At 56.2% G+C, this 57,671-nt stretch carries 50 protein-coding genes and 5 pseudogenes (1 of these 55 only partly in view); 26 read left to right on the plus strand and 29 right to left on the minus strand.

The genetic code is table 11. From position 1 onward, the window contains the following. Positions 1 to 133: 133 nt before the first annotated feature. From glyS to PI91_RS21065, 3 genes are all read right to left on the minus strand, one after another. Complete coding sequence (gene glyS, locus PI91_RS21055; protein WP_008502753.1) at positions 134 to 2,203, minus strand: glycine--tRNA ligase subunit beta; 2,070 nt, start codon at positions 2,201 to 2,203, stop codon at positions 134 to 136. Positions 2,204 to 2,212: 9 nt separating this feature from the next. Beyond that, entirely contained in the window at positions 2,213 to 3,124 is a 912-nt protein-coding gene (gene glyQ, locus PI91_RS21060) for a glycine--tRNA ligase subunit alpha (protein WP_003860141.1), read from the minus strand. Positions 3,125 to 3,284: 160 nt separating this feature from the next. Next, a complete protein-coding gene (locus PI91_RS21065; RefSeq protein WP_021242465.1) occupies positions 3,285 to 3,590 on the minus strand; it encodes a YsaB family lipoprotein in 306 nt (101 codons plus the stop codon). Between the two features lie 182 nt (positions 3,591 to 3,772). Between PI91_RS21065 and PI91_RS21070 the strand changes: the two genes are divergently transcribed. Continuing rightward, positions 3,773 to 4,768: an acyltransferase gene (locus PI91_RS21070; RefSeq protein WP_008502751.1), complete on the plus strand. Its 996-nt coding sequence runs from the start codon at positions 3,773 to 3,775 to the stop codon at positions 4,766 to 4,768. On the opposite strand, the gene PI91_RS21075 is transcribed toward PI91_RS21070, so the two are convergent. The 4 genes from PI91_RS21075 to xylA form a co-directional block, all read right to left on the minus strand. After that, positions 4,761 to 5,681, minus strand: coding sequence for a GlxA family transcriptional regulator (locus PI91_RS21075; RefSeq protein WP_021242464.1), 921 nt, complete (start codon positions 5,679 to 5,681; stop codon positions 4,761 to 4,763). The two genes, PI91_RS21070 and PI91_RS21075, sit on opposite strands and share 8 nt — an antisense overlap. Next, a complete protein-coding gene (locus PI91_RS21080) occupies positions 5,681 to 6,220 on the minus strand; it encodes an isochorismatase family protein (RefSeq protein ID WP_008502749.1) in 540 nt (179 codons plus the stop codon). The genes PI91_RS21075 and PI91_RS21080 overlap by 1 nt, the downstream gene beginning before the upstream one ends. Positions 6,221 to 6,323: 103 nt before the next feature. Then, complete coding sequence (gene xylB / locus PI91_RS21085) at positions 6,324 to 7,778, minus strand: xylulokinase (protein WP_039267031.1); 1,455 nt, start codon at positions 7,776 to 7,778, stop codon at positions 6,324 to 6,326. Positions 7,779 to 7,845: 67 nt separating this feature from the next. Beyond that, the gene (gene xylA, locus PI91_RS21090) at positions 7,846 to 9,168 is read right to left on the minus strand and encodes a xylose isomerase (protein WP_094944770.1); all 1,323 of its coding nucleotides are present in this window, start codon (positions 9,166 to 9,168) and stop codon (positions 7,846 to 7,848) included. A 371-nt stretch (positions 9,169 to 9,539) separates the two neighbouring features. Between xylA and xylF the strand changes: the two genes are divergently transcribed. The 4 genes from xylF to xylR all read left to right on the plus strand — a co-directional run bounded on the left by xylF (position 9,540) and on the right by xylR (position 14,517). Beyond that, on the plus strand, positions 9,540 to 10,532 hold the full coding sequence (gene xylF, locus PI91_RS21095; RefSeq protein ID WP_039267032.1) for a D-xylose ABC transporter substrate-binding protein: 993 nt from the start codon (positions 9,540 to 9,542) through the stop codon (positions 10,530 to 10,532). A gap of 72 nt (positions 10,533 to 10,604) precedes the next feature. After that, complete coding sequence (locus PI91_RS21100; protein WP_008502745.1) at positions 10,605 to 12,146, plus strand: xylose ABC transporter ATP-binding protein; 1,542 nt, start codon at positions 10,605 to 10,607, stop codon at positions 12,144 to 12,146. Further along, positions 12,124 to 13,305, plus strand: coding sequence for a xylose ABC transporter permease XylH (xylH, locus tag PI91_RS21105; protein ID WP_039267033.1), 1,182 nt, complete (start codon positions 12,124 to 12,126; stop codon positions 13,303 to 13,305). The genes PI91_RS21100 and xylH overlap by 23 nt, the downstream gene beginning before the upstream one ends. 33 nt (positions 13,306 to 13,338) lie before the next feature. Next, entirely contained in the window at positions 13,339 to 14,517 is a 1,179-nt protein-coding gene (gene xylR / locus PI91_RS21110; protein ID WP_008502743.1) for a D-xylose utilization transcriptional activator XylR, read from the plus strand. A 39-nt stretch (positions 14,518 to 14,556) separates the two neighbouring features. Here xylR and PI91_RS21115 read toward each other — a convergent pair whose 3' ends face one another. Next, positions 14,557 to 15,381 (minus strand): protein bax, encoded by an 825-nt coding sequence (locus tag PI91_RS21115; RefSeq protein ID WP_039267036.1) that lies wholly within the window; start codon positions 15,379 to 15,381, stop codon positions 14,557 to 14,559. A 313-nt stretch (positions 15,382 to 15,694) separates the two neighbouring features. Between PI91_RS21115 and PI91_RS21120 the strand changes: the two genes are divergently transcribed. From PI91_RS21120 to PI91_RS21135, 5 genes are all read left to right on the plus strand, one after another. After that, the gene (locus PI91_RS21120) at positions 15,695 to 17,725 is read left to right on the plus strand and encodes an alpha-amylase (protein WP_039267037.1); all 2,031 of its coding nucleotides are present in this window, start codon (positions 15,695 to 15,697) and stop codon (positions 17,723 to 17,725) included. 183 nt (positions 17,726 to 17,908) lie between these two features. Then, positions 17,909 to 19,165: a valine--pyruvate transaminase gene (gene avtA, locus PI91_RS21125; RefSeq protein WP_023294831.1), complete on the plus strand. Its 1,257-nt coding sequence runs from the start codon at positions 17,909 to 17,911 to the stop codon at positions 19,163 to 19,165. 316 nt (positions 19,166 to 19,481) lie between these two features. Next, the gene (locus PI91_RS25390) at positions 19,482 to 19,784 is read left to right on the plus strand and encodes a hypothetical protein (protein WP_052232746.1); all 303 of its coding nucleotides are present in this window, start codon (positions 19,482 to 19,484) and stop codon (positions 19,782 to 19,784) included. A gap of 29 nt (positions 19,785 to 19,813) precedes the next feature. Further along, complete coding sequence (locus PI91_RS21130; RefSeq protein WP_229046525.1) at positions 19,814 to 20,650, plus strand: collagen-like triple helix repeat-containing protein; 837 nt, start codon at positions 19,814 to 19,816, stop codon at positions 20,648 to 20,650. A gap of 90 nt (positions 20,651 to 20,740) precedes the next feature. Continuing rightward, entirely contained in the window at positions 20,741 to 22,459 is a 1,719-nt protein-coding gene (locus PI91_RS21135) for a ShlB/FhaC/HecB family hemolysin secretion/activation protein (RefSeq protein WP_039267038.1), read from the plus strand. Here PI91_RS21135 and PI91_RS21140 read toward each other — a convergent pair. Both PI91_RS21140 and PI91_RS25880 read right to left on the minus strand, forming a co-directional pair. After that, positions 22,443 to 22,898 carry a 4Fe-4S dicluster domain-containing protein gene (locus tag PI91_RS21140; protein ID WP_039267040.1) on the minus strand — a complete coding sequence of 152 codons (456 nt, stop codon included), beginning with the start codon at positions 22,896 to 22,898 and terminating at the stop codon, positions 22,443 to 22,445. The genes PI91_RS21135 and PI91_RS21140 overlap by 17 nt on opposite strands. A gap of 3 nt (positions 22,899 to 22,901) precedes the next feature. Continuing rightward, positions 22,902 to 23,093: pseudogene (locus PI91_RS25880) on the minus strand (IclR family transcriptional regulator C-terminal domain-containing protein); the annotation flags it as partial. Between the two features lie 10 nt (positions 23,094 to 23,103). On the opposite strand from PI91_RS25880, the pseudogene araD reads away from it, so the two are divergent. Next, positions 23,104 to 23,184 (plus strand): annotated as a pseudogene (gene araD, locus PI91_RS25395) (L-ribulose-5-phosphate 4-epimerase); the annotation flags it as partial. Between the two features lie 87 nt (positions 23,185 to 23,271). On the opposite strand, the gene PI91_RS21145 reads toward araD, so the two are convergent. Continuing rightward, positions 23,272 to 24,012 (minus strand): MipA/OmpV family protein, encoded by a 741-nt coding sequence (locus tag PI91_RS21145; protein ID WP_021242443.1) that lies wholly within the window; start codon positions 24,010 to 24,012, stop codon positions 23,272 to 23,274. Between the two features lie 120 nt (positions 24,013 to 24,132). On the opposite strand from PI91_RS21145, the gene PI91_RS21150 reads away from it, so the two are divergent. Further along, positions 24,133 to 25,095: a LysR family transcriptional regulator gene (locus PI91_RS21150; RefSeq protein ID WP_039267041.1), complete on the plus strand. Its 963-nt coding sequence runs from the start codon at positions 24,133 to 24,135 to the stop codon at positions 25,093 to 25,095. Here the strand turns inward: PI91_RS21150 and aldB are convergent. From aldB to PI91_RS21180, 6 genes are all read right to left on the minus strand, one after another. Next, complete coding sequence (gene aldB / locus PI91_RS21155) at positions 25,092 to 26,630, minus strand: aldehyde dehydrogenase AldB (RefSeq protein WP_023617402.1); 1,539 nt, start codon at positions 26,628 to 26,630, stop codon at positions 25,092 to 25,094. The two genes, PI91_RS21150 and aldB, sit on opposite strands and share 4 nt — an antisense overlap. Positions 26,631 to 26,716: 86 nt before the next feature. Continuing rightward, on the minus strand, positions 26,717 to 28,564 hold the full coding sequence (gene selB / locus PI91_RS21160; protein WP_039267043.1) for a selenocysteine-specific translation elongation factor: 1,848 nt from the start codon (positions 28,562 to 28,564) through the stop codon (positions 26,717 to 26,719). Beyond that, on the minus strand, positions 28,561 to 29,946 hold the full coding sequence (selA, locus tag PI91_RS21165) for an L-seryl-tRNA(Sec) selenium transferase (protein WP_039267044.1): 1,386 nt from the start codon (positions 29,944 to 29,946) through the stop codon (positions 28,561 to 28,563). The genes selB and selA overlap by 4 nt, the downstream gene beginning before the upstream one ends. 103 nt (positions 29,947 to 30,049) lie before the next feature. Then, positions 30,050 to 30,658: a glutathione S-transferase gene (locus tag PI91_RS21170; RefSeq protein ID WP_008502731.1), complete on the minus strand. Its 609-nt coding sequence runs from the start codon at positions 30,656 to 30,658 to the stop codon at positions 30,050 to 30,052. Between the two features lie 90 nt (positions 30,659 to 30,748). Next, complete coding sequence (locus tag PI91_RS21175) at positions 30,749 to 31,885, minus strand: HlyD family secretion protein (protein ID WP_021242439.1); 1,137 nt, start codon at positions 31,883 to 31,885, stop codon at positions 30,749 to 30,751. Between the two features lie 2 nt (positions 31,886 to 31,887). Continuing rightward, positions 31,888 to 32,244, minus strand: coding sequence for a DUF3302 domain-containing protein (locus tag PI91_RS21180; protein WP_008502729.1), 357 nt, complete (start codon positions 32,242 to 32,244; stop codon positions 31,888 to 31,890). 658 nt (positions 32,245 to 32,902) lie between these two features. Between PI91_RS21180 and PI91_RS21185 the strand changes: the two are divergent. The 8 genes and pseudogenes from PI91_RS21185 (at position 32,903) to PI91_RS21220 (ending at position 42,478) form a co-directional block, all read left to right on the plus strand. Further along, a pseudogene (locus PI91_RS21185) lies at positions 32,903 to 34,809 on the plus strand (PTS mannitol transporter subunit IICBA). A 100-nt stretch (positions 34,810 to 34,909) separates the two neighbouring features. Further along, positions 34,910 to 36,058 (plus strand): mannitol-1-phosphate 5-dehydrogenase, encoded by a 1,149-nt coding sequence (mtlD, locus tag PI91_RS21190; protein WP_039267045.1) that lies wholly within the window; start codon positions 34,910 to 34,912, stop codon positions 36,056 to 36,058. Next, positions 36,055 to 36,645 (plus strand): mannitol operon repressor MtlR, encoded by a 591-nt coding sequence (gene mtlR / locus PI91_RS21195; RefSeq protein ID WP_039267046.1) that lies wholly within the window; start codon positions 36,055 to 36,057, stop codon positions 36,643 to 36,645. The genes mtlD and mtlR overlap by 4 nt, the downstream gene beginning before the upstream one ends. Positions 36,646 to 36,703: 58 nt before the next feature. Beyond that, on the plus strand, positions 36,704 to 37,066 hold the full coding sequence (locus tag PI91_RS21200; protein WP_039267047.1) for a YibL family ribosome-associated protein: 363 nt from the start codon (positions 36,704 to 36,706) through the stop codon (positions 37,064 to 37,066). A gap of 271 nt (positions 37,067 to 37,337) precedes the next feature. After that, positions 37,338 to 38,993, plus strand: a complete 1,656-nt coding sequence (gene lldP / locus PI91_RS21205) for an L-lactate permease (protein WP_039267048.1) — start codon at positions 37,338 to 37,340, stop codon at positions 38,991 to 38,993. Continuing rightward, complete coding sequence (gene lldR, locus PI91_RS21210) at positions 38,990 to 39,763, plus strand: transcriptional regulator LldR (protein WP_023294814.1); 774 nt, start codon at positions 38,990 to 38,992, stop codon at positions 39,761 to 39,763. The genes lldP and lldR overlap by 4 nt, the downstream gene beginning before the upstream one ends. Further along, positions 39,760 to 40,947 carry a quinone-dependent L-lactate dehydrogenase gene (gene lldD / locus PI91_RS21215; RefSeq protein ID WP_008502721.1) on the plus strand — a complete coding sequence of 396 codons (1,188 nt, stop codon included), beginning with the start codon at positions 39,760 to 39,762 and terminating at the stop codon, positions 40,945 to 40,947. The genes lldR and lldD overlap by 4 nt, the downstream gene beginning before the upstream one ends. A 181-nt stretch (positions 40,948 to 41,128) precedes the next feature. Further along, a complete protein-coding gene (locus PI91_RS21220) occupies positions 41,129 to 42,478 on the plus strand; it encodes an aromatic acid/H+ symport family MFS transporter (RefSeq protein WP_039267049.1) in 1,350 nt (449 codons plus the stop codon). Between the two features lie 403 nt (positions 42,479 to 42,881). Here the strand turns inward: PI91_RS21220 and PI91_RS21225 are convergent, their stop codons facing one another. From PI91_RS21225 to PI91_RS21240, 4 genes and pseudogenes are all read right to left on the minus strand, one after another. Further along, positions 42,882 to 43,289 (minus strand): DUF943 family protein, encoded by a 408-nt coding sequence (locus PI91_RS21225; RefSeq protein WP_039267051.1) that lies wholly within the window; start codon positions 43,287 to 43,289, stop codon positions 42,882 to 42,884. Continuing rightward, a complete protein-coding gene (locus PI91_RS21230) occupies positions 43,282 to 44,517 on the minus strand; it encodes a PAAR domain-containing protein (RefSeq protein ID WP_039267052.1) in 1,236 nt (411 codons plus the stop codon). The genes PI91_RS21225 and PI91_RS21230 overlap by 8 nt, the downstream gene beginning before the upstream one ends. Beyond that, positions 44,517 to 44,993: a PAAR domain-containing protein gene (locus PI91_RS21235; protein ID WP_039267054.1), complete on the minus strand. Its 477-nt coding sequence runs from the start codon at positions 44,991 to 44,993 to the stop codon at positions 44,517 to 44,519. The genes PI91_RS21230 and PI91_RS21235 overlap by 1 nt, the downstream gene beginning before the upstream one ends. Before the next feature lie 179 nt (positions 44,994 to 45,172). Next, a pseudogene (locus PI91_RS21240) lies at positions 45,173 to 45,676 on the minus strand (recombinase family protein). On the opposite strand from PI91_RS21240, the pseudogene PI91_RS21245 reads away from it, so the two are divergent. Next, positions 45,660 to 46,310: pseudogene (locus PI91_RS21245) on the plus strand (Tn3 family transposase); the annotation flags it as partial. The pseudogenes PI91_RS21240 and PI91_RS21245 overlap by 17 nt on opposite strands. A gap of 111 nt (positions 46,311 to 46,421) precedes the next feature. After that, on the plus strand, positions 46,422 to 46,895 hold the full coding sequence (gene trmL, locus PI91_RS21250; protein WP_021242431.1) for a tRNA (uridine(34)/cytosine(34)/5-carboxymethylaminomethyluridine(34)-2'-O)-methyltransferase TrmL: 474 nt from the start codon (positions 46,422 to 46,424) through the stop codon (positions 46,893 to 46,895). Here trmL and cysE read toward each other — a convergent pair. From cysE to PI91_RS21275, 5 genes are all read right to left on the minus strand, one after another. Then, a complete protein-coding gene (cysE, locus tag PI91_RS21255; protein WP_008502718.1) occupies positions 46,892 to 47,713 on the minus strand; it encodes a serine O-acetyltransferase in 822 nt (273 codons plus the stop codon). The two genes, trmL and cysE, sit on opposite strands and share 4 nt — an antisense overlap. A 74-nt stretch (positions 47,714 to 47,787) precedes the next feature. Beyond that, entirely contained in the window at positions 47,788 to 48,807 is a 1,020-nt protein-coding gene (gene gpsA, locus PI91_RS21260) for an NAD(P)H-dependent glycerol-3-phosphate dehydrogenase (protein WP_039267056.1), read from the minus strand. Next, complete coding sequence (gene secB / locus PI91_RS21265; RefSeq protein WP_008502716.1) at positions 48,807 to 49,274, minus strand: protein-export chaperone SecB; 468 nt, start codon at positions 49,272 to 49,274, stop codon at positions 48,807 to 48,809. The genes gpsA and secB overlap by 1 nt, the downstream gene beginning before the upstream one ends. A 32-nt stretch (positions 49,275 to 49,306) precedes the next feature. Beyond that, positions 49,307 to 49,558: a glutaredoxin 3 gene (grxC, locus tag PI91_RS21270; RefSeq protein WP_008502715.1), complete on the minus strand. Its 252-nt coding sequence runs from the start codon at positions 49,556 to 49,558 to the stop codon at positions 49,307 to 49,309. 11 nt (positions 49,559 to 49,569) lie between these two features. Further along, entirely contained in the window at positions 49,570 to 50,001 is a 432-nt protein-coding gene (locus PI91_RS21275) for a rhodanese-like domain-containing protein (RefSeq protein ID WP_008502714.1), read from the minus strand. Between the two features lie 247 nt (positions 50,002 to 50,248). Between PI91_RS21275 and gpmM the strand changes: the two genes are divergently transcribed. The 3 genes from gpmM to PI91_RS21290 are packed head-to-tail and all read left to right on the plus strand — an operon-like array spanning position 50,249 to position 54,022. Further along, positions 50,249 to 51,793, plus strand: coding sequence for a 2,3-bisphosphoglycerate-independent phosphoglycerate mutase (gene gpmM, locus PI91_RS21280; protein ID WP_039267057.1), 1,545 nt, complete (start codon positions 50,249 to 50,251; stop codon positions 51,791 to 51,793). A 33-nt stretch (positions 51,794 to 51,826) separates the two neighbouring features. Next, on the plus strand, positions 51,827 to 53,086 hold the full coding sequence (gene envC, locus PI91_RS21285) for a murein hydrolase activator EnvC (RefSeq protein WP_232764470.1): 1,260 nt from the start codon (positions 51,827 to 51,829) through the stop codon (positions 53,084 to 53,086). Between the two features lie 3 nt (positions 53,087 to 53,089). Next, a complete protein-coding gene (locus PI91_RS21290) occupies positions 53,090 to 54,022 on the plus strand; it encodes a divergent polysaccharide deacetylase family protein (protein ID WP_021242427.1) in 933 nt (310 codons plus the stop codon). A 3-nt stretch (positions 54,023 to 54,025) separates the two neighbouring features. On the opposite strand, the gene PI91_RS21295 is transcribed toward PI91_RS21290, so the two are convergent. From PI91_RS21295 to kbl, 3 genes are all read right to left on the minus strand, one after another. Then, positions 54,026 to 54,826, minus strand: a complete 801-nt coding sequence (locus PI91_RS21295; protein WP_039267059.1) for a glycosyltransferase family 2 protein — start codon at positions 54,824 to 54,826, stop codon at positions 54,026 to 54,028. A gap of 141 nt (positions 54,827 to 54,967) precedes the next feature. Continuing rightward, on the minus strand, positions 54,968 to 55,993 hold the full coding sequence (tdh, locus tag PI91_RS21300; RefSeq protein ID WP_039267060.1) for an L-threonine 3-dehydrogenase: 1,026 nt from the start codon (positions 55,991 to 55,993) through the stop codon (positions 54,968 to 54,970). A gap of 9 nt (positions 55,994 to 56,002) precedes the next feature. Beyond that, the gene (gene kbl / locus PI91_RS21305; RefSeq protein ID WP_023294809.1) at positions 56,003 to 57,199 is read right to left on the minus strand and encodes a glycine C-acetyltransferase; all 1,197 of its coding nucleotides are present in this window, start codon (positions 57,197 to 57,199) and stop codon (positions 56,003 to 56,005) included. A gap of 215 nt (positions 57,200 to 57,414) precedes the next feature. Here kbl and rfaD point away from each other — a divergent pair, with 215 nt between their 5' ends. Continuing rightward, on the plus strand, positions 57,415 to 57,671 hold the start of the coding sequence (rfaD, locus tag PI91_RS21310) for an ADP-glyceromanno-heptose 6-epimerase (protein WP_008502707.1). Its footprint extends 676 nt past the window's final position; only the first 257 of its 933 coding nucleotides appear in the window; its start codon is at positions 57,415 to 57,417; its stop codon lies off the right edge, out of view.

Genomic DNA, 57,671 nt, shown 5'->3' on the forward strand with positions numbered 1-57,671 from the left:
CACTCCAGCGCGAGAAAGTTAACGGGGATAAGGATAGCGGTAATGGGTTGACCATTTCAAGGTTAAATTTTCAGCAACACACTATAAAAAAACCCGCCGAAGCGGGTTTTTAGCATTTGTCACAACGAGCGCATTACTGCAACAGCGAAATATCCGCCACGCGCAGGAACAGCTCACGCAGTTTCTCGAGCATAGAGAGACGGTTAATACGCAGCTCTTTATCTTCTACGTTTACCATCACTTTCTCGAAGAAGGCGTCGATGACGTCACGCAGCTCGGCCAGCTCCACCAGCGCTTCCTGGTAGCGACCTTCCGCGAAGACCGGCTCGAGCTTGTCGCGCAGCACCACAACCTGCATCGCCAGGGCAATCTCTTCCGGCTCTTTCAGCGTCGCGGCGTTTACGCGCTCGTTCAGCGTTTCGTCGGATTTCGCGAGGATGTTGGAGACACGCTTGTTGGCCGCCGCCAGAGCAGATGCTGCTTCCAGCGTACGGAAGTGGGAAACCGCCTTCATACGCGCATCGAAATCAGCCGGACGGGTCGGACGACGCGCCAGCACCGCCTGAATGGTGTCGACGGTGTAACCTTCATCCTGATACCAGGCGCGGAAACGACCGAGCATAAAGTCGATCACGTCATCCACAACGTTGGCGTTGGTCAGCTTATCGCCGTACAGACGCACCGCTTCTTCGGTCAGGGTCTGCAGATCCAGGTTCAGGTTCTTCTCAACGATGATACGCAGCACGCCCAGCGCAGCACGACGAAGCGCAAACGGGTCTTTGTCGCCTTTCGGATGTTGACCGATACCGAAGATACCCGCCAGGGTGTCCATCTTATCGGCAATTGCGACAGCACAAGCTACCGGGTTAGACGGCAGTTCGTCACCCGCAAAGCGCGGCTGATACTGCTCGTTCAGGGCCACGGCCACGTCTTCCGCTTCGCCATCGTGACGCGCGTAGTGCATGCCCATCACGCCCTGGGTGTCGGTAAATTCGAACACCATGTTGGTCATCAGGTCGCATTTAGACAGCAGGCCAGCACGCGTTGCGTGATTAACGTCCGCACCGATTTCACGGGCAATCCAGCCGGACAGCTCCGCGATACGGTCGGTCTTGTCGCGCAGCGTACCCAGCTGCTGCTGGAACAGTACAGTCTGCAGGCGTGGAAGATGATCTTCCAGACGCTTTTTACGGTCGGTGTTGAAGAAGAACTCGGCATCCGCCAGACGTGGGCGCACGACCTTCTCGTTACCGGAGATAATCTGGCTCGGATCTTTCGATTCGATGTTCGCCACGAAAATGAAGTTTGGCAGCAGCTTGCCGTCGTTGGCATAGACCGGGAAGTACTTCTGGTCACCCTTCATGGTGTACACCAGCGCTTCAGCCGGAACGGCCAGGAATTTCTCTTCGAACTTCGCGGTCAGCACAACCGGCCATTCCACCAGCGAGGTCACTTCTTCCAGCAGGCTGTCGCTCAGATCGGCTTTACCGCCAATCTTACGCGCCGCGTCTTCCGCGTCCGCTTTGATTTTGGCTTTACGCTGTTCGTAGTCAGCAATGACCTTGCCGCGCTCCAGCAGGATCTGCGGATACTGGTCGGCATTGTCGATGGTGAACTCAGGCTCGCCCATAAAGCGGTGGCCGCGAATCACGCGATCGGACGCCACGCCCAAAATGGTCGCCGGAATAACGGTGTCGCCCAGCAGCAGGGTCACGGTGTGAACCGGACGCACGAAGTGCACGTCAGACGCGCCCCAGCGCATCAGCTTAGGAATGGGCAGCTTCGCCAGAGACGTGGCAATCATATCCGGCAGCAGCGCTTCCGCGCTTTCGCCTTTCACGTGCGCACGATACAGCAGCCATTCACCTTTATCGGTGGTCAGACGCTCGGCCTGATCGACGGTGATGCCGCAGCCACGCGCCCAGCCTTCCGCCGCTTTGCTCGGCTTGCCTTCCGCGTCAAACGCCTGGGCAATCGCCGGGCCACGTTTTTCGACTTCGCGATCCGGCTGAGACGCCGCCAGGTTTGCCACTTTCAGCGCCAGACGACGCGGAGCAGCAAACCACTCAATTTTACCGTGCGCCAGGCCAGCGTTATCCAGCTCGGCAGTCACGTTCGCAGCAAAAGATTCAGCCAGGCTGCGCAGGGCTTTTGGTGGCAGCTCTTCGGTGCCAATTTCCACCAGGAAAGTTTTCTCAGACATGGCCGCCTCTTATTTGTTTCGGTTGCACATCGGGAAGCCAAGGGCTTCACGGGACGCATAGTAAGCTTCTGCAACGGCTTTGGTCAGGGTGCGAATACGCAGAATGTAGCGCTGACGTTCAGTCACGGAGATCGCTTTGCGGGCGTCCAGCAGGTTGAAGCTGTGGGCGGCCTTCAGAATACGCTCGTAGGCAGGCAGCGGCAGCGGAGTCTCCAGCGCCAGCAGCTGCTGCGCTTCTTTCTCATACTGCTCGAAGCAGGTGAACAGGAAGTCCACGTCCGCGTATTCGAAGTTATAGGTGGATTGTTCCACTTCGTTCTGATGGAACACGTCGCCGTAGGTGGTTTTACCCAGCGGGCCGTCGCTCCAGACCAGGTCGTAAACGCTGTCTACGCCCTGAATGTACATCGCCAGACGTTCCAGACCGTAGGTGATCTCACCGGTGATCGGCTTACATTCCAGACCGCCAACCTGCTGGAAGTAAGTGAACTGGGTCACTTCCATGCCGTTCAGCCACACTTCCCAACCCAGACCCCAGGCACCCAGCGTTGGGTTTTCCCAGTTATCTTCCACGAAACGGATGTCGTGAATGGTAGGATCCATACCCAGCTCTTTCAGCGACCCGAGGTACAGTTCCTGAATGTTGTCGGGTGATGGCTTAATCACCACCTGGAACTGATAGTAATGCTGCAGACGGTTCGGGTTCTCACCGTAACGACCATCGGTCGGACGACGGGAAGGCTGCACATACGCGGTCGCCATTGGCTCTGGCCCCAACGCGCGCAGGCTGGTCATCGGGTGTGAAGTGCCGGCGCCGACTTCCATGTCCAAAGGTTGAACAATGGTACAGCCCTGACGAGCCCAGTAATCCTGTAAGGTCAGGATCAGGCCCTGGAAGGTCTTGGTATCAAACTTTTGCATAGTATTTCGTGCTGGATACGTGTGGTTTTAAATGGAAGGGACCAGTATACCCGCTGGCTGCAAGATATACAGTACGAAACGGGGTTGTTTAGGGAAAATTGGGAAATAAGCTTTCACGCCAGGGCGCTGACGGCGTCTGGCTGTTGATTATGCGAGCAGGCTAGCGCATGGAGAGGTGTAAAAACTGGCCGTCCGCATCAAACGAGCAGACAAAGCCTTCTTTACGCGCCGTATAGCCCTTGAGCTCATAGCTGCCCTGAAAGCGCTCAAACCCGGTGACGTTGATTTTCTGCACGTCCGAGTTATAGCGGCGTGCGGCCTGGTCCTTGCAGAGTGACTCCATATTCAGTGAACGTTCCGGGCTCATTTTGCCCTGCTGGGCTTTTTGCACTGGTGCTTCTTGTGGCGCACTGCATCCTGCCAGCATGAAAAGCAGAATGAGTGATGCCACACGCTTCATCATCATTTTTATTACCGTCCTGGTCAGTGGCTGTTATTTTTAGTATCAACACGTTTATAGATTATGGTCAGCCATTCTGCGAATCTCGTGGTCTCCCGGCAAGCCTGCGAATAAAACTCAGAATTTTCCAAACGAAGACTTTTGGACAATGGGAGTCACACTCACTTTACAGGGAATACGAGGAACTGATGCCGTCAAAAATTAACTGGATTGATAACCTGCGAGGAATAGCGTGTCTGATGGTGGTCATGATCCACACGACGACCTGGTACGTCACGAACGCCCACAGCATCAGCCCCGTTAACTGGGATATCGCCAATATTCTCAACTCTGCGTCGCGCGTCAGCGTGCCGCTGTTCTTCATGATTTCCGGCTTTCTCTTTTTTGGCGAACGCAGCGCGCAGCCGCGGCACTTCATCCGCATCGCGGCCTGCCTGGGGTTCTACAGCGCCGTTGCCCTGCTCTATATCACCCTGTTCACCTCCATTAACGCCGGGTTATCCCTCAAATATTTGCTGCAAAAACCGGTGTTCTACCACCTGTGGTTCTTCTTCGCCATTATCGTGATCTATCTGGTCTCTCCGCTCATTCAGGTGAAAAACGTCAGCGGGAAAATGCTTCTGGCCCTGATGGTGGTGATTGGCATTGTCGCCAACCCGAATACGGTCTCGCAGAAAATCGACGGATTTGAGTGGCTGCCGGTGAACCTGTATATCAACGGCGATACCTTCTATTACGTGCTTTACGGCATGCTGGGGCGCGCCATCGGGATGATGGACACGCAAAAACGCGGTCTGAACTGGCTCTGCGGGGCACTGTTTATCGCCGGCGTGGCGGTGATTTCACGCGGGACGCTGCATGAGCTTCAATGGCGCGGTAATTTTGCCGATACCTGGTATCTCTACTGCGGGCCGATGGTCTTTATCTGTGCCGTATCGCTGCTCACGCTCGTTAAAAACACCCTGAATGCGCGTCCCCTTCCCGTACTGAGCGTCATTTCACGACACTCTCTCGGGATTTACGGTTTTCACGCGCTGGTGATCCACGCGCTTCGGACAAGAGGGGTTGAACTAAAAACCTGGCCGGTGCTGGATATCATCTGGATTTTTGCTGCGACCCTGGCGATCAGCCTGCTGCTGTCGATGCTGCTGCAAAAAATAGACGTTCGCCGCTTCGTCAGCTAACGCTTCGCTGCCGGGCGCGATGGTACTGGCGCGGGGAGGAAAACCCTGCCGCCAGGGAAGCCTGCTCCACGCCGCGCCCCTGCAATAACCACTGTTCCGCCACCGCCAGACGCAGCTGCTCCAGATAATCGCGGACGCTAATCCCTAAATGTGTCTGGAAAAGCCGGGTGAGATGGCGCGGGCTGACGTGCGCCAGCGCGGCGATATCAGGCAAGTTCCACGTTTTTTGCGGCTCGGCGGTGAGCGCATCCTGCGCCCGATGAATCGCCGGATGAAGATGATTGCGGTAGCGTAGCCACGGGGAGAGCTGGGGATCGTCACCAGAACGGCGGAACCAGACCACCATCTCGCGCGCCACATTCAGCGCCTTTTCGGGGCCGCACAGGCGGTTAATCATATGCAGCGCCAGGTCGATGCCCGACGTGATCCCCGCGCTGGTCCAGATGTTCTCGTCCTGCACAAAGATGCGGTTTTCTTTAATCGTCGCCGTAGGGGCCGCGGTGCGTAAACGGCTAATAACGTCATGGTGGGTTGTGCACTGCCGGTTATTCAGCAGGCCCGATTTCGCCGCCAGCAACGCTCCTGAACAGACGCACATCACGGTGATTTCCTGGCGCTGGATCTGCGGCTGCCGGCGCATCAGCCAGTGCTGAATCTGCTGCGCCTGCGGGGTTGAGAACTGAAAGCGGGAGTCGCTCACCCCCGGCAGGACCAGCAAGCTGCCCGGAGACAGGCTTTCCGGCAACGGCTGGATGCCGCTCATCGTCAGACCTATCGACGTCGGAACCTCCGGCTGCGGGCCAATGTAATGCAGACGAAACGCGTCGCCTGCCAGCACAAAGGTTTCTGCCGGGCCCGTCATATCTAATGACAGCACCCCGGGCAACATCACGAACCAGACGTCGATGGGCATTACAGTGACTCCAGCGTCTCCGCTACCGTTTTAATGTCGGCAAAACGCCCGGACAGTACCGTTTCGGTACGGTGGCGAATGTCCGCTGCGCTAAGGGTAATGCCCTTGTACGTCATGGGGAACGTCAGCGTTGCCTCGCTCACAAAGGTCACAGCATAACCCAGATCGGATGCCACCCGGGCGGTGGTTTCACAGCATTGCTCCGTGCGAATGCCGCAGATAATCACACTATTGATATCACGCTCGCGCAGCCAGCGATCGAGCCCGGTATCCGTGAAGGCATTATGGACGTGTTTCTGGAAAACCACATCCGGCTGATGACGCAAAAAGGCCATCGGTTTGACATAGCCGCTTTCCAGCGTAAATGGGCCGTCTTCATCCACATGAAAAATATCAACGACCGGAATACCGCGCGCCTGGCAGCCTTCAATCAGCCCCAGCATCGCCTGCTGAAAAGCGGGAATGTCATCCTCCTGCCAGTAATTGCGGTGATGGAAGGACTGCTGAGTATCAATGTTGATGAGTGCAATGCGTGACATGATGGTTCTCCTCGCCAGTGGGTGTGACACCATACTGGCAAGGAAAGGAAGGCACGCACAGACCAAAAAAGGACATCCTCGTGCCTCTCCCGGACAAGCGAATTTACGTCATCAGCGGCAGCAGCTGCTGGTAGATTTTGCGGAACACGTCGCGCCTTTCCGCGTACCGCGCATGGCGCGCCGCGTCAGGCAAATGTGCCTGTTCAAGCGTAAGCTGCGGCAGCAGTTGTGAAACCGGTTTTTCCGGGTTCATAGCAATCTGTGCCAGACGCGCGGCGCCGAGCGCGGGGCCTACATCGCCACCGGTGCGGAAATCCAGCTGCAAGCCGCTGATGTCCGACAGCATTTGTCGCCAGTAAGGGCTTCGCGCACCGCCGCCAATCAGGGTGACGCTTGCGGGTTTCAGGCCGCAGTCGTGCACCACATCCATTCCGTCGGCCAGCGCATATCCGACGCCTTCGAGAACCGCACGCGCCAGTTCTGCCGGACCATGCTGATGGGTTAAGCCAAAGAACCCCCCTTTCGCTTCAGGGTTGTTGTGTGGCGTACGTTCGCCGGACAGATACGGTAAAAACCAGACGGTACCGGCATTTTCATCCGCCTGCTGTGCTGCGGCAATCAACGCAGGAACATCGGCCATCCCGGTCAGCTTCGCCGCCCAGTCCAGGCACGACGCTGCACTCAGCATCACCGACATCAAATGCCATTTTCCAGGCAGCGCATGACAGAAACTGTGCACCGCGCTTTCGGGATTGCTGCGATAGCCGTCGCTGACGGCAAAATAGACGCCAGAGGTTCCCAGCGACAGCATCGCCTGCCCTGCCTCAACCATGCCGACGCCCACGGCCCCTGCGGCATTGTCACCGCCCCCGGCAACCACCGGCACGGCAGACATATTCCAGCGTTCCGCAACGTCTGGCAGCAGTGTGCCTGTTACCTCGCTACCTTCGAACAGGGCGGGCATGTGTTCACGGGTCAAATAGCAGGCATCCAGCATCGCCTCGCTCCAGTCGCGTTTCGCCACGTCGAGCCACATCGTGCCGGCGGCATCAGACATGTCGGAGGCAAAATCGCCCGTCATGCGAAAGCGCAGATAGTCTTTCGGCAGCAGGACTTTCGCCACCTGACGGAAAATCTCCGGCTCGTGGCGCTGTACCCACAAAAGTTTTGGTGCGGTGAAGCCCGGCATCATCAGGTTGCCGGTGATCGCGCGGGAAGTGGGTACGCGTTCCTCAAGAAGCGCACACTCTTCTGCACAGCGGCCGTCATTCCAGAGGATCGCAGGACGCAACACGCGATGCTCGCTATCCAGCAAGGTTGCACCGTGCATTTGCCCGGCAATCCCCAGCGCTTTCACGTCACGCAGAGAATGCTGTTCACCTAACGCCTTGATTGCACGATCCGTTGCCTGCCACCACTGCTCCGGGTCCTGTTCCGACCACAGCGGATGCGGACGTGAAACCTGCAGCTTTTCAGTCTGCGTTGCTAACACGTCGCCCTGCTCGCTTAACAGGATGGCTTTCACACCCGATGTGCCCAGATCGATCCCGATATACATATAGTGGATTCCTTAAGTGAAAATGCCCGGTGGCGCTGCGCTTACCGGGCCTACAAGCTGGATGCCGTTATTTATCGAACAGGTAGTGATTGACCAGATTTTCCAGCAGCTCCTGGTGCCCGCTCTGGTGCTGCGGCGCCAGCTGATGGTGTTCAGCGTACTTCGCGATCTCCGCAAGCGATAACTGACCTTTCAAAATTTGCTGGCCCAGCTCACTGTTCCAGCCGCTGTAACGCTTCGCCACGCGTTTATCGAGCTCGCCGTCTTCAATCATACGTGCCGCCACCTTCAGCGCCAGCGCCATGGTGTCCATCGCGCCAATGTGGCCGTAGAACAGATCGTATTTGTCGGTGCTCTGGCGACGCACCTTGGCGTCAAAGTTCAGGCCGCCGGTAGTGAAGCCGCCCGCTTTGATGATTTCGTACATCACCAGCGCATTCTCTTCCACGCTGTTCGGGAACTGGTCGGTATCCCAGCCCAGCTGCGGGTCGCCGCGGTTCGCATCGACCGAGCCGAAGATGCCCAGCGCAATCGCCGACGCGATCTCGTGGTGGAAAGAGTGGCCCGCCAGCGTGGCGTGGTTGGCCTCAATGTTCACTTTAATCTCTTTTTCCAGACCGAACTGCTTCAGGAAGCCATACACCGTCGCCACGTCGTAGTCATACTGGTGCTTCGTCGGCTCCTGCGGCTTCGGCTCAATCAACAGCGTGCCGCGGAAGCCGATTTTGTGCTTGTGGTCGACAACCATCTGCATAAAGCGGCCAATCTGCTCGCGCTCCTGACGCAGGTCGGTGTTGAGCAGGGTTTCATAGCCTTCACGGCCTCCCCACAGGACATAGTTTTCGCCGCCCAGCTGATGCGTGGCATTCATTGCCGTCACCACCTGCGTGGCCGCCCAGCTAAACACTTCCGGATCCGGGTTGGTTGCCGCACCTGCGCCGTAGCGTGGGTTAGTGAAGCAGTTTGCCGTGCCCCACAGCAGCTTCACGCCGCTTTGCTGCTGTTTTGCCGCCAGTACATCCACCATCTGCGCAAAGTTGTTCAGATACTCTTTCAGCGACGCCCCTTCCGGCGACACGTCAACATCATGGAAGCAGTAGTACGGCACGTTCAGCTTGTGGAAGAACTCAAACGCCACATCGGCTTTGCGTTTCGCCAGCTCGATGGCCTCACCCGGCTGCTGCCACGGGCGGTCAAAGGAGCCCACGCCGAACATATCGGCGCCGTTCCAGCAGAAGGTATGCCAGTAACAGGCGGCAAAGCGCAGATGATCTTCCATGCGCTTACCCAGCACCAGCTCATCCGGGTTGTAGTGACGAAATGCTAAAGGATTGGTCGTTTTCGGGCCTTCGTAACGAACACGATCGAGTTGGTCGAAATAAGCTTGCATATTGAGCTCCATAATCAGGGTATGCGGCGAGTCGTTGATACAGGAGTAATAGTGAATAGACATTTTGGGTTGCTCAATTACGTTATTTCACACTGCTATTGAGAGAATGCACAACTGTGCGCTGGCTCGCAAAATAATGCGCAGACGAACTATTTTTCGGCGCGGATTCCAGAATCAAAGGTAATTAAGACGTTACGTATTTTAAAATCCGATCGCGGTCATAAATTCAGAAATAAACCAAATATCATAATGAGAAGATAAAAATCTGTAATTGCCAGCCTGCCTTTCCGCGTTAAAAATTTGCTGCGTCCCAGCAGTGAATGTTTCTTTTATCTCAGCAACACATACCCCTACAAAAAGGCCTAATAATTATGAAGATAAAGAACCTGACCCTAACGCTCTGCACTACGCTCCTCCTTGCAAGCTTTGCAGGGCATGCCAAGGAGGTCGCCATTGGCATGGCGATTGACGACCTGCGTCTGGAGCGCTGGCAAAAAGATCGCGATATTTTTGTGAAAAAAGCGGAATCCCTCGGCGCAAACGTGTTTGTCCAGTCGGCTAACGGCAACGAAGAAACACAAATGTCGCAGATCGAGAATATGATTAACCGCGGCGTCGATGTGCTGGTCATTATCCCCTATAACGGCCAGGTATTAAGTAACGTAGTGAAAGAAGCCAAACAAGAAGGCATAAAAGTGCTGGCCTATGACCGCATGATTAATAATGCGGACATTGATTATTATATTTCGTTCGACAATGAAAAAGTCGGCGAATTACAGGCACAAAGCCTGATCGACAAAGTGCCTCAGGGCAATTATTTCCTGATGGGCGGCTCGCCGGTAGATAACAACGCCAAGCTGTTCCGCGAAGGGCAAATGAAGGTCCTTAAGCCGTACATCGACAACGGGAAAATAAAAGTGGTTGGCGATCAGTGGGCCGACGGATGGTTACCCGAAAACGCCCTGAAGATTATGGAAAACGCGCTGACGGCCAACAACAACAAAATTGACGCGGTTGTGGCCTCCAACGATGCCACCGCAGGCGGTGCGATTCAGGCCCTGAGCGCCCAGGGGCTGGCGGGTAAAGTCGCCATTTCAGGACAAGATGCCGATCTGGCTGGCGTAAAACGTATTATCGCCGGCACCCAAACCATGACGGTCTACAAACCGATTACCGAGTTGGCCAATACGGCGGCGGAAATCGCCGTGGAACTGGGCAACGGTAAGCAACCAAAAGCAGACGCCACGCTGAATAACGGGCTGAAAGACGTTCCGGCTCGCCTGCTCACCCCTATTGAAGTCAATAAAGAGAACATTGACGCCACCGTCATTAAAGACGGTTTCCACAAGAAGAGCGAACTGTAATCCGGCGCGGCCCCTGCTCTGCGGGGGCGCATCACGTTGCACTGTTCTTTCCTCGGGTTATGTGGAGCAGTTATGCCTTATTTACTTGAAATGAAAAGCATCACCAAGCGCTTCGGCACGGTGAAAGCCGTCGACAACGTCAGTCTCCGGTTGAATCCCGGCGAAGTGGTTTCGCTGTGTGGCGAGAACGGTTCAGGCAAGTCAACGCTGATGAAAGTGCTGTGTGGGATCTACCCGCACGGCAGCTACGAAGGCGAAATCGTCTTTGCCGGCGAAGTGATCCAGGCAACTCACATTCGCGATACCGAACGCAAAGGTATCGCCATCATCCACCAGGAACTGGCGCTGGTGAAACATCTCACCGTGCTGGAGAACATTTTCCTCGGAGCCGAAATCTCCCGCCACGGCGTGCTGGATTACGACACCATGACGCTCCGTTGTGAAAAGCTGCTGGCGCAGGTGAGCCTCCACATTTCACCGGATACCCGCGTGGGCGACCTGGGCCTGGGGCAACAGCAGCTGGTTGAAATCGCTAAAGCGCTCAATAAGCAGGTCAGGCTGCTGATCCTCGATGAGCCAACGGCCTCACTCACCGAACAGGAAACCGCGGTTCTGCTCAATATCATCCGCGATCTGCAAAACCACGGCATCGCCTGTATCTACATTTCGCACAAGCTTAACGAGGTCAAAGCCATTTCGGACACCATCTGCGTGATCCGCGACGGTCAGCACATCGGCACGCGTGAAGCCGCGGGCATGAGCGAAGATGACATCATCACCATGATGGTGGGGCGCGAGCTGACGGCGCTCTACCCGAATGAGCCTCACACCAAAGGTGATGAAGTGCTGCGCGTGGAAAACCTGACCGCGTGGCACCCCGTTAACCGCCACATCAAGCGCGTCAATAACGTCTCGTTTTCTCTGCACAGCGGCGAAATTCTCGGTATTGCCGGGTTAGTCGGCGCCGGGCGCACGGAGGCCGTACAGTGTCTGTTTGGCGTATGGCCGGGGCGCTGGGAGGGCACGATTTATATCGACGGCCAGCCGGTGAAAATCGACAACTGCCAGCAGGCGATTGCCCACGGCATTGCTATGGTGCCGGAAGACCGCAAAAAAGACGGCATCGTGCCGGTCATGGCAGTGGGGAAAAACATTACGCTTGCGGCACTCGATCGCTTCTCCGGCGCGCTGAGCAGCCTTGACGATGCCGCGGAGCAGCAGTGCATCCTCCAGTCGCTTGCCCGTCTGAAGGTCAAAACCTCCTCACCGGAACTGGCCATTGGCCGCCTGAGCGGCGGCAACCAGCAGAAGGCGATTCTGGCGCGCTGCCTGCTGCTCAATCCACGCATATTAATCCTTGATGAGCCGACGCGCGGGATTGATATCGGCGCCAAATATGAAATCTACAAACTGATTAATCAGCTTGTACAGCAAGGGATTGCCGTCATTGTTATTTCGTCTGAGTTACCCGAAGTGCTCGGCCTGAGCGACCGTGTGCTGGTTATGCACGAGGGAAAACTGAAAGCCAACCTGATTAACCAGAACCTGACGCAGGAGCAGGTGATGGAAGCCGCTTTAAGGAGCGAACGTCATGTCGAAAAGCAATCCGTCTGATATCAAAGTCGCCGTTCCGACGCCCGGTGCGTTCGCAGGGCTAAAAGCGCTGAACCTGCAGGTGTTCGTGATGATCGCGGCCATTATCGTCATCATGCTCTTCTTTACCTGGATGACGGATGGCTCGTACCTGAGCGCGCGTAACGTCTCCAACCTGCTCCGCCAGACCGCTATCACCGGCATTCTGGCCGTGGGCATGGTGTTCGTGATTATCTCCGCGGAAATCGATCTGTCGGTCGGCTCGATGATGGGGCTCCTCGGCGGCGTGGCGGCCATTTTTGACGTCTGGCTCGGCTGGCCGCTGCCGCTGACCGTGGCGGTCACGCTGGTGCTGGGTCTGGTTCTGGGGGCCTGGAACGGCTGGTGGGTAGCCTACCGTAAAGTGCCGTCGTTCATTGTCACCCTGGCGGGGATGCTGGCCTTCCGCGGGATCTTAATCGGCATTACTAACGGCACCACCGTCTCCCCGACCAGCGCGGCCATGTCGCAGATTGGTCAAAGCTATCTCCCGGATGGCGTGGGCTTTACCATCGGCGTGGCGGGGCTGCTGGCGTTTGTCGCGTGGCAGTGGCGTGGACGCATGCGCCGTCAGGCGCTGGGGCTGGCGTCGCCAGCATCAACCTCGGTGATGGGACGTCAGGCGCTGACGGCGGTCATTGTGCTGGGTGCCATCTGGCTTCTGAATGACTATCGCGGTGTCCCGACTCCCGTCCTGCTGCTGGCGCTTTTGCTGCTGGGCGGCATGTTTATGGCCACGCGCACCGCGTTTGGCCGCCGTATTTATGCCATCGGCGGCAACCTTGAGGCTGCCCGTTTGTCGGGGATTAACGTCGAACGCACTAAACTCGCGGTCTTCGCCATTAACGGCCTGATGGTCGCCATCGCCGGGCTGATCCTCAGCTCGCGCCTGGGGGCCGGTTCTCCCTCCGCGGGCAACATCGCCGAGCTGGATGCTATCGCCGCCTGCGTCATCGGTGGCACCAGCCTCGCAGGGGGTATCGGCAGCGTCGCGGGCGCGGTGATGGGGGCATTTATCATGGCGTCGTTGGATAACGGGATGAGTATGATGGACGTCCCGACGTTTTGGCAGTATATCGTCAAGGGAGCCATTCTTTTACTGGCAGTCTGGATGGACTCGGCCACCAAGCGACGGGCCTGATAACGGTATTGTGACTTAATTGGGAAGTGAGCCATGTTTGAAAAGCGTCACCGCATTACGTTGTTATTCAATGCCAACAAAGCCTATGACCGTCAGGTGGTAGAAGGCGTGGGTGAATATTTGCAGGCGTCGCAATCCGAATGGGATATTTTTATTGAAGAAGATTTCCGCACCCGTCTGGAGAACATTAAAGACTGGCTGGGCGATGGCGTCATTGCCGACTATGACGACCCCGTCATTGAACAGCTGCTTATCGACGTCGACGTGCCGATCGTGGGCGTCGGCGGCTCCTACCACTCGCCCGAACACTATCCGCCAGTTCACTATATTGCCACCGATAACCATGCCCTGGTCGAAGCCGCGTTTCTCCATTTAAAAGAGAAAGGCGTCCATCGCTTCGCGTTTTATGGTTTACCCGCCACCAGCGGCAAGCGCTGGGCCGTTGAGCGTGAACACGCATTTTGCCAGCTGGTCGCGCAGGAGAAGTATCGCGGCGTGGTCTATCAGGGGCTGGAAACCGCCCCGGAAAACTGGCAGCACGCGCAGAACCGTCTGGCGGACTGGCTGCAAACGCTGCCGCCGCAAACCGGGATTATTGCCGTAACGGACGCCCGCGCCCGCCACGTGCTGCAGGTCTGCGAACACTTACACATTCCGGTGCCCGAAAAGCTGTGCGTGATTGGTATTGATAACGAAGAGCTTACCCGCTATCTGTCCCGCGTGGCGCTCTCTTCCGTGGCTCAGGGCACGCGTCAAATGGGCTATCAGGCGGCGAAGCTGCTGCACCGCCTGCTGGATAAAGAATCTCTGCCGCTTCAGCGCCTGCTGGTGCCTCCTGTTCGCGTCGTGGAACGCCGCTCGACCGATTATCGCTCCTTAAGCGACCCGGCCGTCATTCAGGCCATGCACTATATTCGCAACCACGCCTGCAAAGGGATTAAGGTCGATCAGGTGCTGGATTCGGTAGGCATTTCGCGTTCGAATCTGGAGAAGCGTTTTAAAGAAGAGGTGGGCGAAACCATTCATGCCGTCATCCATGCTGAAAAGCTGGAGAAAGCACGCAGCCTGCTCGTTTCCACGTCGCTGTCGATCAACGAAATCTCGCAGATGTGCGGTTACCCGTCGCTGCAATATTTCTACTCGGTGTTCCGCAAAGAGTATGACACCACGCCCAAAGAGTACCGGGATCGCCACAGCGAGGTGCTGATATAGAAAAGAAAACGCCTTCCAGTGGAAGGCGTTTTTTTGAGATTACATATGAGCGGCGATTAAGCGCTGGTTATCCTGGTACATGGCGAACAGATAGTTGTTATAGCTCTGTCCCTTCGTCGAATACCCTTTCAGCTTGTGGATCATCGTACTGGCCGTCACTTCCTGGTCCGCTTTACGCAGCTGAGCGCGTGATTTACGGAACGATGAGTAGGCCGGGTGCGTGTTCAGATTCACCACGTAGGCGTTCACGGAATCCTTCACGGATTCAAACTGCGAATAGCCTTTCACCTTGCCAGGCGCATTCGTACAACGACCTTTCACGCATTTCATGCCGAAAAGGTTGTTGTTGTTACGCGCAAGCTTAGACGTTCCCCAGCCGCTTTCGGCTGCAGCCATGGTCGCAACCATGCTGCCCGGGATGATATCCACACGCTCAAGGAGAGCATTCCACGGCACACGACGCGTGTTCCCGTTCCAGCTCAGCTTATAGCGCTTCGTGATATCTTTCAGACGCGCGCGCTCGGATGGCGACCAGCGGCTATCGTACTGTTTGGAAATCAGCCAGTTACGATCCGCAGTAATCGCGGCATTTTGACTCATGATGTAAGGCATTACCGTCCGGAGAAACGCTTTTTTCCTTGGTGTTCCGGAAGGGTATTTTCGCAAATCAGGAAGTGAACTACTCTTTGCACTATTGCGAGAATACTCTTGTTTACTGCTAACCTTACTACTTGTCGTCTTTATTACGTGGGCTTTCTTACTCGTTGTATCCGTGTGCGTCTTCGCAAGCACCCCACCCGAAAATGCCGTGGTGAGTAACATGAGTATCGCAGCCCCATATCGTCGAATGGGAGTCGATATCATTAGGTCTCCTGGTCGGATGTAATCATCCCAACACCTTATTTTTTCACAAATTTGAGAGCGGAATCTCAAATCATATCAAAAATAGACTTCAAGAGCACGTATAGAAATAGTCCAATTCCGAAACTATGTCACCTGAAACTTGCTCATAAAAACATCATTTCTGGAAAAATGTGTGCGTTATCGCAGATAACTGCCTAATTTTGCGCAAGATCACTCATCCTCACGCATCCTCCTGGCAGAAAGCGACAGGGGATGAGTTTTTCCCGCCCGCCTGCTGGCAAACTGGTCAAAAATGCCGCGACAGGAACCTGGAATGAAACGCACCGCAATAGCCTTTCTGATGTTACCCGCACTGGCACATGCCGACTGGTCATCGCCGGGGTTTGACGCATTTCGCGCCGAAGGCACCGGGATTTTCACCAGCCAGGCAAAGCTTGCGAAGGGTACGCGTCCTCTTACGCTCAGTTTTGACAAGACGTGCTGGCAGCCCACAGGCGCGATAAAACTCAATGAGATGCTGTCGCTCAAGCCCTGTGACGGCACACCGCCGCAGTGGCGCCTTTTCCGCGACGGTGAATACCAGATGCGAATCGATACACGCTCCGGCACGCCCACGCTGCTGCTGGCGGTTCAGAGCGCGACAGAACAGCCGGTGGCCAACGTTATCCGCCAGTGTCCGAAGTGGGACGGTAAGCCGCTGACGCTGGACGTCAGCCATACCTTCCCGGAAGGCTCCGTCGTGCGCGATTTCTACAGTAAACAGACGGTGACCGTACAAGGTGGAAAAATCACCCTGCAGCCAGCCGCCAACAGTAACGGCCTGCTGCTGCTTGAGCGCGCCGAAACCGACAGGCCGGCGCCGTTTAGCTGGCAAAACGCCACCGTCTATTTTGTACTGACTGACCGCTATGTGAATGGTGACCCGAGCAACGACAACAGCTACGGCCGCCACAAAGACGGCATGCAGGAGATTGGTACGTTCCACGGCGGGGATCTCAAGGGACTGACCAGCAAGCTCGATTACCTGCAGCAGCTGGGGGTGAATGCGCTCTGGATAAGCTCCCCGCTTGAGCAGATCCACGGCTGGGTAGGCGGCGGCACCAAAGGTGATTTCCCGCATTATGCCTACCACGGCTACTACACCCAGGACTGGACAACGCTCGACGCCAACATGGGCACCGGGGATGACCTGCGTCAGCTTGTTGATGAAGCGCATAAGCGCGGCATTCGCATCCTGTTTGATATCGTCATGAACCACACGGGCTACGCGACGCTTGCGGACATGCAGGCGTATCAGTTTGGCGCCCTATACCTGCAGGGTGATGAGCTGAAAAAGACGCTGGGAGACCACTGGACGGACTGGAAGCCTGGCGCAGGCCAGACCTGGCATAGCTTCAATGACTACATCAACTTCAGCGACAAAGCCGCATGGGAAAAATGGTGGGGTAAAAAGTGGATCCGCACCGACATCGGTGATTACGACAACCCCGGCTTCGACGATTTAACGATGTCGCTGGCGTTTCTGCCCGACCTGAAAACGGAATCCACCGCCCCTTCCGGGCTACCCAATTTCTACCAACACAAACCCAATACCCACGCGAAAGCTATTCCGGGCTATACCCCGCGCGATTACCTGACCCACTGGCTCAGCCAGTGGGTACGTGACTACGGCATCGACGGTTTCCGCGTGGATACCGCGAAGCACGTTGAGCTCGCGGCCTGGCAGCAGCTGAAAGACCAGGCAAGCCAGGCGCTGGCCGCCTGGAAAGGCGCTCACCCGGACAAAAAGCTCGACAACGCACCGTTCTGGATGACCGGCGAATCCTGGGGTCACGGAGTGATGCAGAGCGATTATTACCGCCACGGCTTCGACGCGATGATCAACTTTGATTATCAGGAGCAGGCGGCGAAAGCGGTAAATTGCCTGGCCGATATGGATCTCACCTGGCAGCAGATGGCGGAGAAGCTGCAAAGCTTCAATGTGCTGAGCTACCTCTCATCACACGATACGCGTCTGTTCCGCGAAGGGGGCCAGCGCGCGGCGGAGCTGCTCCTGCTGGCACCGGGCAGCGTGCAAATCTATTACGGGGATGAGTCCGAGCGTCCGTTCGGGCCGACAGGCTCCGACCCGCTGCAGGGCACCCGCTCGGATATGAACTGGCAGGACGTCACGGGCAAGCAGGCCTTAACCGTCGCCCACTGGCAAACGCTGGGTCAGTTCCGCGCCCGCCACCCGGCGATTGGTGAAGGCAAGCAAACCACGCTGTCGCTGAAAGAGGGGTATGGATTCGTACGTGAACATGATGGCGATAAGGTGATGGTCGTCTGGGCGGGGAATCAGTAGATCATACCCCTCACCCTAACCCTCTCCCCATGGGGAGAGGGGAGAAGCTCCAGAACTATTCACTACACAAATCCACTCCCGCCCTATAAAACCACAAATCCGACCACACCACCCGATTTGCACCAACACGGTGCTAGCGTTATGGTTACCCACTTTCAAAATAAGCTCGACAGATCACCTGCTATGACGTTTTCACTTTTCGGCGACAAATTTACCCGCCATTCAGGCATTACTCGCCTGATGGAGGACCTCAACGACGGGCTGCGCACACCGGGCGCAATCATGCTCGGCGGCGGAAACCCGGCTCAAATCCCGGAGATGAATACCTATTTCCAGACCCTGCTCGCTCAGATGCTGGAAAGCGGCAAAGCAACCGATGCGCTTTGCAACTACGACGGCCCGCAGGGGAAAACCGAGCTGCTGGCACTCCTCGCCGAAATGCTGCGTGACGAGCTGGGCTGGGATATCGAACCACAGAATATTGCACTGACAAACGGCAGCCAGAGCGCGTTTTTCTACTTGTTTAACCTGTTCGCAGGACGTCGCGCGGACGGCACCACCAAAAAAGTGCTGTTTCCGCTGGCGCCGGAGTATATCGGCTATGCTGATTCCGGCCTGGAAGAGGATCTGTTCGTCTCTGCGCGCCCGAACATCGAGCTGCTGCCGGAAGGCCAGTTCAAATATCACGTCGATTTTGAACACCTGCATATTGGCGAAGAGACGGGCATGATCTGCGTATCGCGCCCGACTAACCCAACGGGCAACGTGATCACCGATGACGAACTGATGAAGCTGGATGCGCTGGCCAATCAGCACGGTATTCCGCTGGTGATCGATAACGCCTACGGCGTGCCGTTCCCGGGCATCATCTTCAGCGAAGCACGTCCGCTGTGGAACCCGAACATTGTCCTGTGCATGAGCCTCTCTAAGCTGGGTCTGCCGGGCAGCCGCTGCGGCATCATCATCGCCAATGAGAAAATCATCACCGCCATCACCAATATGAACGGCATTATCAGCCTTTCACCGGGCGGCATTGGCCCGGCGATGATGTGCGAGATGATCAAACGCAAGGACCTGCTGCGTCTGTCGAATGACGTGATCAAGCCTTTCTACTACCAGCGCGTTCAGGAGACGATCGCGACACTTCGTCGCTACTTGCCGGAAGAACGCTGCCTGATCCACAAACCGGAAGGGGCCATTTTCCTGTGGCTGTGGTTTAAGGATTTACCTATCTCCACCGAACTGCTTTACCAGCGACTGAAAAAGCGCGGCGTACTGATGGTGCCGGGCGATTATTTCTTCCCGGGTCTGGATAAGCCATGGCCGCATACCCATCAGTGCATGCGCATGAACTACGTCCCCGACCCGGAAAAAATCGAAGCGGGTGTTAAAATTCTCGCCGAAGAGATCGAAAAAGCCTGGCAAGAAGGCAATTGTTAAAAAATAAGGCTCTTCAAATGAAGAGCCTTATTTTTCCGTGATCTGAATCTTATATTAAGGATATATCCTGTAGCGCTTCATTTATCATTCCCATTGAGTTTTCTTAGGAATATTCCTTTAATTTAGGCTCGCTAACTACCCTCTCAATAATTAAGTAAAAATTAAATATGCTAACTTATTGTTATTTTAAATAACCCTCTTCAACGCAGAAAATACCTTCCTGAGTCGCTTTCATGCATATTTAAAAATACTGCATATACTCACTAATACGCCGCTCGGCGTTCTTTTGCGTGGAGTATTCATATGCTACCTAATAATGTTAGTCGCATCAGCGCTATTGCTGTTGCGGTACTGCTCGCGTTCTCTCTTTCTGCCTGTAGTGGAAGCGGTGGCGGATCTCACTCAACGGCCAAAAATAACCCTGCGACGGGAAGCAGCAGCGGCTCAGATGATGGAAGTGGCACAACCGCGAGCAATGGCGGTTCGGGCAGCAACGGATCGGGCACCGGAACGGGTTCAGGTACCGGGACAGGCGCTGGCGGCGGAACGGGTTCTGGTTCAGGGTCGGGCTCAGGCTCAGGCTCAGGAGGCAGTGGAGGAACCACTACCGCAGGCGTAAATACGATACTGGGTGATGCCGGTAAAACCGTGACCAGCGTCGGATCCACTGTGGATAGCCTCGGAAGCCAGCTTCCGACAAATAATCCCGTCACGTCAACCGTCTCAACCACCGTCAGCGGTGTTGGCAGTGCCGTGTCCACCGTGGGGACAGGCGTCACGACTGGCGTTGGCGATCCAAACAACCCGAACGGTGTGGGTACCACGGTTAAAGGCGTGACCTCGTCGGTCACCTCCCTCGGCAATACCGTTTCAACGGTAGGCACGGGCCTGGCGAGTTCCACTTCCGGAACCCCGGTCAGCGGCGTAACCGGCCTGACGGGCAGCGTGGTAAACAGTACCGGGCAACTGGTCAGTAACACCGGCACGGGTCTCACCAACACGGTAAGCAGCCCTGCTGTCACTCAGGTAACAACCGATACCACGACCCTGGCTAACAAGACGCTGGGCGGAGTACAAGGCGTGACGCAAACCGTAGGCACCACAACGGGTCTCGGCACACCGGTTAACGGTCTGCTGACCCAGGTGGGTGGCACCGTCAGCGGCGTGGGGACCAACATTAGCAGCAGCAATAGCGGGCTTAGCGGTGTCGGTCAGGTCGTTCAAAATGTCGGCCAGACGGTCACGGATAGCGGTACGCTAGTGAAACCCACATCAACCACCGGAGGCAGCGGCACAGGATCTCTGACGGCCGATGCCAATGTGACAGCCACAAACAATAGCCTGAGCACAACGGTCAATACCACCCTCAATACGCTGACTGCGGGTGTAACGGCCAATGCAGGCACAACCCAAAACACATCTACGACAAACCCGATTAACGGGCTCAACACGTTAACCTCGAGCCTACTGACGCCAAAACAGTAATCCTTTTACTGCCTGTCTGCGCCCCTGGTTCAGGGGCGCTTTATTCAGCGACATTTACCCCAACCGGGGATGACGAACAGGGATAGCGCGATGAAACACCACTTCCTTTTTTCGCTGACGGGGCTGGTTGTGCTGAGCATGGCCCGCGCCGATACTCTGCCCTCTATTATTAACCCCGATAACCCGGCGCAAGTTTCTCGTAACGTTGCCCCCGAACAGACTGAGGCCGCGCCACAGCCGAACGTCAAAATAGAAAAACCGAAGTCAACGCTGACGCCTGAAACGCCTATTACCATTCATCACATTCAGTTTATTGGCGGCACGCGTTATCCCTTGAAGGAATTACTTCAGCCCTTCAGGCCTTACGCTGGAAAAACCGTGCCGCTAAAAACGCTTACGGGGCTGGTAAACGATATTACGGAACGCTATAAGGCCGACGGTTTTCCACTCTCCTATGCCTGGCTGCCCGATAATAATTTCCAGCAGGGCAATATTAAAATTGTTCTGGTTGAAGGCTATGTCGCTCATAGCGACATCACCAGTAATAACCCGCACATCGCCGAACGTCTTAAACGTTTGTCCGAAAAAATCATGGCGGAAAAACCGCTGTCTCAGGATACGTTCGATCGCTACAGCCAGCTGATGACGCGCACCCCGAACGTTCCGGTAACGGCTAACGCGCAGCTGCCAACCAATATCTATGGCGCGGCGGCGATGCAAATCACCGGCAACCAGGAGCGGAGCTGGAATATCGCGTCGACGATTGATACCCGTAAAGGGCAAGATTTAATGATGCTGAACGGCACGCTCAGCAACATGACAAGCTATGGCGATCAGCTTGGCGTGGCCACGCTTGTGCCGTTAGATAGCAACACGCGAAAAAACTATGTCGGGCTCAACTGGCAGCAGTTTTTAAACGATGAATGGCTGACGATGCAGCTCAAAGGCAGCTATTACCGTGAAGATCCGCGAGATTTTTCTCCCCTGCTCTCTTTGCCGAATAATATCAGTGTCGATTCGAAGCAAAAAACAACGCAATACAACGGCGGCGTGACGTTTGGTTATCCCCTGCTGCTGACGCAAAAATCACAAATTAATCTGACCAGCGGTTTTGATTACACCGACCGCCAGGATGATTATGCCCTGCAGGCCAGACTGCTGGGCAAAACCTATAGCCTGGACTCCGTCAACCAGCACGCGCGTTATCCCGCGCTGGAAGTGGGCATCAACGGTGCACATCAGTTCACAACCGCCAGCCTCAGCGGCCGACTCAACGTGCGTCAGGGTATTGATGCGATGGGAGCCGATATCGTCTCGGCCCCCAGGCCCGATATTAATTTTACGCTCACGAAAAGCTATCTGGACGCAGCCTGGCTGTTTGCCGACAAGTGGCGGCTATCAACGTCCTGGGAGGGGGACTGGTCAAATAACACGTTGCCAGAACCCGAACGCGTTAGCTTCGGTGCCCAGCGGTTTGGCCGTGGATACCAGGACAGTGAAGCAAGCGGTGATTACGGCTATGGCGGGCAGGTAGAACTGCGCTATATCCAGATGCGAAAAGAGAGCACATGGCTTGCCACAATCCAGCCCTACATCCTGGCTGATACCGCGCAAACCTGGTTTAACACCTCCGGCTTGCCTCATCAGCGGCTCGGGTCAGTGGCGGCCGGCGTGATGGTAGGCGATACCCGCCACTATAGCATCACGGTTGAGGCGGCAAGACCCGTCGGGGATGTTCCGACAGACAGTCGCAACAGAGACTGGCGCTACAGTCTGACGTTTACGTGGAATTTCAATAAAATGCAGTAAGCCTTTCAGCCCGAATACTGGCAGGATCAACGCAGCGCAGCGCGTGGGTTGGACAGGCCTCCACGCAGGCCGGTCCGCCTTCGCGCTGCACACATAAATCACATTTCAGCGCTTGTGCGCTGCTTCCCACCAGCCGTACCTGCATCGCCCCAAACGGACAGGCGACCATGCAGCTTTTACAGCCAATACAGCGCGTCTGCTCAACAAGCCAGGCGCCTTCCGTAAGGCTGATGGCATGGGTTGGGCAGACATTGGCACAGGGGGCGTCCTCGCACTGATGGCAACCCACCGCCGTAGTGTAGGCGTCCCCCTTCACCACCCGCAGGCGAGAGGTAAAAGCCTCTGCGGTGAATTCATCCTGATGCGCGACCGCACAGGCCACTTCACAGGTGCGGCACCCGATGCATTTTTCCGCATCCGCCATGATAAATCGGTTCATCTGTTACGCCTCGCGTACGTTAAAACCCAGCTCTTTTGAGATCGCATACGGAACGCGGCCGTGGATATCAAACACCAGCTCATCATACATGGCGCTCAGTTCAGTGATGGTGTTCCGCGTCAAAGGTTAGATCTGTTCCTGATGGCCACACGCCATAAAGATCTTGCCCATTGCTGAGCAGTAGAGAGGCATATGCTAGCCGATTCAGATCCCGGTTATGCAGCAGGAGCTGCTCGACAAGCATTATCTGCGTAAGCACGGGGCGAATGCCTACTACGGGCAGTGATCGGGCATTGAGATGGGCTTTAAGGAACAGCAGTGCAGGCAAGATCGTAGGCCGGGTAAGGCAACGCCGCCACCCGGCTGTAACGCATCAGAAACGCCAGGTCAGGCCGGTCATCAGCGCGAAGCTGTCGTCGCGGTCGATCATCGGGCTGTTCTTCACGTCGTCAGGCAACACGGTGTAGACCGCGCTGGCGTTAAGATACAGCTTCTGGGTTAACTGATATTTAGCCGCCAGGCCAACGTATGGCGTCCAGCTGTCGCCGGCGGTGTATTGATCCAGTCCGGAGCGGCGAGACTCGCTACCGGATACGCCGTAGTAGTAGTCGTTATAGCTTTCGTCGCTGTAGAACACACCTACGGAAGGCGTCAGGGTCAGGCGCTCCATTTTGATCGGACGGAAGTACGATACTTCGCCGATCACGCCGCCGCTTTCATCCGTGGCATCACCAGAGACCGCCACTTTCAGCGACCCCCAGCTTTCGTGGCGGTAGTACGCCCCACCGAGGAAGGCGGACGCTTTACGCTCATCCAGCTGCTTCATCTGATGATCGTCGTTATCGTCAGGGTCGAAATGCAGCGGCATCCACGTTGCGGTCAGGCTCAATTCATTTTTTGCATCTTTCCACAGGATCCATCCGCCCGTGGTCTGGCGAACGTAGAAACGATCGCCTTCGTAGCTAATCAACGGTACTGCGGTCGTATTTTCGTTATAGCCTTTGTAAGGAGACTCATTAAATACAGCCCCCGCACCAAGTGAAAATTCACCGGCCATGGCAGACGTTGATGCAAATAACGTGGCAGCGATCAGTAAATTGTATTTAATAGTCATTCCATGTAATCCATATATATGCCAAACAAGCGAGGCGCATAATAATGGTTACAAAATTGCCAATGCAACGCTGCGGTTTATATAATATTATATATAAAATCATATAGATGGGTGTGCATAATGAGTACATTACAGCTAAAACCACGCGAATTAAAAATTATCTCCGTCATTGCAGCCACCCACAGCATTGGTGATGCCGCCGCCCTGCTGGGTATGGCGCAGGCCAACGTCAGTAAATATCTGTCTGATTTTGAAACGCGGGTTGGGCTCAAGGTTTTTGAGCGCACCACGCGGCAGCTGGCCCTGACCCAGTTTGGTGAAGCGTTACTCCCCTACGCGAATGCCACGCTGGATAAGAACAGTCAGCTTGTTAATTTCATTGCTGATTATAAGCATGAAAAGCGCGGAAAAGTGACGATCTATGCCCCAACAGGTATCGTAACCTACCTCGCGCGACACGTGATCCATCAGATAGAAGACATCGGCGACATCCGCATCTCCCTGAAAACCTACAATCTGGACCGGAATGAATTTTCAGAAGGCGTTACCTTTCCGGATGACTGCGACATTTTAATTACCTATGCTCAGCCGAAAGACGAAAGCCTGGTGGCCAGCGTGTTGACACAATATTCCGTTACGGCCTTCGCAACCGTAGAATATTTAAATAAGCATCCCTTAACCGGACCTGAAGATTTAATTAATCACTCCTGTATTCTCATTGACTCCATGCTGGTCGATGAAGCCAACATCTGGCGTTTCCGCGTGCACGGCAGCGATGACGTGCATGACTACCGGGTGACCGGCAATTATATTTGCGACAATACGCAGACGGCCCTGGAGCTGGCAAGAAATAATCTTGGGATTGTTTTTGCGCCAAAAGAGAGCCTGAAAAAAGAATTAACGAAAGGCATGCTGGTCCCCTGCTTCCCGCATCAGGAGGAGTGGTGGCTCGATCTGACCGCCATCTTCCGCAAACGCGAATACCAGCCCTGGCGCGTGCAATACGTTCTGGATGGCGTACTGAACTGCCTGCGCCAGCAAATCGCTCAGGCCGCCCACGGACGGCCTGAGCTGGGCGACTAGAACAGCCCCAGTGGCTTATCGGAATAGCTGACCAGCAGACATTTGGTCTGCTGATAATGCTCCAGCATCATCTTGTGGGTTTCACGCCCGATGCCCGACTGCTTATAACCGCCAAATGCCGCGTGCGCCGGATAGGCGTGATAGCAGTTGGTCCAGACGCGCCCGGCCTGAATGCCGCGGCCCATTTTATAGGCCAGATTACCGTTGCGGCTCCAGACGCCTGCCCCCAGGCCATACGGCGTGTCGTTGGCAATCGCCAGCGCCTCCTCCATCGTTTTAAAGGTGGTCACGGCCAGCACCGGTCCGAAGATTTCCTCCTGGAAAACGCGCATGGTGTTCTGCCCGAACAGGATCGTCGGCTCAAGGTAATACCCGTCCTGCAGATCCCCTCCGAGCACCTTACGGCGTCCGCCGGTGAGAATATCCGCCCCCTCCTTCTTGCCGATGTCGATGTAGTTGAGGATCGTTTCCAGCTGTCCATGCGAGACCTGCGCCCCCATCTGGGTGACATTATCGAGCGGGTTACCGCTGCGGATAGACTCGACGCGGCGAATGGCCCGCTCCATAAAGCGCTCGTAGATGGATTCCTGCACCAGCGCGCGGCTTGGGCAGGTGCAGACTTCGCCCTGGTTAAACGCAAACAGCGCAAACCCTTCCAGGGCTTTATCGAAGAAGGCATCCTCTTCCTCCATCACGTCCGCGAAGAAGATGTTCGGGGATTTCCCGCCCAGTTCCAGAGTCACCGGGATAATGTTCTGCGTGGCGTACTGCATGATCTGCTGGCCCACCTCCGTCGACCCGGTAAACGCCACTTTGGCAATCCGTTTTGAGGTAGCCAGATATTCGCCTATCTCCCCGCCCGCGCCGTTCACTACGTTAATCACACCCGGCGGCAGGAGATCGCCAACGATTTCCATCAGCAGCAGGACCGAGAGCGGGGTCAGACGCGCCGGTTTGAGCACAATACAGTTTCCGGCCGCCAGCGCGGGCGCCATTTTCCAGCTCGCCATCAGCAGCGGGAAGTTCCACGGAATAATTTGCCCGACGACGCCCAGCGGTTCGTGGAAGTGATACGCCACGGTGTCGCTGTCAACTTCGCTGATCCCGCCCTCCTGCGCGCGAATACAGGAGGCAAAATAGCGGAAGTGGTCGATAGCCAGCGGCACGTCAGCCGCCATCGTTTCCCGGATCGGCTTGCCGTTATCCCAGGTTTCCGCCGTCGCCAGCAGCTCCAGATTTTGCTCCATCCGGTCGGCGATTTTGAACAGGATCGCCGCCCGGTCCTGCACGGAGGTGTGAGCCCATTTCTCTTTCGCTTTGTGCGCCGCATCCAGCGCCAGGTCGATATCACGCTTACCGGAGCTGGCAATCTCGCACAGCGGCTGGCCGGTAACCGGGGTCAGGTTGGAATAGTATTCGCCGTCGACGGGCGCGACCCAGTCGCCGCCAATAAAGTTGTCATAACGGGGCTTCAGCTTGAGGGGAAAACCATACTCGCCGGGCTGGATACGCGATGAGGGAGGATTGTTTGTCATGTCCGTCTCCTTGCTGTTGGTGTACAACAAGGGTAGTTCCGGGTGGCGATTTTCTCGCCAACCGGTAACGGTGTTTACGACGGAGGTCACGGAGTTTCAGGAAATAATAACGAATCGCGCAACAGATGATCGTTACCGCGGCGGCGGGTAAAGCCGATGCGGTTGAAATACTCCAGGATCTGAATCGCCAGCTTACGGCCCACGTTCAGCCGATCGCGGAAATCCGCTGCGCAGGTCGAGCCGCGCGCCTGATCCAGCTCGCGGATCAGGTTGGCAAACGCCACAATGCGATCGTTACGGTAGTAACGATCTTTCACGATCGCGACGATTAGCCCCTGCTGCGCCGCATGGCGCAACACCTGCCGCATCAGCTGCTCTTCGGTATTCGTTTCGCGGGCCAGATCCCGAACCCACCACGGCTCATCGCTAAACAGCGGGGCTACGTTTTGCCATATCGCCTCCTGATCTGCGGTGAACCCGGCCTTGTGATCCGGCAGGTGCAGCCAGCCGTGGTGGCTTTTAATCACCCCGCTTTCGCGCATGTTTTCGATCAGCAGCAGCACCAGCGCATCGTCTTCCATCGGCAGCGCCATGCGTCGCAGACGCTCACGGCCCGGGCCTGGCTCGTCCTGATGCTGTTCGTGGTAAGTCGCAAGCGTGTTCAGTAGCTTACGCTGCCATTGCGCAGCAACCGGGGCATTGAGCAGGCTGTCTCCGGCCTGTATAAAGCCCGGCTCCTGGGTCAGCTGGCGTAAGCCTTCCCCGCTCAGCTGGCGTGCCCATGCAAAATCACGCAGACTCACCGCCCCGCGATCGAGGTGCACCCGCAGCGCGGCGTTATCCTCTTTGGCCTGCGCCAGCGCGGCCAGCCACTGCAGATATTCCGGCTTACGCTTGCCGCGTCGAGGTGGGTTAAGCGCCACCACGCGCGCCCCCGCCAGCGTTTCCCTTGCAGAAATGTCACGCAGTACCAGACGATCGTTGTCTGCCAGCCAGAGCGGCGAATCGAATACCAGCTCGGCAAGGTCGTTTTCCAGCAGCGACACGCGCCCGGTGATATGGCTGGCCGCGTGGTGAATATGCAGCGGCTGCCATTGGGTCAACGGTATGTGTGTCTGCAGGGAGACAATCACGCGTTCAGACGGTTCCGGCGGAGCATCCGCCAGCAGCCAGTCTCCGCGGTTCAGCTGCTCTTTTTCCGCATCCCCGGCAATGTTCAGCGCGATACGTTGTCCGGCGTGGGCACGGTCAGCGGGCTGGTTTTGTGCGTGCAGTCCGCGCACGCGCATCGGTTTATTCACGCCCGTCAGCCAGAGGGTATCTCCCACGCTGACTTCACCGCTCAGCGCGGTGCCGGTTACGACCAGCCCCGCACCTTTTACCGTAAAGGCCCGGTCGATCGCCAGACGAAAGCGGTGATGGCTGGCGTGAGCGCGTGATGAAAGGTGCTGTAAATGGTGGCGAAGTTCGTCGATACCACGCCCTTCTGTTGCCACGGTGACAAAAAGCGATGCGTCGGCAAAGCCATACTCCCGTAAGGTCGCCTGGACCGTTTCGCGCACCTCGCTGACGCGCGCGTCATCCACGCGATCGGCTTTGGTCAGCGCCACGGTCAGCTGCGGGTTGCCGGTTAGCTGCAGGATCGCCAGGTGCTCGCGGGTTTGCGCCATCACGCCGTCATCGCAGGCCACCACCAGCAGGGCATGATCGATGCCGCCCACGCCCGCCAGCATGTTAGACAGAAACTTTTCATGCCCCGGCACATCAATAAAGCCCAGCACGCGGCCATCAGGCTGGGGCCAGTAGGCATAGCCCAGATCGATGGTCATGCCGCGCTTTTTCTCTTCCGGCAGGCGATCGGCGTTTACGCCGGTAATCGCCTGCAGTAACGTGGTTTTTCCGTGGTCAACGTGACCGGCGGTGGCAATAATCATTTCAACAACATCTCCAGAAATCGCTCTTCATCTTCAAGGCAGCGCAGATCCAGCCACATTCGGCCGTCGTAAATCCGCCCGATAACCGGCGTCGGCAGGCCACGCCAGCGTGACGACAGGGCGTCAAGATGGCTACCGCGCCCGTCACGCGGCGTGAACGTCAGCGCCTCACTCGGCAGCCTGTCCACCGGCAGCGAACCGCTGCCAATCTGCGACTGGCAGGGCTCAATGCGAACGTCAAAATCGGGGTAGTGAGGAGCGACGCGCGGCAGCAGTAACTCGGCCTGGGCGCGAATCGAGGCGGCATCCCGGCTTAACAGGCGCAGCGTGGGCAGGCGCTCAGCCAGTTTTTCCGGATGGAGATAGAGCCGCAGCGTCGCCTCCAGCGCGGCAAGCGTCATTTTATCGGCGCGCAGGGCGCGCTTGAGCGGATGCTGCTGCAGCTGCGCAATCAGCTCGCGCTTGCCGACGATAATCCCGGCCTGCGGCCCGCCCAGCAGTTTGTCGCCGGAAAAGCTGACCAGGCTCACGCCCGCCGCAATCATCTCTTGCGGCATCGGCTCTTTTGGCAGCCCGTACAGGCTCAGATCCACCAGCGAACCGCTGCCGAGATCGGCAATCACCGGTATATTCAGTTCGCGCCCAATCGCCGCCAGCTCCGCCTCTTCAACCGTTTTGGTGAAGCCTTCAATATGGTAATTGCTGGTGTGAACCTTCATCAGCAGGGCGGTATTTTCATTCGCCGCCGCGCGATAGTCTTTCGCATGGGTACGGTTAGTGGTACCCACCTCATGCAGCGTACAGCCCGCCTGGCGCATCACGTCAGGAATACGAAACGCCCCGCCAATCTCCACCAGCTCGCCGCGGGACACCACCACCTCTTTGCCGCTGGCGGTGGCCGCCAACATCAGCAGCACCGCTGCGGCGTTATTATTCACAATGCAGGCATCTTCCGCGCCGGTCAGCTGGCACAGCAGCTCCGCCAGCGCGCGGTCGCGGTGCCCGCGTCCGGCGCCGTCCAGATCGTACTCCAGCGTTACGGGCGCTTGCATGGCCTGCACGACTGCGGCAACGGCCTCTTCCGCCTGCTGCGCGCGCCCCAGGTTGGTATGCAGCACGGTTCCGGTCAGGTTTATCACCGGGCGTAATGCGCTTTGCGCCTTCTCATCCAGCCGCTGTTCAACTTCCTGCTCCCACGCGCTACACCAGGCGGGCAAGGCGTTTTCTGCCTGAATCGCGCATCGGGCTTCGTCCTGAAGCAGGCGTAACATTTCCACCGTCGCGGTATGGCCGAAACGCTCAGCAACAGCATGAATGCGGGGTTCGCGAAGAAGACGGTCGGTAGCGGGGATCTGGCTGTACAGCGAATGATGAGTAGTCATGAAGGCGCCTGGCGAGTAAATATCTTCCCCCCTCCCGACGGGAGAGGGAGTTAACATGTGGGGGGATTGTACCGCCTCCGACGGCGAAGTGTTATAACCCGCGTCAAGCCTTTGGTGGTTCGGTACGGGCAAAGCTCTCGCGGCTAAACAGCGTGTCTGCAAGCTTCACCAGCAGCGGACGGTCGACGCACCAGCCCGGGGAGACGTGGCGGAAGTTGAGATAACCAATCGCGCAGGCGATGGCGATGGTCCCCAGGTTCAGGCTGTCGGTGTCGATCTTTCCCTCCCGGATAAGCTGTTCACACCTGTCCAGGCTGCGGCTGATTTTTTCCCGCTGGCGTAACAGTTCCGTTTCCGACTGCTGGGCAGCGGGCCTTGCCTGTTCCCGTACGGAGGTTAACGCCGCATCCATAATACCGTCGGCCAGGGCTTCGACCTGCTTCACCGCCAGCGCCGCTTTTGGGTCAGCAGGCAGCATAGCCGGGGCAACGCCCAGCAGCTCAATGTACTCGGCAATTATTGGGGAATCGAACCAGTACTCGCCCTCGTCCGTAACCAGCGCCGGGACTTTTCCCAGCGGGTTGTACTGCGCAACGCCGTTTTCCGCGTTGTAAGGCTGTTCATTCACGAATTCAAATTCAATCCCCTTCTCCAGCAGGAGAATCGAGATTTTTCGCACGAAGGGACTGGTGTAGCTGCCGATGAGTTTCATTGCCTGATCCTTAATGCCGGAAAAAAGTCAGTATGGATCAAGCGATGAAAAAAGGGCAGGTCTGCATGTCGCATTCCTGCCCTGGAAGGATTAGTGATCGAGGTAGAGGTAGTGCATCCAGCTGGTCATACGCAGCAGTACTTTACGCATGACCGAGACGTGGGCGAAGTGGTCCGAATAGACCGCCACCTGGGCATAGATACCGTCCGGCAGGGCATCGACTTCAGCGTCAGGGCTCAGCTCGATGATGGCCTGCACGCCATCCGTGCCCGGCGTGACCGTCAGAGACTGGAGCGCACCCTGCGCCTGATAGGTTCCCCCCGGCACCACCGGCAGAATTGCGGTGAGCTTCCCGGAGAATACCTGGCCCGGCAGGGCGTTAAACACCACTTCCGCTTCATCGCCCGGTTTCAGACGCAGCAGCGAGTTCTGGCGGAACTGGGCCACAATCTGACGCTTCTGCTCAGGAATGAAGACCATCACCGGACGCAGAGGCAGCGCGGCGGCATAGGTCCCCGGACGGATCAGCACCTGGGTGATGTAACCATCGCTCGGCGCACGCACTACGGTCTGGTCCAGGTTATATTTGGCTTCGGCAAGCTGGGCACGTAACGAAGCAATCTGTGACTGCTCGCCGTTCACCATGCTGTCTAACTGGCTTTGAATCTGCACCTGCTCAGCCACGGAGCCTTTCACCATGGCATCCTGTGCCAGATAGTTTTGCCGCGCGTTGTCGATATCGCTTTCAGAGAAAGGATTCACCTTCGCCTGACTGCCTTTCAGGTAGCGCTGATAATCTTTATAGAGGCGATCGCGCTCAGCGGAGACGCGTGTGGTATTGGCAACCGCTTCCGACAGCTGCGCTTTCAGGTTATCGATATTGTGCGTCGCGGTCACCAGGTCGGCCTGGAGTCTGTCGACGCGCGCCTGGTAGCGGCCAGGATCCAGTTTAAATAACACTTCGCCTTTTTTAATAAGCTGGTTATTTTTATCCGTGACTTCACTGACCACACCGGTCACCTGCGGCGTGATTGGAATAGAAATAACCGCTTTTTGCGCCGTAAAGGTATACGGATGGTTATAGTTCATTAACAGAATAAGTCCGGCAACAATAAATACGCCGCCTAATGTTGCGGTGGCAAGCGTCCACTGGTTGACCGGAATACGGAATATTTTAAAAATGGCCCAGGCAAATGCCACGTAGGTCAAAATAATCAACAGATCCATGATTAGCGCTCCAGCGTGTTCTTATCAGCAGTGGGCTGTACTGCAGCCAGCTTTTGTTCGAGTTCCGCCACGCGTTTGGCCAGCGCATCCATGCCCGGAACTTCATCAGGCTTTGTGATGTGGTTTTGCATGCCCCAGCCGCGATCTTCGCGGTACAGCGTGGCCCAAATCCACAGGAATGGCCAGATGGCATGGAGTGTAAACAGGCTAATCCAGCCTGCCGTATGAATGGCATCGGCATGCGGATGGTTACGCTTTTTGGCCATATTATAAGGAATATCATGGATGGCGATGATTCCGTAAAAGAGAACCAGAAATACAAAAATCAATACGCCCAGCGCAAAATAGTTGAGAAACATATTCTCCTCACTTAAACAACGTCAACTCATTAAATTAATAAAACGGTACGCAACCTAATTAATTTTTTTATAAACACGGGGATGTGCTTACTATTTCCGAGCCGGGGAGTATGAGTTTTTATAATATCTCCATGCAAGTTTATAAGCGTGTCAAAATATATCCTGAATAATAATAGACTTAACCTTACAATATGAGCGTAATCCACCTTTTAACTTTTCGCCATACCACACATCAAAAGTGGTTTTTTAGCTTATCGTGTCGTGCCATATCATCCTGGCGCTGAAACGCGAAGCAGAGTTTGCCGCCGATCACAGCCGGAGAAATCTGCATAAAAATATTTTGTGAAATCAGTCACAATCCAGAAACAAACACGTCATGACAAAACGTGACGGTAATCACACAAAGGGGTGGATTTTGCTTTTTTTCTCGCCATCGTATTTTTTTTGCCCACTTATTTTGTGATTGAGATCACTTCATTGACATCCCTACCCCCTGCCTTTACGTGACACGCATCACATAAATTTTCCCTGTCTGGACAGTTGAACGATTCAGTGCCAGATTTCACAGCATCAGAACAGGGCCCGGCTACCTCTGCCGCCTCATTAACAATAAACCTCGGGCCATAAGCCTAAGCGTAAACAGAAGAAGGGGTGTTTTATGTCATCCGATTTCAAGATCAAAGTTCAAAGCTTTGGTCGTTTCCTCAGCAACATGGTGATGCCAAATATCGGCGCGTTTATCGCGTGGGGTATCATCACTGCATTGTTCATTCCGACAGGGTGGTTGCCTAACGAAACGCTGGCGAAACTTGTTGGCCCAATGATTACCTATCTCCTGCCGCTGCTCATCGGTTTCACCGGGGTCGTCTGGTGGGCGGTGACCGTGGTGGCGTCGTGGGTGCCATCACAACCATGGGTGTTATCGTCGGTGCGGATATGCCGATGTTCCTCGGTGCGATGATTGCCGGTCCTCTGGGCGGTTGGGCGATTAAGAAATTCGACGTCTGGGTTGATGGTAAGATCAAATCCGGCTTCGAAATGCTGGTGAACAACTTCTCTGCGGGCATCATCGGGATGATCCTCGCCATTCTGGCGTTCCTCGGCATTGGCCCTGCGGTTGAAGTGCTGTCTAAAGTTCTGGCGGCAGGCGTAAACTTCATGGTGGCGCATGAGATGCTGCCGCTGGCGTCGATCTTCGTTGAACCGGCGAAAATTCTGTTCCTTAACAACGCCATCAACCACGGTATCTTCTCGCCTCTGGGCATTCAGCAGTCACACGATCTCGGCAAGTCCATCTTCTTCCTGATTGAAGCCAACCCGGGCCCGGGTATGGGCGTACTGCTGGCGTACATCTTCTTTGGCCGTGGCAGCGCAAAACAGTCTGCTGGCGGTGCGGCGATCATCCACTTCCTGGGCGGTATCCATGAAATTTACTTCCCATACGTGCTGATGAACCCACGTCTGATCCTGGCCGTTATCCTCGGCGGTATGACCGGCGTGTTCACGCTGAGCGTGCTGGGCGGCGGTCTGGTTTCTCCGGCCTCTCCGGGTTCTATCCTGGCGGTACTGGCGATGACGCCAAAAGGCGCTTATTTCGCGAACCTCGCAGCTATCTTTGCGGCAATGGCCGTCTCCTTCGTGGTCTCTTCTATCCTGCTGAAAACCAGCAAGGTGAAAGAAGATGATGACATCGAAGCCGCAACCCGTCGTATGCACGACATGAAAGCCGAATCCAAAGGCGCAACGCCACTGGCAGCAGGTGATGTCTCTAACGACCTGAGCCACGTGCGTAAAATCATCGTTGCCTGTGATGCCGGTATGGGTTCCAGCGCAATGGGTGCAGGCGTGCTGCGTAAGAAAGTGCAGGATGCGGGCCTGACCAACATCTCCGTGACCAACAGCGCCATTAACAGCCTGCCGCCGGATGTTGACCTGGTGATCACGCACCGCGATCTGACCGAACGCGCCATGCGTCAGGTACCACAGGCACAGCACATTTCGCTGACCAACTTCCTCGACAGCGGCCTGTACACCAGCCTGACCGAACGTCTGGTTGCCGCGCAGCGTCACGAAGACAACGAAGTGAAAGTGCGCTCCAGCCTGCAGGACAGCTTCGACGAGAGCAATGCCCACCTGTTTAAGCTGGGTGCGGAAAACATCTTCCTCGGCCGTACCGCGGCCACCAAAGAAGACGCGATTCGCTTTGCCGGTGAGCAGCTGGTGAAAGGCGGCTACGTTCAGCCTGAATATGTCGACGCGATGCTGGAACGCGAAAAACTGACGCCAACCTATCTGGGCGAATCCATCGCGGTGCCGCACGGTACGGTTGAAGCGAAAGATCGCGTCCTGAAAACCGGCGTCGTATTCTGTCAGTACCCGCAGGGCGTTCGCTTCGGTGAAGAAGAAGATGACATCGCCCGTCTGGTCATTGGTATCGCCGCTCGCAACAACGAGCACATTCAGGTGATTACCAGCCTGACCAACGCGCTGGATGATGAAACGGTTATTGAGCGTCTGGCGAACACCACCAGCGTTGAAGAAGTTCTGGCTCTGCTTAACAAATAACGGTACTCCTCCCTCTCCCCCCGGGGAGAGGGCTAGGGTGAGGGGAAAACGTTCCTCACCCCAGCCCTCTCGGGTAAAAACATTGATGAAGGTTAACACTATGAAAGCATTACATTTTGGCGCAGGTAATATCGGTCGTGGTTTTATCGGTAAACTGCTGGCAGACGCGGGCATTACCCTGACATTCGCCGATGTGAATCAGGTCGTCCTGGATGCCCTGAATGCCCGTCATAGCTATCAGGTCCATGTGGTGGGCGAAAACGAGCAGGTTGAGACAGTATCTGGCGTCAACGCGGTCAGCAGCATCGGCGACGACGTTATTGACCTTATCGCCAGCGTCGATCTGGTCACCACCGCCGTGGGCCCGGTTGTGCTTGAGCGCATCGCCCCTGCGGTCGCGAAAGGCCTGGCAAAACGTAAAGCGCAGGGTATCGACACCCCGCTGAACATCATCGCCTGTGAAAACATGGTGCGCGGCACCACGCAGCTGAAAGGCCACGTTCTCAACGCTGTGGCAGATGAAGATAAAGCCTGGGTGGAAGCGCACGTCGGTTTTGTGGATTCCGCCGTTGACCGTATCGTTCCGCCTTCCGAATCCGCGACCAACGATCCGCTGGAAGTGACCGTTGAAACCTTCAGCGAGTGGATCGTCGATAAAACCCAGTTTAAAGGCGCGCTGCCGACCATTCCGGGAATGGAATTGACCGATAACCTGATGGCATTTGTCGAACGCAAACTCTTCACGCTGAACACCGGGCATGCTATAACCGCGTACCTCGGAAAATTGGCCGGTCATCAGACCATTCGTGACGCGATCCTCGATGAGAAGATCCGCGCGGTGGTAAAAGGGGCAATGGAAGAGAGCGGCGCGGTGCTGATCAAACGCTACGGTTTTGATGCTGAGAAACACGCAGCATACATCCAGAAAATCCTCGGTCGCTTTGAAAACCCGTATCTGAAAGATGACGTTGAGCGCGTGGGCCGTCAGCCGCTGCGTAAGCTGAGCGCGGGCGACCGCCTGATTAAGCCGCTGCTGGGCACGCTGGAATACGGTCTGCCGCACGCCAACCTGGTGAAAGGAATTGCCGCCGCGATGCACTACCGCAGCGAGCAGGACCCGCAGGCGCAGGAACTGGCTCAGCTGATTGATAACAAAGGCGCGCAGGCTGCGCTGGCGCAGATTTCCGGTCTGGACGCCAACAGCGACGTGGTTGTTGAGGCGGTTAACGCATACAACGCAACCAAATGATGCAGAATGCGGCGCAGGTAATCCTGCGCCCTGATTACAGATTGTCAGATATGCAGGCAATAATGGAACAAACCCAGGCCTTTGAAAATCGTGTGCTTGAGCGTCTGAATGCTGGCAAAACCGTACGAAGTTTCCTGATTGCCGCCGTCGAGCTGTTAACCGAGGCGGTGAATATCCTGGTGCTTCAGGTGTTTCGCAAAGACGACTACGCGGTAAAATATGCTGTAGAACCGTTACTGGACGGAGACGGACCGCTGGGCGATTTATCCGTGCGTCTGAAGCTGATTTATGGTCTTGGCGTGCTGAACCGACAAGAGTATGAAGATGCGGAGCTGTTAATGGCGCTGCGCGAAGAGCTCAACCATGACGGTAACGAATACACCTTTACCGACGATGAGATCCTGGGGCCGTTCGGCGAGCTGCACTGCGTCACCGCGCTCCCTCCGGTACCGCAGTTTGATAACAGCGACCCGGAGCTCTACGCGATGCAAAAGCTGCGTTATCAACAGGTTGTCCGTTCCACGATGGTCCTTTCCCTGACTGAGCTGATTTCCCGAATCAGCTTAAAAAAAGCGTTTCAGAAGTAAGCCTGCTCACATTGGTGTATCCTTCCCTGTAAATTCCCCGTTTTCAGAGTTATTTGTCATGAAAGAAGTCGAAAAGAACGAAATTAAACGCCTGAGCGACCGCCTGGATCTGATCCGCCACCAGATGGCGGGCCTGTCGCTGGTCGACTCCGCCGAGAAGTACGCCGAGCTTGAAAAAGAGACCGCGAAGCTGGAAGCGGAGATTGAGCGCCTGCGCGAAGTCAAAGGCCAGAAGCTGAGCAAAGAAGCGCAGAAGCTGATGAACATACCGCACCGCCGCGCGATCACCAAAAAAGAGCAGGCCGACATGGGCAAGCTGAAGAAAAGCGTTCGTGGTCTGGTAGTGGTTCACCCGATGACCGAGCTTGGCCGCGAAATGGGCCTGAAAGAGATGACGGGCTTTTGTAAGACCGCGTTTTGATTTCATGCCGGGTGGCGCTGCGCTTACCCGGCCTACTCTTTTCCCCTTCGCGTGAATTGGTCCAACCAATAGCGCAATCAATCCTCCCCCGGTTCACAATTCCATTATTTCCGCTCACAAAACCATTGCTAGCTCATAACATCTGGTTAACCATTCATTGTCATTAACCCTACAACACAACATTGGCAGGACCACTTTTACACAGACTGTGACGCAGAGATGAGCGGAGACTCACCCGCAGCGCAGGCTGTCTGGTCCCCAGGAGACCTGCATGAGCCTCTGGCAACAAAACTACGACCCGGCCGGAAATATCTGGCTATCGAGCCTGATCGCATCGCTGCCGATCCTGTTCTTCTTCTTTGCGCTGATTAAGCTCAAGCTGAAGGGCTACCTTGCCGCGACGTACACCGTTGCCATCGCCCTGCTGGTGGCGCTGTTCTTCTACAAGATGCCGGTCGATCGCGCGCTGGCCTCCGTCGTCTACGGTTTCTTCTACGGCCTGTGGCCGATTGCGTGGATCATCATCGCGGCGGTCTTCGTCTATAAAATCTCGGTGAAAACCGGGCAGTTTGACATCATCCGCTCGTCGATTCTCTCCATCACGCCGGACCAGCGCCTGCAGATGCTGATTGTCGGCTTCTCCTTCGGGGCATTTCTTGAAGGCGCGGCAGGCTTTGGCGCACCGGTGGCGATCACCGCCGCGCTGCTGGTGGGGCTGGGCTTTAACCCGCTGTATGCCGCGGGCCTGTGCCTGATTGTGAACACCGCGCCGGTGGCGTTTGGCGCGATGGGTATTCCGATTCTGGTCGCGGGCCAGGTGACCGGTCTGGACAGCTTTGAGATTGGTCAGATGGTCGGCCGCCAGCTGCCGTTCCTGACCATTATCGTCCTCTTCTGGATCATGGCGATTATGGACGGCTGGCGCGGCGTGAAGGAGACCTGGCCTGCGGTGATGGTGGCGGGCGGTTCGTTCGCGATTGCCCAGTACCTCAGCTCGAACTTCCTTGGCCCGGAGCTGCCGGACATCATCTCTTCGCTGGTGTCGCTGGTCTGCCTGACGCTGTTCCTGAAACGCTGGCAGCCGGTTCGTATTTTCCGCTTCGCCGACATGGGCGCTTCGCAGGTCGATCAAACGCTGGCCCGCACCGGCTACACCGCAGGCCAGGTGATCCGCGCCTGGTCGCCGTTCCTGTTCCTGACCGCCACGGTTACGCTGTGGAGCATCCCGCCGTTTAAAGCCCTGTTCGCCCCGGGCGGCGCGCTGTACGACATGGTCATTAACGTTTCTGTCCCGTTCCTCGACAAGATGGTCGCCCGTATGCCGCCGGTGGTGCACGCCGCCACGCCGTATGCCGCGGTCTATAAATTCGACTGGTTCTCCGCCACCGGGACCGCCATCCTGTTTGCCGCTATTCTTTCCGTGGTGTGGCTGCGCATGAAGCCTGCGGCGGCGGTACAGACCTTTGCGGCGACCGTAAAAGAGCTAATGCTGCCGATTTACTCCATCGGCATGGTGCTGGCGTTCGCGTTTATCTCGAACTACTCCGGTCTGTCATCAACGCTGGCACTGGCGCTGGCCCATACCAGCCACGCCTTCACCTTCTTCTCGCCGTTCCTCGGCTGGCTGGGGGTGTTCCTGACCGGTTCCGATACCTCGTCTAACGCCCTGTTTGCCGCACTGCAGGCAACGGCGGCCCAGCAGATTGGCGTGTCGGACGTCCTGCTGGTGGCCGCGAACACGACGGGCGGCGTGACCGGGAAAATGATCTCCCCGCAGTCCATTGCCATTGCCTGTGCGGCGGTGGGACTGGTCGGTAAAGAGTCGGATCTGTTCCGCTTTACCGTGAAACACAGCCTGATATTCACCTGTATGGTCGGAGTCATCACCACCCTGCAGGCCTATGTCTTAACCTGGATGATCCCATGATAGTGATGCCCAGACGCCTGTCCGACGAGATTGCCTCTCGCGTGCGGGCGCTGATTGAAGAACAACAGCTGGAAGCGGGCATGAAGTTGCCCGCCGAACGCCAGCTCGCCGCCCAGCTTGGCGTGTCGCGCAACTCACTGCGCGAGGCGCTGGCGACGCTGGTCAGCGAAGGGGTACTGGTGAGCCGTCGCGGCGGCGGCACCTTTGTACGCTGGCAGCATGACGACTGGTCCGAGCAAAACATCGTTCAGCCGCTGAAAACGCTGATGGAGAACGACCCGGACTACAGCTTCGACATCCTTGAAGCGCGTCACGCCATCGAAACCAGTACCGCCTGGCACGCGGCCATGCGGGCAACCGACGCCGACAAAGAGAAACTCATCGCCTGCTTTGAGGCCACGCAAAGCAGCGACCCGGATATCGCCTCCCAGGCGGACGTGCGCTTTCACCTGGCGATTGCCGAGGCGTCGCACAACGTGGTGCTGCTCCAGACCATGCGCGGGTTCTTCGACCTGCTGCAATCCTCCGTGAAGCAGAGCCGCCAGCGGATGTATCTGGTTCCGCCGGTGTTTGCCCAGCTGACCGAACAACACGAGGCGGTGCTCAACGCCATTCTGGCCGGTGATGCCGAGGCCGCACGCAAAGCGATGATGGCGCATCTCGGTTTCGTGCATACCACCATCAAACGATTCGATGAAGACCAGGCCCGACAGGCGCGTATTACCCGTCTGCCTGGCGACAGTGATATTTCCAGGGAGAACAAAGCATGATTATTTCAGCAGCCAGTGACTATCGCGCCGCGGCGCAGCGCATTTTGCCCCCGTTCCTGTTCCACTACATTGACGGAGGAGCGTATGCCGAATACACCCTGCGCCGCAACGTGGAAGACCTGTCGGAGGTGGCGCTGCGCCAGCGCGTGCTGAAGAATATGTCTGACCTCAGCCTTGAGACGAAACTGTTCAACGAAACGCTCTCCATGCCGGTCGCGCTCGCGCCTGTGGGCTTATGCGGCATGTACGCCCGCCGTGGTGAAGTGCAGGCCGCCGCCGCGGCAGATGCCAAAGGCATTCCGTTTACCCTCTCTACCGTCTCGGTCTGCCCGATTGAAGAGGTCGCCCCGACCATCAAGCGACCGATGTGGTTCCAGCTGTACGTCCTGCGCGATCGCGGCTTTATGCGTAACGCGCTGGAGCGCGCCAAAGCGGCGGGCTGCTCCACGCTGGTCTTTACCGTTGATATGCCGACCCCCGGCGCGCGCTACCGCGATGCGCACTCCGGCATGAGCGGCCCAAATGCGGCGCTCCGCCGCTACTGGCAGGCGGTAACGCATCCACAGTGGGCGTGGGACGTCGGCCTGAACGGTCGTCCACACGATCTGGGGAATATCTCGGCGTATCTGGGTAAACCCACCGGGCTGGAGGATTACATCGGCTGGCTGGCGAACAACTTCGATCCGTCCATCTCCTGGAAAGACCTGGAGTGGATCCGCGAATTCTGGGATGGCCCGATGGTGATCAAGGGGATCCTCGACCCGGAAGATGCCCGCGACGCGGTACGCTTTGGCGCAGACGGGATTGTGGTTTCTAACCACGGCGGCCGCCAGCTCGACGGGGTGCTCTCCTCCGCCCGCGCCCTGCCGGCCATTGCCGATGCGGTGAAAGGCGATATTGCCATCCTGGCCGACAGCGGGATCCGCAACGGGCTGGACGTGGTGCGCATGATTGCACTGGGTGCCGACAGCGTGCTGCTGGGGCGCGCGTATCTGTACGCCCTGGCGACCGCGGGCCAGGCGGGCGTGGCGAATCTGCTTAACCTGATCGAAAAAGAGATGAAGGTAGCGATGACGCTGACCGGTGCAAAAACGATTAGCGAAATCAGCAGGGATTCTCTGGTTCAGGAGTTAAGCAAATTACCGGCCGCGCTGGCTCCGCTTGCTCAGGGAAACGCGGCCTGAATTATCCCACGTTAACACCTCTTCTCACGCGTCCGATCTCCCCCTCGGGCGCTTTTTTACGCCAAAAATAACATCCAGATAACATATTGGATAAGAAAATTTGACATCTACCTGTCGCTCGCAATTGTATAGACAAGCAAAGACAAGAACACAAAAACAACATCACATCAGAGGGGAGCGTATGACCTATTCAGGTAAGGTGGATATTCAGCAGGTGATCGACGACAGCCGTTTTTCAGGGTTTCACTGGCTGCTCATTGTGCTGGGCTTTCTGGTTCTGGCGATCGATGGCTTTGATACGGCGGCGATGGGCTACATCGCGCCTACGCTGTCGGCAGAATGGGGGATACACAAACAGGATCTGGGGCCGGTGCTGAGCGCCGCGCTGCTGGGGCTGTCGCTGGGCGCGCTGATTGCCGGTCCGGTATCGGACCGGATGGGGCGCAAGCGCGTGCTGGTCTTTTCGTGCCTGTTCTTCGGCCTCGCGAGCCTGGGGACGGCCTGGGCGCAAAGCCTGAATACCCTGACGCTGTGGCGCTTCCTGACCGGCCTGGGGCTCGGTGCCGCCATGCCGAACGCCATTACGCTGATCTCCGAGTTTGCCCCCCAGCGCTGTCGCGCGATGGCGATCAATACCATGTACTGCGGCTTCCCTCTGGGTGCGGCGGGCGGCGGCGCGATCTCGTCCTGGCTGATTCCCCACCACGGCTGGCGAAGCGTGCTGCTGACCGGGGCAATTGCGCCGCTGGTTTTAACGCTGCTGCTGGCGCTGCTTTTACCGGAGTCGGTGAAGTTTCTGGTGCAGCGCGGGAAAGATGTCATGCAGATCCGCCGTATCGCCAGCCGGTTCTCGCGCAGCACGCTGGAGGGCGTCACGGGCTTTTTCCTGGCGGAGGAGAAGGTCGCGTCTAAAAAAGGGAGCGTGTCGCAGCTGTTTTCCATGCCCTGGCTGCCCGGCACCCTGATGCTGTGGGTGACCTATTTTATGGGGCTGGTGATTTACTACGTCCTGCTGAGCTGGATGCCGACGCTGATGCAGGGGATGGGCTATGCGCTGGCGGAATCCGCATGGCTGACTTCGCTGTTCACCTTCGGCGGTACCGCAGGCATTCTGCTCGCAGGCTGGATGATGGACCGCTGGGAAGCGCACAGGGTGGTTGCGTGTGGTTTCGTCCTGACGATGGGCCTTATTCTGGTACTGGGCATTGAGCATAACCATATCGCCCTGTTTGGCGGGCTGATCTTCCTGATGGGGATCGCGATGAACGGTGCGCAGTCGGGCATGCAGACCCTGGCCGCCACCTTTTACCCTACCGAGTGCCGCGCGACGGGCATCGCCTGGATGCAGGGCATCGGCCGCTTTGGCGGCGTGGCGGGAACCATGACCAGCGCCCAGCTTCTTTCCATGCAGTGGCAGGCGGACAGTATTTTAATGATCCTCAGCGTGCCCGCCCTGCTAGCCGCGGCGGCAACTGTCTACAAAATGCGGTATAAGGGGTCCGCTTGGAAAACGGAAAATATCCTACCCTAGGGTTGTTTTGACGGAATGAAGTACGTATATGCTCGAACTCCCCATTTAGTCCGACTAACGCACTTGTTCAGGTAACTGTTTTCTTTAGTCCAGCCCTAAAAGACACGACGAATCGCCAGTCGCGTTAACCATTGGTAACAGATTTGCAGAGTAATGATGATGTAGGCGGTGCTACAGAGCTCTTGAAGTGGTGCCCTGACTGCGGCTACCCTGGAAGGACAGTTTAGGTATCTGCGCTCCGTGAAAGCCAGTTACCATCGGAACAAAGAGTTGGTAGTTCTGAATTCCGGAAAAAAACCACCGTTGGTAGCAGTTTTTTTTGTATACAGGGCAAGAGATTACGCGCGAAAAAAAGGATCTCAAAGATCCTTTTTGATTTAACGTTCAGTCATTAAAATTTACGTTAATACGACTCATATTTAAGCCCATAATTCTGGCTATATCGTACATCCAAAAGTGGCTTTCTATCAATACACCGCTTCTCTGTCTGTATGTCATTGAAGCAAGAAACCTCATCAATAAACCCAAGCAAGCTTTCATTCGGCTCGGTACGATATCCATTCCCAAAATCCATAATAGATATGTAGTAATAATAATCTTCGCCTTTATTCGGTATACCGTATTTTTCCTGAATCATATCCTTGTTGGCTTCCCACCAGGCTATCTGGCGGCTTTTCAGGTACGGAAAATGCCTGACCAGTATCGTATCGCCATCATGTACTGCCACAATATCAACCGGCGTCAGGTACTGCCAGAGCAGAAAGCCACCGGCAACCGCCGCAATAACGCCCGCTATCAGCCACTTATTCATCCCGCCTCCCGCTGATTTCCACGGTCGTATTCATCTCGGTGATAAACGGCCTGTAGCCGTATTTCACATAACGCTGCAGCACAAACCAGATCCGGAAAATTCGTCCCTGATGAAAAACAGGGTTCAGAATGTCTGCATCATCAAGTCCGAAGTGATCTTGAATCCGGTAATGCACCTTCGCCCGGTAGCTGTTGCCCGTCACCTCCAGCGACTGCAGCGTGATATGCGTCGACCAGGTATCATGGACGGTTATCACCAGCCCGTTAGTACGGTCGATAAGATGGTCAAACTTTGGCAGAACAGCCCCACTTAACTCCTTAAAGTTTCCCTTTTCGTCAAACAACTTGTCCTTCTTATCGAGAGGAATAAATCCATACTCGTAGTTAATTGCTGCTTTTAGAACATTTTGGATTCTCAGCAACGAACTTTTCCCAGAACGGTCTTTCAGGATCTGCTCTTTCAGCGCCTTATCCAGTAGCGGGCTGCTGTACGGTGTGCCGCTGTTCTTCTGCATGTGGTTGATCATCTCAGTGATGATGTTCTTATACGGACCGTGAAAGGAGAACACCTTCGCCAGTTCACGAAACTCATCAAACATCAGTCGCGCGCTTTCCTCCCGACTGACTACAACCGGCGCACTCTCCGTCAGGCTGCCCGAATAAAATCCATCATACGGACTGGCTACAACCCGCGGCGAAAGGGTCAGCGTATACGGGTTCACTTTCGCCGAGACGTCCGTCAGGCCAAAGCGCCCTTTCAGCGCTTCCTCGCTCAGATCGCCGTGGTGCATATCTTTAGCGCCATAATCATCCATCATGCGCTGTGTGGTATAAATCCGCGCGGGAAGGGGCATTGGCTCAGGTTTTTTTTCTTTCTCTTCAGCCAGTTTTTTCTTCCGGGCAGTTTCATCACGCTCGGCTGCCAGCCCGGCATTGCAGTTATATTCGTAGGTGTTGTCCAGATCCTGCGGAATGAATTTCGCCCGACACGGACAGGAACTGTAACTTTCGATGGAGCCGGCTAGCTGGCGGTTTACTCCGCCCACTTCGTACATGTCGCCCATGCCACCACAGATACGGTAGATCCCGGGATGTTTTCCGCAGGTCACTTTATCGGACTCCCGCGCCTGTGGTCGCCCGAAAAATTGGGTGTCTTCAGCACCGGTGATAATTTTGCCGCCACAGACGGTACGATCTCCCTGGAAAAGAAAATAACCTTCCAGCGCCATCAGTGTTTACCTCCCGGCACCGTTAAAAAGCCATCAGGCAGTGTATCGCCCTCACGGAAAACACACATCTGACTACCCTGAGGCGTGGAAATAATTTCATCGCCGTTATCCAGCATGCTGCCCACGAGCGCCATCGATTCCCCCTGCGTCATTTGGCCTTTACCAGCTCCACAAATAATGGTCGCCTCGCGCCCGTCCGAATACACCACTTTATCCCCGACCCGCGCGGCATAATGCCCGCCAAGGGTACTTTTTCCGGATACCTCACGGATCACGCCACCATGACGGGTCAGGCTGCCAGCCGTTGCCCCCCGGAAAATATGGAGAACAGCGCGCTGTAACACTGATTCCATTTCTGCGACGAGCGACTGACGCGTCTGCGGATCAACTCCTGCCAGAAACTCATCGGTCAGCCACGGCTGACGCAGCCGTTCCAGCACATCAGGGGTCAGTTCATTGGTGTATTGCTGTGACATGTAAAAACCTCACGGTTTATATGGTTAACATCTGACCCATCATACACCGACGGACATTTTATCGCCGTTTCCGTAAAGGAATACAAAAGTAAAATTTTGTAAGATGCAGCGCTCTAACTCCCTGAACAGGCTTATTTTACCCTGAGAATAGTTTGTCGTGTGGTGCTAAATTCACGAGCCTAAGCACTCACAGTTATCCCGATGCTAAGGCGTTTCAGGACTAATTACTTTTGTTCCTCATTCAATGCAGAGGGGCGTCCAAAGCGTTTCCCTGATGCTTTTGCCTGTGCAATACCAGAGTGTGCGCGCTCAATGAGCAGTTCACGCTCAAATTCTGCCACCGCCGAGATTACCTGCATGATCATTTTTCCGGCAGGGCTGGCGAGGTCCACACCGCCCAATGCGAGACAGTGAACCCGAATTTCAGAATCAGCCAGCATTTCAACTGTCTTTCTTATGTCCATTGCATTGCGTCCGAGACGATCAAGTTTGCTGACAATCAACACATTGCCATTTTCCATGCGATCAAACAGCTTGGTAAAAACAGGGCGTTCACTGGCGGCAACCGAACCGCTGATATGCTCTTCACTCATTCGTTGGGGTTTGATGGTAAAACCAGCCGCTTCAGTTTCACAACGCTGGTTTTCTGTTGTCTGTTCAAGAGTGGATACCGCAGGCTTCACTGAGCATGTTTTCGCGCTAATGCATCTGCTCGGATTCGCTTTTGCGTCAAGTATCCGGGATCTTCATGACAAACGGTTGTTTATTCATGGGAAAGCTGAGTTGTATCCGGGGCTTCAGTCAATCATATCCTTAACCAGTCTGAATCTTAAGGAAATTGAAGCACTCTGGCATGAGGTACTGCGTCTGGCAAAGGCATTAAGGGAGATTGGCCGCATCGAAAGGTCATTGTTTATGCTGGACTGGTTCCGGGATCCTTCATTGCGTCGCCGGGTGCAGGCAGGGTTGAATAAAGGTGAGGCCCGCAATGCCCTGGCGCGAGCTGTCTTTATGCATCGACTGTGGGAAATCAGAGATCGGGGGCTGGAAAATAAGTGCTACCGGGCCAGTAATCTGACATTGCTGACTGCGGCGATCTCGCTGTGGAATACGGTATATATAGAAAGAGCCATAGATTCTCTGAAGCGGAAAGGACTCCCGCTAAATGAACAGCATATTGCGCATCTTTCCCCGCCAGGATGTGAGCACATAAATCTCAGCGGGGACTACGTCTGGCGAACAAACCTCTAGCTGGGACAGGGTAAATACCGCACGTTACACTCAGTAGTTAGCAGCCTGTACAAAAAACAGGCTTAGCGTAGGATATTTTCCGTTTTCCAAACGGCCCTCTATAGCCGCTCGCAGGAACCCGGCGTCGCGTAGTTCCTCTCTTTTCTGCTATCCTGCCCCCGCAATTAAGGGGGCAGCATGCTTAACATCGTTTTATTCGAACCAGAAATTCCGCCGAATACCGGCAATATTATCCGCCTGTGTGCCAACACCGGTTTTCGTCTGCACATTATTGAGCCGATGGGCTTTACGTGGGACGACAAACGCCTGCGTCGCGCAGGGCTGGATTATCATGAATTTACCGCCGTTATTCGCCACCACGATTACGCCGCGTTTCTGGAAGCCGAGCAGCCGCAGCGCATGTTCGCCCTGACTACCAAAGGCACGCCAGCGCACAGCGCCGTAAGCTATCAGGCAGGTGACTATCTGATGTTTGGCCCGGAAACCCGCGGCCTGCCGGCCACGATTCTGGATGCCCTGCCCGCTGAGCAGAAAATCCGTATTCCGATGATGCCGGACAGCCGCAGCATGAACCTGTCGAACGCGGTGTCGGTGGTGGTGTATGAAGCATGGCGCCAGCTGGGATATCCGGGCGCCATTCTCAGAAGTTAAATGCCGTCACCATACTCGAAGGTATGGTGAATGCCGTTGAAGTGCTGATCCATATCCATGGACGGCTTATCGCTGTCTGGCTTACCGACGATGCGCGCCGGTACGCCAGCGGCGGTGGTGTGCGGCGGCACCGGCTGGAGCACCACGGAGCCTGCGCCGATCTTCGCGCCGCGTCCGACTTCGATATTGCCGAGGATTTTGGCACCCGCGCCAATCATCACCCCTTCACGAATTTTCGGATGGCGATCGCCGCTGGTTTTCCCGGTACCGCCCAGGGTAACCGACTGCAGGATCGAGACGTCGTCTTCAATCACCGCCGTTTCCCCGACAACGATCCCGGTGGCGTGGTCGAGCATGATCCCGCGGCCAATCTTCGCCGCCGGGTGAATATCAACCTGAAACGTCACGGAAACCTGGTTTTGCAGGAAGATCGCCAGCGCGCGGCGGCCTTCATTCCATAGCCAGTGGCCGATGCGGTAAGCCTGCAGGGCGTGGAAGCCTTTCAGGTACAGCAGCGGCGTAGAGTATTTATCGACCGCCGGGTCACGCGTGCGCACCGCCTGGATATCACAGGCGGCAGAGGCGATCATTTCCGGGTCAGCGGCGTAAGCCTCTTCCACCACCTCACGAATCGCAATCGCGGGCATGATCGAGGACGCCAGCTTGTTGGCGAGCATATAGCTCAGCGCGCTGCCGAGGTTTTCGTGCTTGAGTAGCGTTGCGTGGTAGAAACTGGCCAGCATAGGCTCACAGTCGGCCAGCGCCCGGGCTTCGGCTTTAATGTTATTCCAGACGATATCCAGTTCTTCACACGGCATTGCTTACTCCAGACGATAGTTAATGACCAGCCAGTTCTGCGCTGGCTGGGTCATTCAGGTGACAACGGTTCCGACTAGTTACTGCTGCGCTCGTCCTTGCGCGCACGACCTAATAAGGTCAATGCTGCCTCGCGCGCATTTTTTCCGCAATACAATACCTGATAAATTTCCTCGGTTATTGGCATTTCGACACCGAAACGGTGCGCCAGCTCGCGGACTTCTTTGGTATTGCGGTAGCCTTCCACCACCTGGCCAATCTTCTCCTGCGCGTCTTTCACATCGCTGCCCTGTCCGAGCATCATGCCAAAGCGGCGGTTACGAGACTGGTTGTCGGTACAGGTCAGCACCAGATCGCCCAGGCCAGCCATCCCCATAAAGGTGGCCGGATCGGCACCCAGCGCTTCGCCCAGGCGGGACATCTCGGTCAGACCGCGAGTGATCAGCGCCGTACGGGCGTTGGCACCAAAACCAATGCCGTCGGACATCCCGGCGCCAATCGCAATCACGTTCTTCACCGCGCCGCCCAGCTGCACGCCGATAAAATCGGGGTTGCTGTAAACGCGGAAGCTCTTGCCGCAGTGCAGCAACTGCTGGAGATCGTCGGAGAAGGCCCGATCGGTGGAGGCCAGTGAAATCGCCGTCGGCAGGCCAGCGGCCAGCTCTTTCGCAAAGGTCGGGCCGGAGATGACCGCCAGCGGGATCGCATCACCCAGCGCTTCGCGGGCAACGTCCTGCAGCAGGCGTCCGGTTTCGGCTTCCAGTCCTTTCGTCGCCCAGACAACGCGCGCATCCGGGCGCATCAGCGGCTTAATCTGACGCAGCACGTCGCCAAAGACATGGCTCGGGACCACAATCAGAATGTTGCGGCTGGCCGCCAGCGCGGTCGCAAGGTCGCTTTCAAGGTGCAGGGAGTCAGGGAACGGAACGTCCGGGAGAAACGCCACGTTACAGCGGTCGCGCTGTAGCGTCGCGATATGTTTTGGGTCGTGGCCCCACAGGACCACATCGTGACCATTTCTTGCCAGCATGATGGCAAGAGCGGTGCCGTATGAGCCGGCACCGATCACAGTCATTGACGCATTAACAGTGCTCATCAGGCATCCTGATGTTGTTCAGCACCTTCGCCAGCTTGCTGCTGCAGATAGTTCATGAACAGCGCATCAAAGTTAACTGGCGCAAGGTTCAGTTGCGGGAATGTACCGCGAGAAACCAGGCTGGTGATGCATTCACGTGCATACGGGAACAGAATGTTCGGGCAGTACGCACCCAGGCAATGCGCCATCTGGTTGCCTTCGATACCGCCGATGGAGAAGATACCGCCCTGCTGTACTTCACACAGGAAAGCAGTCTCTTCGCCCAGAGAAGCGGTCACGGTCACACGCAGTACGACTTCATACACGTCATCAGCCAGTTGGGTTGATGCGGTATCCAGATCAAGTTTAACCTCTGGCTGCCAGTCTTTCTGGAAAACGTGCGGCGCATTTGGCGCTTCAAAAGAGACATCTTTGGTGTAGATGCGCTGGATCTGGAAAATCATTTCATTATTGCTTTGTTCTGACATGGAAATACCCTTTTTAATTGTCCTAAAGTCTCTTAGCTCAGCAGCGGATCGAGTCCACCACGGGCATCGAGCGCATACAAGTCATCACAGCCGCCAATGTGCTGCGCATCAATAAAAATCTGTGGAACCGTCGTACGACCACTACGTTGGATCATCTCTTCGCGTTTAATCGCGTCACCGTCAATCGGCAGTTCCTGGAACGTGACGCCTTTGCTGTTCAGCAGCGCTTTCGCACGGTGGCAGAACGGGCACGTCGCTTTGGTGTAGATCTCAATATGGGCCATGACTGAACTCCTTATTTACCGCGTACCAAAGGAAGATTTTCCCCGCTCCAGCCGGAAATGCCTTCTTTCAGCACAGATACGTTTTCGAAGCCTGCTTTATGTAGCAGGCTCGCGGATTCCTGCGCCTGCATGCCGGTACCGTCAACAACGATAATCGGCTGGGCTTTATGCTTCTCAAGCTCGCCCACGTTGTTCGCTTTGATTTCAGCAGGCAGCAGGTTAATCGCACCTGCAATGTGCCCTTTGCGGAAATCGTCACGCTGACGCAGATCGACCACGACAGCATCTTCTTTGTTAATCAGACGCGTCGCTTCACCACGGGTGATAACCTTAATCTTAGACGTCAGGCTCTTAAATGTGGTGAACAGCACAGCAGCCAGCAGGCCAATCCACGCGATGCTCAGAACCGGATGGCGGCTAACGAATTGCATAATTTCTTGCATGGAGGGTAACTACTCCCGACTTAGTGATTAAAAAAACCAGGACAGGAGTATACCTGTGCGTTCTGGCAAATACAGCCAGCGACCCTAACCTAATCCATTTTCTGCGGCATGCCACCTAAAAAAATGCCTCAAAATGGTCTGGCGAGTACCTTGCCCCTGCGCTTTCTTTGATCTTCTGCGGCTATTTGATCGATTCAGCTGTAGTAAAATTACGCAAATTTTGACTCTTGAGCATGAGGTTGTCGCAATGTCGGTTTCTAAAAAACCTATGGTACTGGTGATTCTGGATGGCTATGGCTACCGTGAAGACAGCCAGGATAACGCTATTTTCAACGCCAAAACCCCGGTCATGGATGCCCTGTGGGCAAAACGTCCGCATACGCTGATTGACGCGTCTGGCCTGGAAGTGGGCCTGCCGGACCGCCAGATGGGCAACTCCGAAGTCGGTCACGTTAACCTGGGCGCCGGGCGTATCGTGTATCAGGACCTGACGCGTCTGGACGTTGAAATCAAAGAACGCACCTTCTTCTCCAACCCAACGTTGTGTGGCGCAGTTGATAAAGCCGTTGCTGCTGGCAAGGCCGTTCACATCATGGGTCTGCTCTCTGCTGGCGGCGTTCACAGCCACGAAGATCACATCATGGCAATGGTTGAACTGGCCGCTGAGCGCGGTGCGGAAAAAATCTATCTGCACGCCTTCCTGGACGGTCGCGACACGCCACCACGCAGTGCGGAAGGCTCCCTGAAAGCCTTCGAAGACAAATTCGCTGCACTGGGTAAAGGCCGCGTGGCCTCCATCATTGGTCGTTACTACGCCATGGACCGCGACAACCGCTGGGATCGCGTTGAACAGGCCTTTGACCTGCTGACCCTTGCAAAAGGGGAATTCCAGTTCGCGACCGCCGTTGAAGCGCTGGAAGCGGCTTATGCACGCGATGAAAACGACGAATTCGTAAAAGCGTCCGTGATTCGCGCTGAAGGCCAGGCCGATGCCGCCATGGAAGACGGCGACGCGCTGATCTTCATGAACTTCCGCGCTGACCGCGCGCGCGAAATCACCCGTGCGTTCGTCAACAGCGACTTCGACGGTTTTGCCCGTAAGAAAGTGGTAAACATCGACTTCATCCAGCTGACCGAATACGCGGCAGACATCAAAGCGCCGTGCGCATACCCACCCGCCTCGCTGGCAAACACCTTCGGTGAGTGGATGGCGAAGAACGACAAAACGCAGCTGCGTATTTCCGAAACGGAAAAATACGCGCACGTGACCTTCTTCTTTAACGGTGGCGTTGAAGAGCCGTTCAAAGGCGAAGAACGTATTCTGATCAACTCCCCGAAAGTCGCCACCTACGATCTGCAGCCAGAAATGAGCTCTGCAGAATTGACTGAAAAATTGGTTGCGGCCATCGAGAGCGGCAAATACGACACTATCATCTGTAACTACCCGAACGGCGACATGGTCGGTCATACCGGGGTGATGGAAGCGGCAGTGAAAGCGGTTGAAGCGCTGGACCACTGCGTTGAGCAGGTGGCGAAAGCGGTTGAATCCGTTGGCGGCCAGCTGCTGATCACCGCGGATCACGGTAACGCTGAACAGATGCGCGACCCGGCGACCGGACAGGCGCACACCGCCCACACCAACCTGCCGGTTCCGCTGATTTATGTGGGTGATAAATCAGTGAAAGCCGTAGAAGGCGGCAAGCTTTCTGACATCGCGCCAACCATGTTGTCGCTGATGGGGATGCCGATCCCTGAAGAGATGACTGGTAAGCCGCTGTTCATCGTGGAATAATCGCTCCCCATGAGGGGAAAGGCGATTTTTTCAATCACATGGGTCGTGAAGCCGCTTAGGTTATCAGTCAGACCTCTGTTTTACGCCAGCGCACTCAGCGCTGGCGTATTGCTGTGCGCCGCATCCGCCCACGCGGATGACCGCGACCAGTTGAAATCCATTCAGGCCGATATCGCCGCCAAAGAGCGTGCGGTACGCCAACAGCAGCAGCAGCGCGCCGCCCTGCTCGCCCAGCTTAAGCAGCAGGAAGAGGCCATCTCCGCTGCCACGCGTAAACTCCGTGAAACGCAAAACACCCTTGCCCAGTTGAATAAGCAGATCGGCGAGATGAACGCGTCGATTGCCAAACTCGAGCGCCAGCGCGATGCGCAGGAGCGCAACCTTGCCGCACAGCTTGATGCCGCATTCCGCCAGGGTGAACATACCGGACTCCAGCTGATCCTCAGCGGCGAAGAGAGCCAGCGCGGCCAGCGCCTGCAGGCCTACTTTGGCTATCTGAACCAGGCGCGTCAGGAGACGATCGCGCAGCTGAAGCAGACGCGCGAAGAGGTTTCCACGCAAAAAGCCGAGCTGGAAGAGAAGCAGAGCCAGCAGCAGACGCTGCTCTACGATCAGCAGGCCCAGCAGGCAAAGCTTGAGCAGGCACGCAACGAGCGTAAGAAAACCCTGGCCGGTCTCGAGTCCTCGATTCAGGAAGGTCAGAGCCAGCTGAGCGAAATGCGCGCCAACGAATCCAAACTGCGTAACAGCATCGCCCGTGCGGAAGCCGCGGCGAAAGCGCGCGCCGAAAAAGAGGCTCGCGAGGCGCAGGCCGTTCGCGACAAGCAGCAGGAAGCGTCCCGCAAAGGGACCACCTACAAGCCAAGCGAAAGCGAACGTTCCCTGATGTCGCGTACCGGCGGCCTCGGCTCTCCTCGCGGTCAGGCTTTCTGGCCCGTTCGCGGTTCAATTCTGCATCGCTATGGCGAACAGCTGCAGGGTGAGCTACGTTGGAAAGGGATCGTTATCGGTGCGTCTGAAGGTAGCGAAGTGAAAGCCATCGCCGATGGCCGCGTGATTCTGGCCGACTGGCTGCAGGGTTACGGGCTTGTGGTAGTGGTCGAGCACGGTAAAGGCGACATGAGTCTTTACGGCTACAACCAGAGCGCGCTGGTCAGCGTCGGCACGCAGGTGCGTGCTGGTCAACCCATCGCCCTTGTGGGCAGCAGTGGCGGTCAGGGCCGCCCGTCACTCTATTTCGAAATTCGTCGTCAGGGTCAGGCGGTCAATCCACAGCCGTGGTTGGGAAGATAAGTTTTGCTTCAATTTCGTCGAATCGTTTTCTCCGTCGTCAGCGCGCTGGCGCTGGCTGCACCGGTATACGCCGGTAAGCTCGCTATCGTGATTGATGACTTCGGTTATCGCCCACATTATGAAAACCAGGTGCTGGCGATGCCGTCGGCCATCTCCGTTGCCGTCCTGCCGAATGCCCCCCACGCGCGTGAGATGGCGACCAAAGCCCACAGCAGCGGGCATCAGGTTCTCATCCACCTGCCTATGGCCCCGCTCAGCAAGCAGCCGCTGGAAAAAGATACCCTGCGCCCGGATATGAGCAGCGAGGAGATCGAGCGCATCATCCGCGACGCCTACAACAAGGTGCCGTATGCCGTAGGGCTGAACAACCATATGGGCAGCGCGATGACCTCCAGCCTGTACGGGATGCTAAAAGTGATGCAGGCGCTGGAGCGTTACAATCTCTACTTCCTCGACAGCATGACCATCGGCAACAGCCAGGCGATGCGCGCCGCTCAGGGAACGGGCGTAAAGGTGATTAAGCGCAAGGTGTTCCTGGATGATACCCAGAACGAAGCCGATATTCGCGTGCAGTTTAATCGCGCGGTACAGCTGGCCCGCCGCAATGGTTCGGCCATTGCCATCGGTCACCCCCACCCGTCTACCGTCCGCGTCCTGCAGCAAATGCTGCCGACCTTACCTTCCGATATCACGCTGGTGCGCCCGAGCGATCTGCTGAATGAGCCGCAGGTGGATACCTCTACGCCGAATTCTGCGCAGCCCACCCCGACGGCGCCGCGTAATCCGTTCCGCGGCGTGAAGCGCTGCGTACCGAAGCAGCCGCTAGAACCGGTCTACGCGACCCGCTTCTTCTCTGTCATCGGAGACAGCATCAGTAACAGTACGCTGGTGAAATACGTCCAGCAGCAGTGGCAGGGATGGGGTAAGAAAGCCTGACGCTTATTTCGCAATCTGAGAGTCCGTCTGCTCATTCGCAACGGGCTCCTTTTTCTCCTGATGCTGATACCAGGATTTGAAATATTTCAAAAAGCTGTAGGCTGTGGCATACAGACCCGTCACGACCCCAACCTTGCCCTGACGCCAGGCTCCGCTGAACAGATACCATTTGAAGAACGCCCCGATGGCGCTGATGATGCCGCGTCCGATCGAAGGCCGAGCCGGCTGGTACTTCACCAGCCGGGTGGTGTAGCTGTTGAGCTTGTTGAACACTTCATGCAGGTTATAAAACGTGTCGTGACGAACCCGCCCCGGCATTTTCACGGCAACAATCTTACCTTCAACTTTGTCATCTACGGGTCGTTGGTTGAAGCGAGCCTGGGTACTATTAAACAGCCGCACCGGGAAATCAGGCGAGGAAACAGGATAGATTGTACGCACCTCCTCGCCCAGCACGTGCCAGTAGCGGGCGATACGCCAGGCGCGATCGGCGGAAGGTTCATCCCCGGCTTTCAGGGTCAGAATAAAGTCGACCGTTTCCGCGTCCAGGATCTCGTCGCTATCCATGCAAAGCACCCAGTCATTGCTCGCCAGATCGATTGCATGGTTCATCTGCACGCCATGCATAGCATAGGGGTGATGATGAAGGGAGAGGCCGTACTCGCGGCAAATAGAAAGGGTGGCATCCGTACTGCCGGAATCCAGAACGACAATTTCATCTGCCACCGTCAGCAGCGGAGGAATCACCTCGCGCAGCAAACGCGCAGAATTACAGGTCAATAAACAAACGGTAAGCTTGAACATAGGCTCTGTAAAGTAAACGGATCGTCAACAAACTTTATAAGTGTGCGGGTAAAAAAGCGAAGGAAAAATCGAAATAATCTGATTGCGGATGTAAGAAACGTGAAGAGGCCGTAAAAAAAGCGCCCGAAGGCGCTTTCGCGGTTAATCCCAGCTCAGAATCACTTTCCCTGACTGGCCGGAACGCATCGCGTCAAAGCCCTGCTGGAACTCATCGATGGAGAAACGGTGAGTAATAATCGGGGACAGATCCAGACCGGACTGAATCAACGCCGCCATCTTGTACCAGGTCTCAAACATCTCACGACCATAGATGCCCTTGATGAACAGCCCCTTGAAGATCACTTTGTTCCAGTCGATGGACATATCCGACGGCGGGATACCCAGCATCGCGATACGGCCACCGTGGTTCATGGTGTCGAGCATGGTGCGGAACGCCGGTGGCGCACCGGACATCTCCAGACCCACGTCAAAGCCCTCGGTCATGCCCAGCTCTTCCATCACGTCGGTCAGGCTCTCTTTCGAGACATCCACCGCGCGGGTGACGCCCATTTTGCGCGCCAGCGACAGGCGGTATTCGTTTACATCGGTGATCACGACGTTGCGCGCACCTACATGCTTCGCCACGGCTGCCGCCATAATGCCGATGGGGCCCGCGCCGGAGACCAGCACGTCTTCACCAACCAGATCGAAGGAGAGCGCCGTGTGCACGGCGTTACCGAACGGATCGAAAATGGAGGCCAGGTCGTCAGAAATATTGTCCGGGATTTTGAAGGCGTTAAAGGCCGGGATCACCAGGTATTCCGCGAAGCAGCCCGGACGGTTCACGCCCACGCCGATGGTATTGCGGCACAGGTGCGTACGCCCGCCGCGGCAGTTACGGCAGTGGCCGCAGGTAATATGGCCTTCACCGGAGACGCGGTCGCCGATTTTGAAGCCTTTCACTTCCTGGCCGATACCCACCACTTCACCGACATATTCGTGACCGACAACCATCGGTACAGGAATGGTTTTCTGCGACCACTGGTCCCAGTTGTAGATGTGAACGTCAGTACCGCAGATAGCCGTTTTACGAATTTTGATCAGCAGATCGTTATGACCGACTTCCGGTTCCGGCACGTCGGTCACCCAAATCCCTTCTTCCGCTTTCAGTTTGGATAACGCTTTCATCACACGTCCTCAGGCAATGACGCCCAGCTGTTTACCGATGCGGGTAAAGGCTTCCACCGCACGTTCAATTTGTTCAGGCGTATGCGCCGCAGACATCTGGGTGCGGATACGCGCCTGACCTTTTGGCACCACCGGGAAGAAGAACCCGGTGACGTAAATCCCTTCTTTCTGCAGTTCGCGGGCAAAGTTCTGCGCCACGACCGCATCACCCAGCATCACCGGAATGATCGCGTGGTCAGCACCGGCCAGGGTGAACCCTGCTGCGCTCATTTTTTCACGGAACAGACGCGCGTTGGACCACAGGCGGTCGCGCAGTTCAGCGCCGGACTCCACCATCTCCAGCACTTTGATGGAGGCGGCAACAATCGCCGGTGCCAGGGAGTTGGAGAACAGATACGGACGCGAGCGCTGGCGCAGCCACTCCACCACCTCTTTACGCGCAGCGGTATATCCGCCGGATGCGCCGCCGAGCGCTTTGCCCAGCGTGCCGGTGATGATGTCCACGCGGCCCATTACGTCGCAGTATTCGTGGGAGCCGCGACCATTTTCGCCGACAAAACCGACCGCGTGAGAGTCATCGACCATCACCAGCGCGTCGTATTTATCCGCCAGGTCACACACGCCCTTCAGGTTGGCGATCACGCCGTCCATGGAGAATACGCCGTCGGTGGCGATCAGCACATGGCGAGCGCCCGCTTCACGGGCCTCTTTCAGGCGCGCTTCCAGCTCAACCATGTCGTTGTTGGCGTAGCGAAAACGCTTCGCTTTACACAAGCGTACGCCGTCGATGATGGAGGCGTGGTTCAGGGCGTCGGAGATAATCGCATCTTCTGCGCCGAGCAGGGTCTCGAACAGGCCGCCGTTGGCGTCGAAGCAGGAGGAGTAGAGAATCGCGTCTTCCATTCCGAGGAAGTTCGCCAGCTTTTGCTCAAGCTGCTTGTGGCTGTCCTGGGTACCGCAGATAAAGCGTACTGAGGCCATACCAAAACCGTGGGTATCCATGCCGTTTTTTGCCGCGGCAATCAGCTCAGGGTGATTCGCAAGACCTAAGTAGTTGTTCGCACAAAAGTTGATCACATGGCTGCCGTCGGCAACGGTGATGTCCGCCTGCTGTGCAGACGTGATAATACGCTCTTCCTTGAACAACCCTTCCGCACGTGCGGTCTCGAGGTCGCTGTTTAACTGTTTGTAAAAATCACCACGCATTGCAATTCTCCAGACTCGGCAAATTTCGGGACATATTACCCAAACCTATAGTTCATGACGAGATGACACGTCATCTCTTGTCGTTTTTGCAGCATAAATCACGTGTACCCTTGCGCTATGTCGGTGAATGGCTGAAGGGCAGCCATACTAATGATATGATAGAAACATTAGCGTCCGGGATTGTCCCCGGGCTCCACACTTCAAAGGTTACAGTTATGATCATCGTTACCGGCGGCGCAGGCTTTATCGGCAGCAATATTGTTAAGGCTCTCAATGACAAAGGCATCACCGACATCCTGGTGGTTGACAACCTGAAAGACGGCACCAAGTTCGTTAACCTGGTGGATCTGAACATCGCTGACTACATGGATAAAGAAGACTTCCTTATCCAGATTATGGCAGGCGAAGAGTTCGGCGAGATCGAAGCCATCTTCCACGAAGGTGCGTGTTCTTCCACCACCGAGTGGGACGG

The organism is Enterobacter sp. FB, assembly GCF_000805795.1.
Taxonomy (GTDB): domain Bacteria; phylum Pseudomonadota; class Gammaproteobacteria; order Enterobacterales; family Enterobacteriaceae; genus Enterobacter; species Enterobacter roggenkampii.

Bases quoted from the DNA above. Each gene is read 5' to 3' on its own strand.
- PI91_RS21235 (WP_039267054.1), bottom strand. From the start codon at position 44,993: ATGTCACAGCAATACACCAATGAACTGACCCCTGATGTGCTGGAACGG.
- PI91_RS21065 (WP_021242465.1), bottom strand. From the start codon at position 3,590: ATGATGATGAAGCGTGTGGCATCACTCATTCTGCTTTTCATGCTGGCA.
- selB (WP_039267043.1), bottom strand. From the start codon at position 28,564: ATGATTATTGCCACCGCCGGTCACGTTGACCACGGAAAAACCACGTTA.
- PI91_RS21140 (WP_039267040.1), bottom strand. From the start codon at position 22,898: ATGAACCGATTTATCATGGCGGATGCGGAAAAATGCATCGGGTGCCGC.
- PI91_RS21075 (WP_021242464.1), bottom strand. From the start codon at position 5,681: ATGCCCATCGACGTCTGGTTCGTGATGTTGCCCGGGGTGCTGTCATTA.
- xylR (WP_008502743.1), top strand. From the start codon at position 13,339: ATGTTTGAAAAGCGTCACCGCATTACGTTGTTATTCAATGCCAACAAA.
- PI91_RS21115 (WP_039267036.1), bottom strand. From the start codon at position 15,381: ATGATATCGACTCCCATTCGACGATATGGGGCTGCGATACTCATGTTA.
- PI91_RS21120 (WP_039267037.1), top strand. From the start codon at position 15,695: ATGAAACGCACCGCAATAGCCTTTCTGATGTTACCCGCACTGGCACAT.
- kbl (WP_023294809.1), bottom strand. From the start codon at position 57,199: ATGCGTGGTGATTTTTACAAACAGTTAAACAGCGACCTCGAGACCGCA.
- PI91_RS21070 (WP_008502751.1), top strand. From the start codon at position 3,773: ATGCCGTCAAAAATTAACTGGATTGATAACCTGCGAGGAATAGCGTGT.
- PI91_RS21220 (WP_039267049.1), top strand. From the start codon at position 41,129: ATGACCTATTCAGGTAAGGTGGATATTCAGCAGGTGATCGACGACAGC.
- grxC (WP_008502715.1), bottom strand. From the start codon at position 49,558: ATGGCCCATATTGAGATCTACACCAAAGCGACGTGCCCGTTCTGCCAC.
- PI91_RS21170 (WP_008502731.1), bottom strand. From the start codon at position 30,658: ATGAAACTCATCGGCAGCTACACCAGTCCCTTCGTGCGAAAAATCTCG.
- gpsA (WP_039267056.1), bottom strand. From the start codon at position 48,807: ATGAGCACTGTTAATGCGTCAATGACTGTGATCGGTGCCGGCTCATAC.
- PI91_RS21295 (WP_039267059.1), bottom strand. From the start codon at position 54,826: ATGTTCAAGCTTACCGTTTGTTTATTGACCTGTAATTCTGCGCGTTTG.
- PI91_RS21200 (WP_039267047.1), top strand. From the start codon at position 36,704: ATGAAAGAAGTCGAAAAGAACGAAATTAAACGCCTGAGCGACCGCCTG.
- xylF (WP_039267032.1), top strand. From the start codon at position 9,540: ATGAAGATAAAGAACCTGACCCTAACGCTCTGCACTACGCTCCTCCTT.
- avtA (WP_023294831.1), top strand. From the start codon at position 17,909: ATGACGTTTTCACTTTTCGGCGACAAATTTACCCGCCATTCAGGCATT.
- lldP (WP_039267048.1), top strand. From the start codon at position 37,338: ATGAGCCTCTGGCAACAAAACTACGACCCGGCCGGAAATATCTGGCTA.
- xylH (WP_039267033.1), top strand. From the start codon at position 12,124: ATGTCGAAAAGCAATCCGTCTGATATCAAAGTCGCCGTTCCGACGCCC.
- PI91_RS21230 (WP_039267052.1), bottom strand. From the start codon at position 44,517: ATGGCGCTGGAAGGTTATTTTCTTTTCCAGGGAGATCGTACCGTCTGT.
- cysE (WP_008502718.1), bottom strand. From the start codon at position 47,713: ATGCCGTGTGAAGAACTGGATATCGTCTGGAATAACATTAAAGCCGAA.
- PI91_RS21135 (WP_039267038.1), top strand. From the start codon at position 20,741: ATGAAACACCACTTCCTTTTTTCGCTGACGGGGCTGGTTGTGCTGAGC.
- selA (WP_039267044.1), bottom strand. From the start codon at position 29,946: ATGACTACTCATCATTCGCTGTACAGCCAGATCCCCGCTACCGACCGT.
- lldD (WP_008502721.1), top strand. From the start codon at position 39,760: ATGATTATTTCAGCAGCCAGTGACTATCGCGCCGCGGCGCAGCGCATT.
- xylA (WP_094944770.1), bottom strand. From the start codon at position 9,168: ATGCAAGCTTATTTCGACCAACTCGATCGTGTTCGTTACGAAGGCCCG.
- PI91_RS21175 (WP_021242439.1), bottom strand. From the start codon at position 31,885: ATGGATCTGTTGATTATTTTGACCTACGTGGCATTTGCCTGGGCCATT.
- aldB (WP_023617402.1), bottom strand. From the start codon at position 26,630: ATGACAAACAATCCTCCCTCATCGCGTATCCAGCCCGGCGAGTATGGT.
- PI91_RS25390 (WP_052232746.1), top strand. From the start codon at position 19,482: ATGTTAGTCGCATCAGCGCTATTGCTGTTGCGGTACTGCTCGCGTTCT.
- PI91_RS21080 (WP_008502749.1), bottom strand. From the start codon at position 6,220: ATGTCACGCATTGCACTCATCAACATTGATACTCAGCAGTCCTTCCAT.
- PI91_RS21145 (WP_021242443.1), bottom strand. From the start codon at position 24,012: ATGACTATTAAATACAATTTACTGATCGCTGCCACGTTATTTGCATCA.
- glyQ (WP_003860141.1), bottom strand. From the start codon at position 3,124: ATGCAAAAGTTTGATACCAAGACCTTCCAGGGCCTGATCCTGACCTTA.
- trmL (WP_021242431.1), top strand. From the start codon at position 46,422: ATGCTTAACATCGTTTTATTCGAACCAGAAATTCCGCCGAATACCGGC.
- gpmM (WP_039267057.1), top strand. From the start codon at position 50,249: ATGTCGGTTTCTAAAAAACCTATGGTACTGGTGATTCTGGATGGCTAT.
- mtlR (WP_039267046.1), top strand. From the start codon at position 36,055: ATGATGCAGAATGCGGCGCAGGTAATCCTGCGCCCTGATTACAGATTG.
- PI91_RS21275 (WP_008502714.1), bottom strand. From the start codon at position 50,001: ATGCAAGAAATTATGCAATTCGTTAGCCGCCATCCGGTTCTGAGCATC.
- tdh (WP_039267060.1), bottom strand. From the start codon at position 55,993: ATGAAAGCGTTATCCAAACTGAAAGCGGAAGAAGGGATTTGGGTGACC.
- PI91_RS21225 (WP_039267051.1), bottom strand. From the start codon at position 43,289: ATGAATAAGTGGCTGATAGCGGGCGTTATTGCGGCGGTTGCCGGTGGC.
- secB (WP_008502716.1), bottom strand. From the start codon at position 49,274: ATGTCAGAACAAAGCAATAATGAAATGATTTTCCAGATCCAGCGCATC.
- xylB (WP_039267031.1), bottom strand. From the start codon at position 7,778: ATGTATATCGGGATCGATCTGGGCACATCGGGTGTGAAAGCCATCCTG.
- PI91_RS21100 (WP_008502745.1), top strand. From the start codon at position 10,605: ATGCCTTATTTACTTGAAATGAAAAGCATCACCAAGCGCTTCGGCACG.
- lldR (WP_023294814.1), top strand. From the start codon at position 38,990: ATGATAGTGATGCCCAGACGCCTGTCCGACGAGATTGCCTCTCGCGTG.
- glyS (WP_008502753.1), bottom strand. From the start codon at position 2,203: ATGTCTGAGAAAACTTTCCTGGTGGAAATTGGCACCGAAGAGCTGCCA.
- PI91_RS21180 (WP_008502729.1), bottom strand. From the start codon at position 32,244: ATGTTTCTCAACTATTTTGCGCTGGGCGTATTGATTTTTGTATTTCTG.
- PI91_RS21150 (WP_039267041.1), top strand. From the start codon at position 24,133: ATGAGTACATTACAGCTAAAACCACGCGAATTAAAAATTATCTCCGTC.
- mtlD (WP_039267045.1), top strand. From the start codon at position 34,910: ATGAAAGCATTACATTTTGGCGCAGGTAATATCGGTCGTGGTTTTATC.